The 54,461-nt window shown below is 62.4% G+C and carries 44 protein-coding genes and 1 pseudogene; 13 read left to right on the plus strand and 32 right to left on the minus strand.

The features are described from left to right. Nucleotides 1–309 precede the first annotated feature (309 nt). From KBI52_RS18170 to KBI52_RS18180, 3 genes are read right to left on the minus strand one after another with little or no spacing between them, the layout of a single operon-like run. Complete coding sequence (locus KBI52_RS18170) at nucleotides 310–1,041, minus strand: SDR family NAD(P)-dependent oxidoreductase (RefSeq protein WP_247654482.1); 732 nt, start codon at nucleotides 1,039–1,041, stop codon at nucleotides 310–312. A 56-nt stretch (nucleotides 1,042–1,097) separates the two neighbouring features. Continuing rightward, complete coding sequence (locus KBI52_RS18175) at nucleotides 1,098–1,745, minus strand: response regulator transcription factor (protein ID WP_173947311.1); 648 nt, start codon at nucleotides 1,743–1,745, stop codon at nucleotides 1,098–1,100. A gap of 9 nt (nucleotides 1,746–1,754) precedes the next feature. Beyond that, entirely contained in the window at nucleotides 1,755–2,879 is a 1,125-nt protein-coding gene (locus KBI52_RS18180; RefSeq protein ID WP_210809539.1) for a PAS domain-containing sensor histidine kinase, read from the minus strand. Between the two features lie 321 nt (nucleotides 2,880–3,200). Here KBI52_RS18180 and KBI52_RS18185 point away from each other — a divergent pair, with 321 nt between their 5' ends. Both KBI52_RS18185 and KBI52_RS18190 read left to right on the plus strand, forming a co-directional pair. Further along, nucleotides 3,201–3,680, plus strand: a complete 480-nt coding sequence (locus tag KBI52_RS18185) for a fasciclin domain-containing protein (RefSeq protein ID WP_173947313.1) — start codon at nucleotides 3,201–3,203, stop codon at nucleotides 3,678–3,680. 184 nt (nucleotides 3,681–3,864) lie between these two features. Then, a complete protein-coding gene (locus KBI52_RS18190) occupies nucleotides 3,865–4,578 on the plus strand; it encodes a calcium-binding protein (protein ID WP_210809562.1) in 714 nt (237 codons plus the stop codon). 154 nt (nucleotides 4,579–4,732) lie between these two features. On the opposite strand, the gene KBI52_RS18195 is transcribed toward KBI52_RS18190, so the two are convergent. The 14 genes from KBI52_RS18195 to KBI52_RS18260 form a co-directional block, all read right to left on the minus strand. Further along, on the minus strand, nucleotides 4,733–6,124 hold the full coding sequence (locus KBI52_RS18195; protein WP_173947315.1) for an adenylate/guanylate cyclase domain-containing protein: 1,392 nt from the start codon (nucleotides 6,122–6,124) through the stop codon (nucleotides 4,733–4,735). 421 nt (nucleotides 6,125–6,545) lie between these two features. Further along, a complete protein-coding gene (locus KBI52_RS18200) occupies nucleotides 6,546–6,773 on the minus strand; it encodes a hypothetical protein (RefSeq protein ID WP_210809572.1) in 228 nt (75 codons plus the stop codon). A 1-nt stretch (nucleotide 6,774) separates the two neighbouring features. Then, nucleotides 6,775–7,155 (minus strand): DUF1622 domain-containing protein, encoded by a 381-nt coding sequence (locus KBI52_RS18205; protein ID WP_210809585.1) that lies wholly within the window; start codon nucleotides 7,153–7,155, stop codon nucleotides 6,775–6,777. Nucleotides 7,156–7,173: 18 nt separating this feature from the next. Continuing rightward, a complete protein-coding gene (locus KBI52_RS18210; protein WP_210809596.1) occupies nucleotides 7,174–8,109 on the minus strand; it encodes an HAD family phosphatase in 936 nt (311 codons plus the stop codon). A 58-nt stretch (nucleotides 8,110–8,167) separates the two neighbouring features. Then, nucleotides 8,168–9,724 carry an arylsulfatase gene (locus KBI52_RS18215; RefSeq protein WP_173947319.1) on the minus strand — a complete coding sequence of 519 codons (1,557 nt, stop codon included), beginning with the start codon at nucleotides 9,722–9,724 and terminating at the stop codon, nucleotides 8,168–8,170. A gap of 51 nt (nucleotides 9,725–9,775) precedes the next feature. Then, nucleotides 9,776–10,165, minus strand: a complete 390-nt coding sequence (locus KBI52_RS18220) for a YidH family protein (RefSeq protein ID WP_173947350.1) — start codon at nucleotides 10,163–10,165, stop codon at nucleotides 9,776–9,778. Between the two features lie 139 nt (nucleotides 10,166–10,304). Then, nucleotides 10,305–12,635: an arylsulfatase gene (locus KBI52_RS18225; RefSeq protein WP_210809607.1), complete on the minus strand. Its 2,331-nt coding sequence runs from the start codon at nucleotides 12,633–12,635 to the stop codon at nucleotides 10,305–10,307. A gap of 78 nt (nucleotides 12,636–12,713) precedes the next feature. Continuing rightward, nucleotides 12,714–13,202: a hypothetical protein gene (locus KBI52_RS18230; RefSeq protein ID WP_210809665.1), complete on the minus strand. Its 489-nt coding sequence runs from the start codon at nucleotides 13,200–13,202 to the stop codon at nucleotides 12,714–12,716. Continuing rightward, nucleotides 13,202–14,191 carry a formylglycine-generating enzyme family protein gene (locus KBI52_RS18235; protein WP_210809675.1) on the minus strand — a complete coding sequence of 330 codons (990 nt, stop codon included), beginning with the start codon at nucleotides 14,189–14,191 and terminating at the stop codon, nucleotides 13,202–13,204. The genes KBI52_RS18230 and KBI52_RS18235 overlap by 1 nt, the downstream gene beginning before the upstream one ends. Nucleotides 14,192–14,249: 58 nt before the next feature. Continuing rightward, nucleotides 14,250–15,293: a DUF1254 domain-containing protein gene (locus KBI52_RS18240; RefSeq protein WP_210809683.1), complete on the minus strand. Its 1,044-nt coding sequence runs from the start codon at nucleotides 15,291–15,293 to the stop codon at nucleotides 14,250–14,252. A 17-nt stretch (nucleotides 15,294–15,310) separates the two neighbouring features. Beyond that, nucleotides 15,311–16,720 carry a DUF1254 domain-containing protein gene (locus KBI52_RS18245; RefSeq protein WP_210809694.1) on the minus strand — a complete coding sequence of 470 codons (1,410 nt, stop codon included), beginning with the start codon at nucleotides 16,718–16,720 and terminating at the stop codon, nucleotides 15,311–15,313. 22 nt (nucleotides 16,721–16,742) lie between these two features. Continuing rightward, nucleotides 16,743–17,495: an aquaporin Z gene (gene aqpZ / locus KBI52_RS18250; RefSeq protein ID WP_173947324.1), complete on the minus strand. Its 753-nt coding sequence runs from the start codon at nucleotides 17,493–17,495 to the stop codon at nucleotides 16,743–16,745. A gap of 476 nt (nucleotides 17,496–17,971) precedes the next feature. Next, complete coding sequence (locus tag KBI52_RS18255; protein ID WP_259060550.1) at nucleotides 17,972–18,733, minus strand: DUF72 domain-containing protein; 762 nt, start codon at nucleotides 18,731–18,733, stop codon at nucleotides 17,972–17,974. Nucleotides 18,734–19,245: 512 nt separating this feature from the next. Further along, a complete protein-coding gene (locus tag KBI52_RS18260) occupies nucleotides 19,246–19,953 on the minus strand; it encodes a L,D-transpeptidase (RefSeq protein WP_173947326.1) in 708 nt (235 codons plus the stop codon). Nucleotides 19,954–20,645: 692 nt separating this feature from the next. On the opposite strand from KBI52_RS18260, the gene KBI52_RS18265 reads away from it, so the two are divergent. Beyond that, nucleotides 20,646–23,762 (plus strand): PAS domain S-box protein, encoded by a 3,117-nt coding sequence (locus tag KBI52_RS18265; RefSeq protein WP_247654484.1) that lies wholly within the window; start codon nucleotides 20,646–20,648, stop codon nucleotides 23,760–23,762. 51 nt (nucleotides 23,763–23,813) lie between these two features. Here the strand turns inward: KBI52_RS18265 and KBI52_RS18270 are convergent, their stop codons facing one another. Both KBI52_RS18270 and KBI52_RS18275 read right to left on the minus strand, forming a co-directional pair. Then, on the minus strand, nucleotides 23,814–24,452 hold the full coding sequence (locus tag KBI52_RS18270) for a hypothetical protein (protein WP_210809720.1): 639 nt from the start codon (nucleotides 24,450–24,452) through the stop codon (nucleotides 23,814–23,816). 31 nt (nucleotides 24,453–24,483) lie between these two features. Next, nucleotides 24,484–25,878 (minus strand): selenium-binding family protein, encoded by a 1,395-nt coding sequence (locus KBI52_RS18275; protein ID WP_173947329.1) that lies wholly within the window; start codon nucleotides 25,876–25,878, stop codon nucleotides 24,484–24,486. Nucleotides 25,879–26,219: 341 nt separating this feature from the next. On the opposite strand from KBI52_RS18275, the pseudogene KBI52_RS33040 reads away from it, so the two are divergent. After that, a pseudogene (locus KBI52_RS33040) lies at nucleotides 26,220–26,459 on the plus strand (MBL fold metallo-hydrolase); the annotation flags it as partial. A 372-nt stretch (nucleotides 26,460–26,831) separates the two neighbouring features. Here the strand turns inward: KBI52_RS33040 and KBI52_RS18280 are convergent. Next, nucleotides 26,832–28,652, minus strand: a complete 1,821-nt coding sequence (locus KBI52_RS18280; protein WP_210809731.1) for a PAS domain S-box protein — start codon at nucleotides 28,650–28,652, stop codon at nucleotides 26,832–26,834. Between the two features lie 312 nt (nucleotides 28,653–28,964). After that, entirely contained in the window at nucleotides 28,965–29,921 is a 957-nt protein-coding gene (locus KBI52_RS18285) for a transcriptional regulator (protein ID WP_173947331.1), read from the minus strand. A 159-nt stretch (nucleotides 29,922–30,080) separates the two neighbouring features. Here KBI52_RS18285 and KBI52_RS18290 point away from each other — a divergent pair, with 159 nt between their 5' ends. From KBI52_RS18290 to KBI52_RS18315, 6 genes are all read left to right on the plus strand, one after another. Continuing rightward, a complete protein-coding gene (locus KBI52_RS18290) occupies nucleotides 30,081–31,973 on the plus strand; it encodes an ABC transporter substrate-binding protein (protein ID WP_173947332.1) in 1,893 nt (630 codons plus the stop codon). 42 nt (nucleotides 31,974–32,015) lie between these two features. Beyond that, nucleotides 32,016–33,020: an ABC transporter permease gene (locus tag KBI52_RS18295; protein WP_210809739.1), complete on the plus strand. Its 1,005-nt coding sequence runs from the start codon at nucleotides 32,016–32,018 to the stop codon at nucleotides 33,018–33,020. Next, a complete protein-coding gene (locus KBI52_RS18300) occupies nucleotides 33,020–33,889 on the plus strand; it encodes an ABC transporter permease (protein ID WP_173947334.1) in 870 nt (289 codons plus the stop codon). Before KBI52_RS18295 ends, KBI52_RS18300 begins: the two co-directional genes overlap by 1 nt. After that, the gene (locus KBI52_RS18305) at nucleotides 33,886–34,947 is read left to right on the plus strand and encodes an ABC transporter ATP-binding protein (RefSeq protein WP_210809748.1); all 1,062 of its coding nucleotides are present in this window, start codon (nucleotides 33,886–33,888) and stop codon (nucleotides 34,945–34,947) included. Before KBI52_RS18300 ends, KBI52_RS18305 begins: the two co-directional genes overlap by 4 nt. Nucleotides 34,948–34,959: 12 nt before the next feature. Continuing rightward, the gene (locus KBI52_RS18310; protein ID WP_173947336.1) at nucleotides 34,960–35,808 is read left to right on the plus strand and encodes an ABC transporter ATP-binding protein; all 849 of its coding nucleotides are present in this window, start codon (nucleotides 34,960–34,962) and stop codon (nucleotides 35,806–35,808) included. A gap of 69 nt (nucleotides 35,809–35,877) precedes the next feature. Next, the gene (locus KBI52_RS18315; protein ID WP_210809757.1) at nucleotides 35,878–37,431 is read left to right on the plus strand and encodes an alpha-N-arabinofuranosidase; all 1,554 of its coding nucleotides are present in this window, start codon (nucleotides 35,878–35,880) and stop codon (nucleotides 37,429–37,431) included. A 93-nt stretch (nucleotides 37,432–37,524) separates the two neighbouring features. On the opposite strand, the gene KBI52_RS18320 is transcribed toward KBI52_RS18315, so the two are convergent. The 5 genes from KBI52_RS18320 to KBI52_RS34205 all read right to left on the minus strand — a co-directional run bounded on the left by KBI52_RS18320 (nucleotide 37,525) and on the right by KBI52_RS34205 (nucleotide 42,238). Further along, entirely contained in the window at nucleotides 37,525–38,499 is a 975-nt protein-coding gene (locus KBI52_RS18320; protein ID WP_210809779.1) for a 2-keto-4-pentenoate hydratase, read from the minus strand. A 21-nt stretch (nucleotides 38,500–38,520) separates the two neighbouring features. Beyond that, nucleotides 38,521–39,504, minus strand: a complete 984-nt coding sequence (locus KBI52_RS18325) for a tripartite tricarboxylate transporter substrate binding protein (protein ID WP_210809813.1) — start codon at nucleotides 39,502–39,504, stop codon at nucleotides 38,521–38,523. Nucleotides 39,505–39,741: 237 nt separating this feature from the next. Further along, a complete protein-coding gene (locus tag KBI52_RS18330) occupies nucleotides 39,742–41,205 on the minus strand; it encodes a family 43 glycosylhydrolase (protein ID WP_210809824.1) in 1,464 nt (487 codons plus the stop codon). A gap of 255 nt (nucleotides 41,206–41,460) precedes the next feature. Next, nucleotides 41,461–42,009, minus strand: coding sequence for a sigma-70 family RNA polymerase sigma factor (locus KBI52_RS18335; protein WP_173947340.1), 549 nt, complete (start codon nucleotides 42,007–42,009; stop codon nucleotides 41,461–41,463). Beyond that, entirely contained in the window at nucleotides 41,999–42,238 is a 240-nt protein-coding gene (locus KBI52_RS34205) for a NepR family anti-sigma factor (RefSeq protein ID WP_210809835.1), read from the minus strand. The genes KBI52_RS18335 and KBI52_RS34205 overlap by 11 nt, the downstream gene beginning before the upstream one ends. Nucleotides 42,239–42,782: 544 nt before the next feature. Here KBI52_RS34205 and KBI52_RS18345 point away from each other — a divergent pair. Together KBI52_RS18345 and KBI52_RS18350 are read left to right on the plus strand one after the other, a co-directional pair. Then, on the plus strand, nucleotides 42,783–43,352 hold the full coding sequence (locus tag KBI52_RS18345; protein ID WP_210809843.1) for a DUF1269 domain-containing protein: 570 nt from the start codon (nucleotides 42,783–42,785) through the stop codon (nucleotides 43,350–43,352). A gap of 121 nt (nucleotides 43,353–43,473) precedes the next feature. Further along, entirely contained in the window at nucleotides 43,474–44,046 is a 573-nt protein-coding gene (locus KBI52_RS18350; protein WP_210809849.1) for an HdeD family acid-resistance protein, read from the plus strand. Nucleotides 44,047–44,055: 9 nt separating this feature from the next. On the opposite strand, the gene KBI52_RS18355 is transcribed toward KBI52_RS18350, so the two are convergent. From KBI52_RS18355 to KBI52_RS18365, 3 genes are read right to left on the minus strand one after another with little or no spacing between them, the layout of a single operon-like run. Beyond that, nucleotides 44,056–45,888, minus strand: coding sequence for an SLC13 family permease (locus tag KBI52_RS18355; RefSeq protein WP_210809856.1), 1,833 nt, complete (start codon nucleotides 45,886–45,888; stop codon nucleotides 44,056–44,058). 4 nt (nucleotides 45,889–45,892) lie between these two features. Next, nucleotides 45,893–47,098: a M20/M25/M40 family metallo-hydrolase gene (locus tag KBI52_RS18360; RefSeq protein ID WP_210809863.1), complete on the minus strand. Its 1,206-nt coding sequence runs from the start codon at nucleotides 47,096–47,098 to the stop codon at nucleotides 45,893–45,895. Nucleotides 47,099–47,132: 34 nt separating this feature from the next. Then, nucleotides 47,133–48,686 carry an AbgT family transporter gene (locus KBI52_RS18365; protein ID WP_173947346.1) on the minus strand — a complete coding sequence of 518 codons (1,554 nt, stop codon included), beginning with the start codon at nucleotides 48,684–48,686 and terminating at the stop codon, nucleotides 47,133–47,135. Nucleotides 48,687–49,345: 659 nt separating this feature from the next. Between KBI52_RS18365 and KBI52_RS18370 the strand changes: the two genes are divergently transcribed. Continuing rightward, nucleotides 49,346–50,374 (plus strand): AI-2E family transporter, encoded by a 1,029-nt coding sequence (locus KBI52_RS18370; protein ID WP_210809909.1) that lies wholly within the window; start codon nucleotides 49,346–49,348, stop codon nucleotides 50,372–50,374. On the opposite strand, the gene KBI52_RS18375 is transcribed toward KBI52_RS18370, so the two are convergent. The 3 genes from KBI52_RS18375 to KBI52_RS33485 all read right to left on the minus strand — a co-directional run bounded on the left by KBI52_RS18375 (nucleotide 50,268) and on the right by KBI52_RS33485 (nucleotide 54,240). Next, entirely contained in the window at nucleotides 50,268–52,154 is a 1,887-nt protein-coding gene (locus tag KBI52_RS18375) for a metallophosphoesterase (protein WP_210809885.1), read from the minus strand. The genes KBI52_RS18370 and KBI52_RS18375 overlap by 107 nt on opposite strands. A 167-nt stretch (nucleotides 52,155–52,321) precedes the next feature. Further along, on the minus strand, nucleotides 52,322–53,719 hold the full coding sequence (locus tag KBI52_RS18380) for an amidohydrolase family protein (RefSeq protein WP_210809896.1): 1,398 nt from the start codon (nucleotides 53,717–53,719) through the stop codon (nucleotides 52,322–52,324). 386 nt (nucleotides 53,720–54,105) lie between these two features. After that, the gene (locus KBI52_RS33485; RefSeq protein ID WP_256439500.1) at nucleotides 54,106–54,240 is read right to left on the minus strand and encodes a hypothetical protein; all 135 of its coding nucleotides are present in this window, start codon (nucleotides 54,238–54,240) and stop codon (nucleotides 54,106–54,108) included. Nucleotides 54,241–54,461: the final 221 nt, after the last annotated feature.

Genomic DNA, 54,461 nt, shown 5'->3' on the forward strand with positions numbered 1-54,461 from the left:
CCTCCTCATCGCGGAGGAGCAAAACGCAAGTCGATCCAATCAGTTCAAGCGACAACACGCCCTAGCACTCCCCGGAAGAATGGTTTTGGTCCGAACGTGAGGCACGGAGCGAACCTTTGTTTCATCTGCCGTCCCGTACTCTTCAGCTCCGTGCGGAGGTTCCTTCGTTGGCTCGCGCGGATGAGATCGCCTGTATGCGTTCGGGCGGGACGGATATCTCTCCGAAAGGGCCAAGGAACGGGGATCGGGACACGATTGAGAAGTTGGGCACGCGCCATCGGGAACGATCGTGCAACACACGCTTCCTTCTTAAAAGCGTATCGGTTGTCCATCCCAGGCAAAGAACTGACCAGTGTGCGCGGCCGTCAGGGCATCTGTGACAGCAAGCAGGCGCTTGGCCGAATACAGCGGGGAGAACACCTGGTCGACCGCGAGCCCGGCTTGGAAGGGATGGCTCAGAGCTGTATCGACCGTTCCAGGGTGGAGAGCGACACAGACGGCGTCCCGCGTCTGGCGGCCGAGTTCAATCGCAAAGGTTCGCACCAGCTGGTTCAGGGCCGCCTTCGACGCCCGGTAGCCGTACCAGCCGCCAAGCCGGTTGTCTTCGATGCTGCCGACACGCGCCGAGAGGACAGCAAAGACGCTCTTGCCGACTTTCGGCAGGAGCGGGAGCATATGCTTTCCGATGAGGGCAGGGCCGATCGCATTGATTCGGAAGCTGCGGAGGAGCTGCTCTGGATCGAGGGCCCGATAGGTTTTCTCGGGCTGGAGGGTGGCATCGTGAAGCAGGCCTGTTGCCACCAGGATGAAGCGCAGCGGAGCGCCTTCGACGAGTCGCTCGGCTGCGGCGGCAATGCTCGCCTCGTTGTCGATGTCGATCCGTCCCGCCCGCACTCCAGCCAGGCTTCGGCCAGCGCCCGATCGGGACAGCGCATGAACGGTTTCGAACCCGTCTGACGCAAGAAGATCTGTGACGGCCGATCCGATGCCGCCGGACGCGCCGATCACGAGCGCTCGAGCCGGCCGCTCGAGACTGGGCAAATGCAAGGATCCTGAAGGTGGACGCATGAGAGTCACCAATTTATTGCGCCCGCGATTTAGGCTTGGATGATCTGCATCCTGATCGCGTACCGGACCAGGTCAGGCAGCGAATTGAGTTCCAGCTTCCGCATCGCAGCTGTCCGGTGGGTCTCCACCGTCTTGACGCTGAGATCCAGAAGACGCGCAATCTGCTTGTTGCTCTTGCCTTCAGCTAGAAGCTGGACGATCTCGCGTTCGCGTGAGGTCAGCCGCTCGGTCGTGGGATGAGCCGGTATCGCCGGTCCGCCTTTGAGAAAGCCGTCCAGAACAACCTCCGACACACGCCCGATAAAGAAAGGTTTTTTTTGCGACAGGCTTTCCACAGCCGGGATCAGCTGCCGGACCGCATCGGATTTGAGCAGGTAACCTCGGGCCCCAGCCTCTAGCACCTCGCGGATCAACTCCTCACTCTCGTGCATCGTGAAGATCAAAACCTCGGTGTTCGGCAGGCTCTGGCGAATACGGCGGGTCGCTTCCAGGCCATTGAGCTCTGGCATGGACAGATCGATCACCGCGACATGGGGTCGATGCTGAAAGGCGAGGTCGACCGCCTCTCGGCCATTGGACGCCTCGGCGCAGACCTGCCATGTCATGTGCTGCTCCAGGAGATCCTTGAGCCCGCGCCGGACGATGTCATGGTCGTCAGCAAGAAGAATGCGCAGCATGGCACTTCCTCAGAGCCCATTAGTATGCAGTCTGGGTCGTTCGTTTGGTGGGCAATCATCCGGACTGATTGATTGAATGGGCAGGCTGGCGCTCACCCGGGTCCCCGAGGGGCCTGACTTGATCTCCAACTGACCGCCGAGTTGCTCCAGACGCAAGCGCATTCCCGAGATCCCGATGCCGATCAACCGGGTCTCCTCTCCATTCGCATGCGCGGGAGCTTTGAGCCCGATGCCGGCATCAACAATGTCGAGCCGAACGTTGTCGTCTGTTTGGTAGAGCGCGAGCCGCGCCCTCTTACTGCCGGAGTGCCGGTGGACGTTGGAGAGTGCTTCCTGGGCGACCCGAAACAGGGCGGTGGCGACAGGCTGTGAGGAAGGGGCGGCTCCATCATCGATGCTGATATCGACTTGGACGCCGCTCCGCTCGGAGAACCCTCTCGCGAGCCAGCTCAAGGCAGCCACGAGCCCGATGTCATCGAGGAGCGGAGGGTGGAGCAGGTAGGACAACGTGCGAACCTCCTGAAGACTCTGTTCCGCCAGGTCGAACGTCTCCTCAAGAATGCGATGGACGGGCTCCTCCACGTGGTCGAGTTGTCCACGCAGGCGGGAGGTATTCAATGTGATGGCAAGAAGGTTCTGGGCCGTTGTATCGTGCAGTTCACGCGCGATGGCTCGCCGTTCCTCGTCCTGCAGATGCATGAGGCGACCGCTCAACCGGGCCAGTTCCTGCTGCGTGCGTTTGACCTCGGTGATGTCCTCATGCGCGATCACGATCCGGCGTGTTGGCGCCTGATCCGGTCGCGTCACGCGGACCTGGAACCAACGTGGTCCCTCGGGACTGCGGCAAGGATACTCCATACGGAACTCGGCGCGGACGCCTGCCATGATCTCCCGTAGGGCCTGCGCAGTCCTCGCAGCCTCCTTTGACAGGGGTGCGGCCGTCTCACAGACGGCGAGGTAGTTCATTCCAACCCCATGGTTCTCGTCGGCATAGCCGGAGGCGTGGGCAAAAGTTCGCCAAGCCTGATTGACCGCAATGATGGTGCCCACCTCATCCAGCACGGCGATATGGGCCGACAGGGCATCCAGCGTCGAGCGCAGCAGGGTCTCTGCCTCCACACCGGGCGCGATCAAGGTCGGCAGTCGGCGAGCGCGCCTCGTCCGAGGCTTGGTCCGCCGCGCCGCGCGGGGAGATTGGGGAACTGTCGATGGGATCGGGCTTGGTTTGGGATTATCCATATTGGCCTCAACCTTGGCTGCAGGTCGACGAAGAGGAACGATCTTCAATGCTTGCGGTCTTTTCCCGGCAGTACAAGGGAAAGCGCTCCGCCTACGGAGATTTTCCGGGTCTCCTCAGGAAACTCCCGATGAACAATGGGCACGCTCCCCCTCATACCAATCCTAGCTGGTGCTGGTGAACGCCAAGGGCACAGCCACTAGGACAGGGAGAAAGCAATGACTGCAACATATCGAGCCTATGCCGTAATTGCCATGCTTGCGACGGCGTCTCCGGCTGCTGCGGCGGATATCGTCGAAACTGCGGTGACCAACGGCAACTTCAAGACCCTCACGGCCGCGCTGCAAGCCGCTGGCCTCGTCGATACGCTCAAGGGGCAGGGGCCGTACACCGTGTTTGCCCCCACGGACGAGGCCTTCAAGAAGCTCCCAGCCGGAACGGTTGAGAACCTCCTGAAGCCCGAGAACAAGGCTCAGCTGCAGAAGGTACTGACCTATCACGTCGTGGCTGGGAACGTGAAATCCGGTGATCTCAAGGGCAAGACGACCAGTGCCCAGACCGTGGAGGGTACAGCCGTGCGGATCGATGCCAGCGGCAATGCCGTCAAGGTCAATGAGGCGGTTGTGACTCAGGCTGACGTGAACGCGTCGAACGGCGTCATTCATGTGATTGACAGCGTAATCATGCCGAGGTCGTAAGACCTGCCGAACGCTCGGATGGTGGAGCACCACCATCCGCCTTCTCGCGGCACAGGATCACCTAGTCGTGATCGAGTGGCGCAACGACCGCGTGCGCCACTCGTGCGGTAGAACGCGCAGTACAGCGACCCTCTAGGGTCGCTTGCCTTTGGCAACTGCATCCCTTTGCTCGAGGATTTCAGCGATGTTTTACCATTACGACCTTGGGCTGGACCCTTGGGCTTTCGGGTCCTTCGGGAATGACAGAGTAACCATCGACGAGGACGGCAGCGTCGTATTCACAGGCTTTGGTCGTGACACCGTTCGGGTGCGCGCCGACGAGGTCACGGTCGATCTCGGCTTCGGCAGAGACGTCGTCCGGACCTATGGCGACGACATTGTCGTGAATGGCCGCTTCGGCCGTGACCGCCTTTTGGGCGGAGATGGGGCCGACTCCCTGTGGGGGAACTTCCGCGAGGATGTGATCCGCACCGGCAAGGGTGCGGACTACGCGCTCGGCAATCAGGGCAATGACCTGACCGATACCGGGGAGAGGCTCGGCATCCACTTCGGTGGCGCCGGGAACGACACCTTCTTCATTGGCCAGGAGATCGTCGGAAATGGTGCGCGGGATACCGTGATCGCGCTCGACTTCGGGAAGGGTCGCGACAGGCTAGACATTGCACCGGAAATCCTCACCAATGTTGCACGGGTCGAGGAGGGCAAGGTCGACCTTGTGCCTGTGCTCGCCGCCTTCGAGGCAGAAGGGCTCGGTGTTCCCGAGGTCGGGCAGCGTCTATCCCAGACTTTCCTGGGCGATCTTGCGTTCCGCGAGGTCGCGCGGTTCCTCGAGCAGTTTCCGCCGAACGAGCAGGGACTTACGGCGCTCGACCCGTTCGTTCTGTTTGCAGACTACTAACTCTGACTTTAAGCCCAGAATGGGGCGGCTCGGCAGCGGCGCGATGTGTCACCTGCCCCGCGGCTGACCCGACGGGTGATCGGCATCGACCGATTGCTCAACCGATTTCAGCACGGTGGGTGTATCAAACTCGCCAGGATGTAAGCCTTATCTGTCACGTGGCGATGTGAACGAGGATGCCTTGCTGCCTGCCGCGCAAGTGAACTTGGCGGGAGGATTGGAATCTCTTCAGCCATCCCAGATCTGCTGCGGCGCGTATGCAATCCTCCGACGCGATGATCGAGCCGCCAATGTCGCGCGTCACCTCCTCGAGCCTGCTGGCTACGTTCACGACGTCTCCCACGACGGTAAACTCGATGCGTTCCCTGCCGCCGAGATTGCCTACCGTCACCGGACCGCAATGGACTCCGACCGAGACACGCAGCGGATCCGCGCCGCGCCCGGACCTTTTTCGGCTCCAGCGCTCGATCTCCTGCTGGAGTTCGAAGGCGCACGCGAGCGCGCGGGCTGGCGCGTCCGGTTGCAGGCCGATGGAGCCGAAGGTCGCCATGAAGCCGTCGCCGAGGTACTTGTCGAGCGTCCCGCCATGCTTGAACACGATGGCGCTACTCCGCTCCTGGAAACTGCGCAGCAGGGCAAACGTACGCTCGGGCGAGAGGGTCTCAGTAAGCCTGGTGAAGCCGACGATGTCTGCAAACAGGACGGCCACCGTCCTTGTCGCCGGCTCTCCGAACGCGGTCCCGCCACGGCTGGCGAGAGCTTCGGCCACGTCCGGAGAGACGTAGCGAGCGAGATCCGCGCGCACGACCTCGGCCTCGACCTGGTTCAACAGTGTCCTTCGGCTGCGCCAGACGGCAAGGGTGATGAGCAGGGTGAACAGGGAGGTCGCAACAAGCTGGGTGTACCAGGCCGTCAGACCGACAAAGGTCGGCCTGAAGGAGAGATCCAGGACCGCGACTGACGTGAGCGCGCCCTCCGTAGCCGCATCGTTGAACCGTAGAGTGTCCGGCAGGGAGTAGATCATGAAGACGCCAATCGACCAGATGACGAGGATCGATACACCCGTCCAGAGCACCCTTCTCGGGGAGTAGGTGAGAGCAGCCTCGCCGAGGAGAAGGAGAACGTAGAGGAATTCCTGCCCACGGAGGCGGGTCTGGATCGGCCACTCGCCGCCGAGACTGGCCGGCGGCGGGACAACGATCGCGGCGGTCACCAAGGCCACATCGAGGATGATAAAGCCGAGCTTGAGTGCCTCGCCATGACGATGGTGCCGCAGGCGGTACGGAACGTAGCCCAGGAAGAAGAACCCGAAGGCGTAGGCTCCGTAGTAGAGATCGCGTGGCCACGGTACGAGCCAGATCAGCCAGACCGAAACAACGATGATCGCGGTCAGGCGAGCGTAGAAGGCGAACTGGAGGCCTTCGAGCTCTGCCTGACGGATGCTCGCCTGAAGACGAACTTGTGAGTTCCTGAGGGACCAAAGCGATTGAAGCCCCTCCAAGGTCCTGGACGCAAAGCCGATACTCCGGGCTGCCAAATCAGACATATGCTCGCTCTGAGGATCCAGGAAGCTCTGGATCTAAACCTTGTAGCATTCCGACAAGGGCTTTGCACGGTGCGAGCGGAAACGGCAATGGGAAGGCTCGAGGCCAGAATCTGGAATCCTCATCGAACCGGATATTCTAAAGACGCGGGGAGCTCAGTTCTTATGGAATGCGCTCGATTCGCAACGGAAACTTGCCTGGCACCGATGCCGCCGCCTGACACGATGAAGGTCTTGAAACCATTCGACCGCAGGTGTCTGAGAAGCGCGATCTGAGGCAGCTAGGCGAGGTCGGTAGAGAGGCGATCCTTCGTCGAGTGGCGTGCCGTCGCAAGCCAGTCCCTGACAGCCTTGTCGAATTCGACCGTGATGATTCCCGAGTGGGTCACGGTCATGATCTCCAGCAGATCTTTCTCGCCCGCGGTCAGGAGAGCCCGCAGGTCCCCGGCGATGATGCTTCGACCGGCACGAAGTCGGACCCGCGCCCCTGGGTCGCCCGCTCTACGAAGTCGATGATGGCCTGTTTGGCGGCCCCGCCGTTCCAGGATGGAAGCGGGTCGGGCACGGGAACTTGCGACTGGGGCTTCATCAGCGGCAGCCAGAAGGCAATCAGGCCCATTGCGAACAGGGAGAGAACTTGCCGACGATTCATCCTAGGCTCCTCCCGATTCCTTCGCCCGCTCTGCGGTCCGTTCGTGTTGGAGTTCACGGATCTCGGTCAGGTCACGTTCCAGGAAGTAGTTGAGAAAGGTGCGGATCACCGCGATGGCGCCGAGACGGCCAACCGCTTCCCAGTCGTTTGTGATCGATGTCTCGATGATGTCCGCCCCGAGCTGAAAGGTCAGCCCGGCGACCAGCACGCGGGCGTAGCGCAGCCAGATCTCCCGCCTCTGGATGTTCGTGACGCTTCCCGCAAACATCATGCGCAGACCGGAGACAAAGGCTTCGATGGTGCCGAACAAGACGATAACGAGGGCCATCGCATCGATCACCGCGACTGCGTATTCCGTGATGGCGATCAGCCATTCCCTCATCGTCACCTCCGTCTGTGATTAAGAAGGGGGTGGCCCATCCGGAAAGACGGTCTTCCAGGATCGCTTCATCCCAACCACGGTAATTCCGTACTCCGCGGCCTTATCCAGCGCTTCGACCAGAGGGCTCAGCCTGAACTCGCGGTCGTAGGCGAACTCCCGCTCTTCATCGTCATGGTGCAGCAGCAGGGCGAGACGCTGTCCATTGCCGGCGAGCGTGTAGCGCAGCATCGCGAGATCCCCATCGGAATTGCCGAAGGCCAGGATCGGGCGCCGGCCGATGTGCGGGGCGATGTTGGCCGGCTTCACCTCGCGGTCGTCGAAACTGTTGAGTTCCGACAGTCGCACCAGGTCGGCGCGCCCTCCGCTGCCTTCGAAGCGGAGCCGAACACTCGACCCGATGACCTGCTCGGGCGGGACACCATAATTATCCTCGGCGAAGGCCCGGATTAACTCGATGCCACCGCCCGAGACGATGAAAATCTTGAAGCCGTTTGCCCGCAGATAGGACAGGAGCTCGATCTGAGGTCGGTAGACGCATTGGGTGAAAGGAACCCCGAGTTTCGGATGCCGGGCCGTCATCAACCAGTTTCGAGCGATGGTCGCGAACGCGTCGGCCGTCATCCCGGAATGAGTCGCGAAGGCCACCTCGAACGCAGCCTGCTTGCCAAGGGAATGAATGGCGGCAATGTCCCGCTCAAGGAAGGCCTTGTAGGGCTGCCGCTCGCGCAGGGTTGGATCCTTCCTCGCAAGCTCTTCCAGCCGGTCGAAGGCGAAAAAGAACTGGCTCTGAAGCGGCTGCTCGCACCAGAGAGTTCCGTCATTGTCGAAGGTCGCTATACGTTCAGAGGGCGGCACATAATCCGGTCCACCCTCCACTGTCACGCGTGCGACAAAGTCGAGAATGGCGGACCTCGCTGGGCCTTCGTTCCAGGATGGAAGCGGTTGATCCGCCATGCTCAGACCTCGCTGATGCTGTGGCCGGGCGGCGGTCCTGCCGCTCGGCCAGGTTCATTCAGTCGCCGCTCGCAGACTCCGACATCTTCGCCAAGGCATCATCGATGGTGAAAGTGTTCGGCTTCTGAACCGCCGGAAACTCCTTGAAGGTCTCGGCGAACTTCGCCGCAGCCGCCTGGGCTGCATAAACGAAGTAGGCGTTGTGCAGCATCCAGTCGTAGTAGGTGTTCGAGGTGACCGGAGCGAACTCGTAGGGATCGGTGCGGAGATTGAAGATCTTGGGCAGCCGCAGCCGGACAAACGGCTCTGCCCACACACCCAATGTTCCCTGCATGCGCTGTTCCATGAAAACGAGCTTCCAGTTGTCATAGCGCAGAGCGAGCATGTCGCCGTCATCGCTGAAGTAGAAGTAGAAGTTGCGCGGGCTCTCCTTTGCCTCTCCCGTGAGGAACGGCAGCAGATTGAAGCCGTCGATATGGTTCCTGTAGGTCCGCCCTATGGCCTCGTATCCGGCCTTAAGCTTGTCGACCACGTCGGATGCACCGGCCATGGCCAGGAACGTCGGCAACCAGTCGTGATGCTGCACGATGCCGTTGCTGATCGAACCCGGCTCGACACGTCCCGGCCAGCGCACGAGCATCGGCACGCGGAATGCACCTTCCCAGTTGGTGTTCTTTTCGCTGCGAAACGGCGTCGTGCCGCCGTCCGGCCATGTGTTCCGGTGCGGGCCGTTGTCTGTCGAGTACTGCACGAAGGTGTCGTCGGCGATCCCGAGCTCGTCGAGGTAGTCAAGGACCTCACCCACGAGCTTGTCATGGTCGACCATTGTGTCGTGATAGTCCGACTGCCAGCGCCCGGCCTGGCCCTTGCTCTCTGGCTTGGGATGGGTGAACAGGTGCATGTGCGTGGTGTTGAGCCAGACGAACCAAGGCTTTCCTGCATCGCTCTGGCGTTTCATGAAGTCCTTGGCTGCGGCCACGAACTCATCGTCGCAGGTCTCCATGCGCTTCTTCGTCAGGGGACCGGTGTCCTCGATCCTCTGCTTGCCGACCTTGCCCCAGCGTGGCATCTCGGTTGCATCGTCCTCGTTCGTTGCCCAGGAATGGATGACGCCGCGCGGGCCGAAGTTCTTGCGGAAGTTCGGAAAGTCATTCTCCGATGGGTAGTCCTCCATCTCCGGCTCCTCCTCGGCATTGAGGTGGTAGAGATTGCCGAAGAATTCGTCGAAGCCGTGGTTGGTCGGCAGCATGTGGTTGAGGTCGCCGAGGTGGTTCTTGCCGAACTGGCCCGTGGCGTAGCCCTGTTCCTTGAGCAGGGCCGCAATGGTAACGATCTTCTCGTTCATGCCGATGGGCGCGGCCGGGATACCGACCTTGGACAGGCCGGTACGGTAGACGCTCTGTCCGGTGATGAAAGCTGACCGGCCGGCCGTGCATGACTGTTCCCCGTAAGAGTCGGTGAACATCATCCCTTCCTTGGCAAGACGGTCGATATTGGGCGTCCTGTATCCCATCAGCCCATGCGAGTAGCAACTCAGGTTCGAGATGCCGATGTCGTCCCCCCAAATGACGAGGATGTTCGGCTTGCCGTTCTGCTTCTTCGGTTGCTGCGCCATGTCTGGCTCCCTGAATGTGAAGGTGATTGGATCAGTCGGGCTGGCACCTCCTCAACCGAATGGCCCGACCTGGAAAAGCATGCTGATGACGGCGGCCACGCCTATGATGAGCAGAACGATGGCAGTGATTAGCGTCAGAGAAACAGGAAAGTGGCTCTCGCCGTGAATAAGGCCATACTCGGTCATCACCTTGCGTTCTTGGCGGAGACCGACCATGAACTGCACATGATAGACGATGCCAGTGACGAGCATCGCAATGCCGAGAAGCACGAGTGCAACCCCGAAGTTGCGAGGAGCGGCGGCATGCGCAATCGTTCCCGCCTCTCGAAGTTTCTCGAAGACCTGATAGATCGTGAAGCCGAAGCTGATCAGCGACAGCGAGGTGCGGATCACGGACATGAGGGTTCGATCGGCGCTCATGCGCGTGCGTTGAAATGACATGCCGGTCCGTCGCGAGGACAGCTCGACGGAGATCTTGTCGGGGTCGGACTTTGCTGTGACGGACTTCATCTCGTCTGGTCTCCCGATGGCACCGGGCGGTGCTGGCTGAGGCACCGCCCGGCAGTTGAGTCGAGTGCATTCAGTCGACGGCAAGGGCCGCGGCGGCCAGCTTCTCAAGATCGAGGTATTGTGCCGCCTCGACCGTGACGGCGACGAAGAGGATCGTCCCGCCCGTGAAGGCTCCCGGCGCCGTGTACGCTTCGCTGACGGCGTCGCCGCTGTCGCGCCCGATGCACAGGCCGTCGCCGCTCAGCGTGAACTTGCCGAGCTGCGTGCGCATCCCGCCCTGTGCGACGATGTTCTCGTTCACGTAAAGGGTCGCCTTGCCGAGCGACTCACCGTGCGGGCCGGCTTTCTCCCGGATGAACTCCATGCCCAGCGTGTACTTCCCGGGCTTGAGCTCGCCCGAGACGAGCTTTTGCTCCGGCTTGATGCCGAGGAAGTTGTAGACGTAGTGCAGCTTGCGGTCCTTGATGAAGAGCGCATGGCCGCCGAACCGTGACCCGTGGGCGAAGATCACGCCTGAGCAGTCGGGGTCGGTGATCTCGACATCGGCCAGGATCTTGTAAGAGCGCCCGCGCACGTTGACCGCGACGCCCTCGGGCACAGGTGACGTGCCGGGATAGTAGATGTACCGCTCGCGCGGCGCCTCCTCGGCAGGTCGCTCCACGCCCAGGATCTCCGCCGGACTCCTGTCTTCCAGCGGCAGGACGAAGTTCTTGTCGGCTTCGTTGTGCCAGACCTTAATCAGCGCCTGGAGCCTGTCCGGATGCTGCTGGGCAAGGTCCGTCGACTCGGAGCGGTCAACGTCGACGTTGTAGAGCTGCCACTGATCCTGCTTGTACCGCCCCTTGCCGGCGAACGGAGCATGCAGCGAAGATGCCTTCCAGCCATCCTCCCAGATGCCTCGCGTGCCGAACATGGCGTAGTATTGCCGCTCCTTCCTCGTCTTGCCGTCCGGTTCGGCGTCGAACGTATATCGCATTGAGACGCCGGACAGGGGGTACTGCTCGACGCCCCGGTAGACCTTGGGCATCTCCAGCCCGCAGACGTCGAGGATTGTCGGTACGATGTCGGTCGAGTGGTGATACTGGTTGCGTACCTCGCCCCGGGCCTTGATTCCCTTCGGCCAGGAGATCACCAGCGGGCAGCAGGTGCCGCCGGAATATTCCGAATAGCGCTTGAACATTTGGAACGGAGTCGAGAATGCCACCGCCCAGCCGGTCGGGAAGTGACCGTAGGTTTCCGGGCTGCCGAGGACGTCGAGATACTTCATGTTCTCAGCGAGCTCGTCCGGATAGTTGTTGAAGAACTTGTTCTCGTTCACCGAGCCGTTCGGGCTGCCCTCTCCCGAGGTGCCGTTGTCAGCGCAGTAGAGCACCAGCGTATTGTCGAGTTGGCCGCTCTGTTCAAGGTAGTCGATGATGCGGCCGACCTGAGCGTCGGTGTACTCGGAGAAGCCGGCGAAAACCTCGGCCATGCGGGAGAACAGCCGCTTCTCGTCCGCGTTCAGCGTGTCCCAGGGACGGACTCCATCGGCCGGGTCAGCCACGCCCTCCGGCAGCGGGTTGATCGGGGTGAGCTTGGTGTCCTTCGGCAGCAGGCCCTTTTCGATCATGCGGGGCAGCACCCATTCGCGGTACGCTTCGTATCCTGAATCGAACTTGCCCTTATACTTCTCGATGTATTCCTTGGGCGCATGATGCGGGGCATGGTTCGCGCCCGGGCAGAACCACATGTACCAGGGCTTCGAGGGGCTGCTGGCCTTCTGGTCGCGGATCATCTGGAGGGCCTGATCGGCCAGGTCCTTCGACAGGTGGTAGCCTTCTTCAGGCATATAGGGCTGGTCGATGAACCTGTTGTCCTCGGCGAGATCGGGGAACCATTGGTTGGTCTCGCCGCCGAGGAAGCCGTAGTAGCGGTCGAAACCCTTGCTCAGCGGCCATTGCGAGCGGCTGGCTCCCGAGGCGACGTCCTGCTCGGGAACGTTGTGGTTCTTGCCGAGCCAGAAGGTGCTCCAGCCGGCGTCCTGAAGCACCTGCCCGATGGTGGCGCATTCGTCAGGGATGCGGCCGCTCCAACCGGGGAAGCCCTGCGCTGCTTCGGTGATGCAGGAGCAGCCATTGAGATGGTGATTGCGGCCGGTCAGGAAGGTCGAGCGGGTTGGCGAGCACAGCGCCGTCGTATGCCACTGCGAGTACATCAGTCCTCGGTCGGCGAGTCTCTGCAATGTCGGCATGTTGATGCCGCCGCCGAACGGCGACCATGCCGCAAGGCCGGTGTCGTCGTACAAGACGACGAGTACGTTCGGTGATCCCGCCGGTGCCTTGTTTGGCGTAAACGGCTCCCAGTCCGGCGTGGAGTCGCGGACATCGAGCTTCATAACGCCTTTAAACGGCTTCTTGGTCATGATCGTCTCCCTGATTGCATCCGGTTGTCATACGCATCTACGCCTCCGTCCGGGCAGCAGCTCTGAGGGAAGCCCAGGTCACATCGAACGGGACCACCACCGCACGAGGCGGGCGAATGGCCCGCGCAGCAGCACATAGGGAAGAAAGGCGAGCAGGATCGCGATGAGAACCATCTCGCCCGGATAGAATGTTTTCAGTACGGTCGCTTGATAGACGGCGTCCATCGCCAGCCCGAGCAGGATGATCCGCGCAGTGGCGATCAATCCTTCGCCAAGGCGGCCCGAGCTTTCGGTCGGACTCGTCAGCAGCGACCAAAGATAGGGCGAGCGGCCGAGCCGTGCGTCCTTCGCCCCATCGTGGAACGCCGCGATCGCCGCCATGCAAGGCTGGAGGATGAAGCGGAAGGTCATGGGTCCGCCGGGGCGGGAGGCGATGTCGCGCCAGACGCGATCGCTGACATCTGCCGAGAGGCCGTACAGGAAAAGGCCCAGCACCACCAGGATGGAAGCCAGGATGACAACGAGCCGCGCCAGCATCAGCTGCCTTCGTGTGACGGTCTCGGCCATCACGTCGCCCCCTTGTCTCGCGCCACGCACCGGAAACCGATATGGCTGGACGAGGTGTCGACGGGCTGCGCATGCCGTGCTGCCGGGCGGTAGCGGCGGCAGTAATTGGGCGCGCAGAGGTGGGATCCGCCTTTCAGCACCTTGCGCGGAATGCGGATCTCGGGCTGGCAGGGGTCGTAGCTTTCGTCCTCACGGCCGCCGCGCGGGTTTTCGGGGATGCAGCAGGCCTTCGGTGCATCATTGGGGTGCTTGGGCGTGTACCAGTCTCTCGTCCACTCCCAGACATTTCCGACCATGTCGTAGAGTCCATAGCCGTTCGGCGGGAAGGCCGTGACGGGCGAAGTCCGCTCGTAGCCGTCGCTTGCCAGGTTCTGCGCCGGGAAGGCGCCCTGCCATGTATTGGCCATATGCCGGCCGGCCGGTGTGAACTCGTCGCCCCAAGCGAACTCGGCTCCGTCGAGACCACCGCGCGCGGCGAATTCCCATTCGGCCTCCGTCGGCAGGTCCTTGCCGGCCCAGCGCGCATAGGCCGTAGCGTCCTCATAGGCCACATGCACGACGGGGTGGTCGTCGAGACCGGCGATGGATGACCCAGGACCAGCCGGATGGCGCCAGTTGGCCCCGAAGCGGAACTTCCACCACTGGCTCCAGTCCCGCAGGTCGACAGGCCCCTTTGGTGACTTGAACACCAGCGACCCGGCCTTGAGCATGTGGGGGAGGGCGCCTGGATAGTCCTGCGGATTGGGCTTGCGCTCGGCCATGGTCACATGGCCGGTGGCGCGGATGAATTCCCGGAACTGCCGGTTGGTGACCGGCGTCCGGTCGATCCAGAAGCCGTCGACGGTGACCCGGTGAGCCGGAGCCTCCTCGGGATAGTGCCGGTCCGATCCCATCCGGAACGTGCCGCCGGCGATCCAGGTCATGTCCTGATTGGCGGGATCCTGCAGAGAGCGGACCGCAGGAGCAGGATCGAAAGCCGTAGAGGTCATTGTTCGAACTCCTCTCCCAAATGCTTCGTTGTCCTTCGATATCCCTATTCGGGATGCCTCAAGGGAGCGGCAGGGCTTCCGGAAACGTCCATGAGCCGTCAAGCACCGCGGGGCGCGGGCGGTAGAGGCGGACCGTGTAGTTCCAGCCCTTCACGATCGGCAGACAGTTCGGGATCTGGCCGTCGCAACCCCCGAACTGGACGGCGATTGCGCCATCGCCATCCTTCTTTGCGGTCAGGTCGTTGATCGAGTAGGCCTTCTGCGGATTGAGCTGGAAGTACCCGTCCGCGTTGTAGACGCTGATCGACCAGAAGGCGTCGACTGGAACATCCTTCACGTTCAGCTTGTAGACTGTCGTGCCGTCGTTCCTGGCGGGCGTGACGTTGAGATAGGTCGCGTCCTTGTCGGGATTTCCGCCCCACGCTGCCGCCGTGCCGATCAGGTGCCGGACCGGGTCCACCTGATCCTTGCTGCCGAACGCCCGCTTGAAGTCGGGAAGGGTTGAGGCGAGCACCAGCAGAGCGTCGCGCACCTTCTTCTGACTTGCCGGATCCCAAGCCGGCACCTCGAAACGGCCGGAACCTGCCTGACTGAGCCTCGCTGCATCCTGCAGCGCATGGACCTGCTCGATGTCCTTTGGATCTTCAGGATCCACGAGCGTGCGCAAGGCGATCATCAGATACCGCGTGCCGGCCCGTTCCCTGTCGAAGCTGTAGCTGCCGGGGCGATACACGACGTCGCCGACCACGTAGTGATCCTGGTTGAAGACCTGCATAGATATGAAGCGTCGGCCTGCATCCGGCAGCGTGATCGTCACGGGCCCGGCGTCGAGATCGATCAGCGCCGCGGAGTAGAGCGTGTCGCGGTTTGCCCGCACGACCGTCTGTTGATCGATCCGCATCGGCTCGCGATAATGGTAGAACTTGCCTGTGCCGCCGGCCTGCTTGACCGGGGTGGCGAAGTAGAGGTCGGTCTCCGCACGGGTGAAATTGTCGACCGTGACGGGGATCGTCCCGTTGGCCGGTGCCTCTGCGAGCGCGGGCGACGTTCCGATCGCGAGAGCGAAGCCGAGGATACCGAAAGCGTGGTCGCATCTGGACATGGCATTGCTCCTGCCGCTCATTGGATCGCGACCTTCTCGACGTCCGGCAGCTTCCAGGCCTTGTCGAAGAACTCCTTCTTCGGCGCGTAGGCGCGGAACATCAGCTCGAAGTCGCGGTTCGGATCTGTCGGCACCCAGTTCGTCTCTTTGCCGGCCGGCGCCCTCGGCCCGAAATACACGTCGACCGAGCCGTCGGTATTCTTCCGTACCTCGGCGGCGTTCGATGCCCGACTGCCGCGGTCCATGTTCCTCACCAGCCCGTGGGTCTGCCTGTCGTAGACGGTCACGGACCAGTACTGGTCGACTGGTGCGTTCGGAGGCACGGTCAGCTTGTATGTCTGCGCGCCGTCGAAGGGCTCCCCATTCTTGTCCTTGATCGTGAGAAGGTAGAACTGGCCGGTGCCAAGGCGTTTGATGCCGACATAGCCCAACGTGTAGATCATGCCTCGCGCATCGGTCGGATAGGCGTCCGACTCGGCAAAGTTCGCTGACAGGGCCCTGGCGAGCTCCGGAATGGCGGCAGGACGCCAATAGGTCTGCTCATAGAACGATGGCCATCCCGCCTCATACTTCGCCTCAAGATAAGCCTTCGCCTCCACGGCGGCGGCGTCGAGCATGATGCGCATCTCCGGGCTGGGCTTGAAGGGCTTGCCCTTCTCGATGCCGAGCGCGCGGAGCTGATCGATCATTGCCTTGTCACGGGCGATCCACGGCTCGCTCTGCACCACACGGTTGAGGTGATCGAAGAAGGTGGAGTCGAAGCGAATCGTGGAGTCGAACAGGATATCCTTTGCGTCGGTGAAGACGGTAGGCGGCGGATTGGCCGCTTGCGAAAGCGGATAAACCTTGATCCTCCTGCCGTACTCGATGGAGTTGGCCACATCGGCAATGCTCTGGCTTGGAAGATTCACCCGCAGCAGCCCGTAGCCTGAATACGTGTCCGAGCGCAGCGCCACGAACCCTTCAGGTGTGGGGCCCGAATAGCCCGGCGGCAGGACCGCGAACTTGGCGCCTGCACCCTTGTCGACCCCCAGCAGCCCCGCATCTTCGAGCGGGATCTGCCAGGCCGTGACGATGTTCCCGTTGAGCGACCCGCCGTTTGCCGGCGGCACGTCGATGACAATGGGCCCTTCGCGCGTATCGAAAAATGCCATGAAGTAGAGGGTGTCGGGATTGGGCGTGAGCGTCTGGTTGCGCCAATCGGGCGGACGGCCCCAATACACCACTTGGTTCACCTTGCCCGACGTTTTGGTCAGCATCTCCTGTAGCATCAGGTCGTAGTTGACCGCCGGCATTCCCCAGATTGCCGCCTCGACAGCGCGGCGTTCGAACGCGCGCTGCTCGAGCTCCTGCGGGGAGAAACCCTGGGCAGATGCGGGCGCCGCAAGAGCCAGGAATGTAAGTGTCGCAAGAAGTGCTCTTTTCATCGCGATTTTCATCTTGCCTCTGCTACTCCGCCGGTTCGGCGGGAGTGATGCCGGTGACCTGGGCGGACGGCTCCTCGCTGAGCCAGCGGTAGAGGATCCCGCCGAGCGCTCCGCCGATCAGCGGCGCAACCCAGAACATCCAGAGCTGCGCCAGGGCCCAGCCGCCGACGAACAGAGCCGGGCCGGTGCTGCGGGCCGGGTTGACTGAGGTGTTGGTGATCGGGATGCCTACGAGGTGGATCAGGGTGAGGCCCAGGCCGATGGCGATGGGCGCGAAGCCGACGGGTGCCTTGCCATGGGTGGCGCCCATGATGATGAACAGGAACATCATCGTCAGCACCACCTCGGCGATGAGGCCGGAGAGCAGGCTGTATTGGCCGGGCGAATGGGCACCGTAGCCGTTGGCGGCAAAGCCCTTGGCGAGGTCGAAGGTGGGGGAACCGGTGGCGATGGCGTAGAGCGTTGCCGCGGCGACTACTGCGCCGATCACCTGCGAGACGACGTAGGGCAGGATGTCCTGCCTCGGGAAGCGCCCGCCTGCCGCCAGGCCGATGGTCACCGCCGGGTTGAGGTGGCAGCCGGAGATATGGCCGATGGCGTAAGCCATGGTCAGCACCGACAGACCAAAGGCCAAGGAGACGCCGAGCAGTCCGATGCCCACGTCGGGGAAGCCGGCCGCAATGACGGCACTGCCGCAGCCCGCGAAGGTGAGCCAGAAGGTGCCGATGCCCTCGGCGACGCAGCGGTGGATGTTCTGAGTGTTGTGTAGATCCATCGGATCCTCCTCATTGGGGGCCGAAGCCCCGGATGTTCCGGGGCGCATCGCAGGCTCGTGTCGTACCAGAACCAGCCAGGAGCAGTGGATGGCAGGTTCTCCCTCAGGCGCGAACTTTGACTTGTGCCGGCCCCGTAATTCGAGCTGGCTGCTTCGAGGAGAGCTTAGCTCCGCGGCGGGAAACCGAAATCAGGTGAACACCTGAGATTCCATCGGGAAAAGGATGAGACAACGGCCGATGTTGGTCATGTGCGGAGACGGGAGAAGCGCTACAATCGAGCGGCCAGGCGAGGGGCGCGGCTGGCGGATCTCCGACGGAGGAAAGTTCCTTTTCTCGCTCAACGACCTCTCGCGGAGGATGGCGGACCTCCGCCGCAAGTGCCCGGGTGCGATCTTCGTTCGGTCATTATACGGATGCTGCGGAACTCAAGGGGATCATAGGGGCTGTCGACCAAAGGCTTCGATCCGGGAGACGGTTAGCCGGCTTGCACCAGCCTCCTCGTCTTTACGGCATCATCGGTCGCCGCGCCGGCCGCTGTGTTGTCGAAGATGCACCAGGTTTGAGCGCCCGCGGCGGCATCACTCGTCAGCACCTTCGCAAGGGCTTCACGATACTCCGCGTTGTAGGCCGAGTAGTAGATGCGCGGCGAGCCATGGAGGCGATAGTACGACAGCCCACGCCATCCGCCGGGCTCGTCGGCGCCGACAACCGGTGCTGGGTCGGCCGCCACGCGGGCGATCCGAAGCTCGACAAGCAGAGACTCGACCTCCCGTGTGAACCAGGAGCCATGTCGCGGCTCGCAGACGACGCCACCCTCGGTCCGGCTCCTCAAGTCCCGCAAAAAATGGTCTGTGATATCTGGCTGGAACCTCAGGCTCGGGGGCATCTGAACCAGCAGCGGACCAAGCTTGGGTCCAAGGCCGTCAGCCTCTGACAGAAACCGATCCAGCAGGTCGCCCACGCCCCTCAGGCGGCGCTCGTGGGTGATGGCCTTCGGGACCTTCACGGCGAAGCGGAAGTCCTCCGGCACCGACGCCGCCCAGCGCTCATAGGTGGCTCGCCGATGCGGGCGATAGAACGAGGAGTTGATCTCTACCGCATTGAAGACGGCGCCATAGCGCTCCAGGTGGGATCCCTTCGCCGGAAAAAGAACTGCATGCACCTTCGGAATGCTCCAGGACGCGGTGCCGATCCTCACTGTGCCGGCGCTGTGGTCGCTGCAGGAACGGCGGGTCACGGTCGTTATGCGGTCTGAGCCGGAAAGATCCTGCATGCCACTTCATGTGCAAAGCGAACTGGAGCCTCGCCCAGTATGGGACCCGCTGCGAGGCCCTGTCCTCAGGAAGCGTTGCTGTGCCAACGCAGGATGCCGGTAGGGCGTTCCACCCAGCTGTGCAGACTGCGGCAGTGGCTCTTGCGTCATATCGCCTGGATCCCCATATCAGGCTGACCCAGCGGACATTGTTGTGGACTTCGACGGGGGCGGGCGTCACCGCCAGCGTCGATGAGCCCGTGTCAGGACGGATGTAATCCGGCACGAGCTGTTCCTGTGCTTGCCTGACGATGCCGGCGCCCGTCTGGACCCGATCAGCCCAGGCCCGTAGTGCGCGAGGCGGAGATGCGAAGGCATCCTGTCCGTTCGCCCCGGAGCCTGGGCTTTTACCGTTTGAAGGAACGGTTCGCTTGTAGAGTGCCGTTGGGCCAGGATGACGGCAGCTGGCCGCTCTCGACTCGTGCCGGGTGCCGTTGCTACGCCGGCAGGACGACTACCTTCGTCTTGACCGGCGTCCTTGAATAGAGGTGGATCATGTCCTGACTGAGCAGGCCGACGCACCCGCTCGTAATGCCTGTTCCGATCGATTCGGCATCGCTGCTGGCATAGATCGTATAGAGCGTATATGCGCCGTTCTGATAGAGATAGAGCGTGCGGGCCCCGAGCGGATTGTCGAGGCCGCCGGGCATGCCGCCGGCGTACTTGGCCGCCTCCGGTTGGCGCCGAATCATCTCTTTTGGGGGAGTCCAGGTCGCCCATTCGCCCTTGCGCCCGACATAGGCGTCACCGCTCCATCGGAACCCGTCGCGGCCGACATTGGCGCCATAGCGGGTGGCATATCCGTCGTCCTCGATACGGTAGACGTAGTAATTAGCGGGGTCGACGATGATGGTACCGGGCGCCTCTTTGGTGTCGTAGCGTACGGTTTTGCGATAATATTTCGGATCGACTTTGCTGACGTCGACCGCCGGGATCGGGAATTTCTCGTCGGGCACCGGTCCGTAGACCTTCGAAGCCTCGGCGAAGCTCATGCCGTCGGAGGTCACGCAGCCGGCCAGCCCCACCGCGCCCACGCTGACCGCCGAGCCGATCAGAAACGACCTGCGGTTCAGAAGCGTCACCCGCCCGCGTAAAGCGACGTCGTCGACCCCTCCGGCATTGGCATTCCCACCGTCCGTGATCATGATTTGGTCGCTCCCCATGTCCTAAAGCCTGACAGGACAATATCCCGACAGACACCCGCTGAAGGCCTAAGCTGAGCTGACATTGCCGCCACACGTCCAGATTGGCAAGCCCGACCGGCGCCGGAGAAAGGGAGCGGTTTCTCCTGTCTAGGGAAGATACGGCCAAGGTTCAACTATGCAAGTGAGAAACCCGTGTGCTTCGGCGAAGAGATCCCAGGGTGCAGTTTACATTCCCGCCCGCCTTTGCTCAGGCCTAGCTGGCGACCTCCTGCCGCAGGGCCTTTTCCGGTGGTCGAGTTCTCGAAGGAGTGGCGGTGATAGCGCAGCCCTGCCGCATTGAAGAGACCCTCAACAGCCTGCTGCTTTGGTGGAGCTGAGGGCTGGCCGGGGTCACAAAGCGTCACCTACCTTCTGGTTTGTCCAGATCATGAAAATCCCCACAGCCCGAAACGTTTCGCACAGGCCTCCTGTCGGCAGCAAGGTTGTCCCCGGCCGGTATCGCCGTGCTTGTCACCCCACCTGGGCTGCGTTGCCGCGCCTCGATGAACTGGACAGGCGCAAACAGGGATGCTTGCAATTCTCCCAGGAGATCTTTGATAGGTTGCCCAGCGAGGCGCCTGCAGCCCCCGACTTTCTCTCTCGCGGTGGTGAAATGGGCGCGGATGCGCGCGCATGATTGGTCAACCTCGCCGTTGGGTGAGCCTCGCACCTGGCCGTATTCCCTGCGCGCCCTGGTGCGCCTGATGCTCAACGCCAAGCAGGCGATGTTCATCGCCTGGGGACCGGACCTCGCCTTTCTCTACAATGACGATTACGCGCCGATCTTCGGCGCCAAGCACCCTCATGCCTTGGGTCGGCCGTTCAACGAAGTCTGGTCCGATATCTGGGAGCAGATCCAGGCTCTGGTCGACAGCACCCTAGCTGGCCGGGCGGTCGGGCAGGAGGATCTCCTGATCCCCATGGAGCGGAACGGCCACCGCGAGGATGCCTGGTTCAGCTTCTCCTACAATCCTGTATGGGAGGATACCGACACCATTGCCGGCATGTTCTGCGCCTGTACGGAAACCACCGACAAGGTGCGGGCCGAGCGACGGGTCGCCAGTGAACGCGAACGGTTGCGCGAGCTGTTCCATCAGGCGCCCGGCTTCATGGCGATGCTCACGGGCCCCGATCACACGTTTGAGATGGTCAACACCTCCTACTACCAGCTCGTGGGCCACCGCGACATTGTGGGCAAGCCTGCGCTGGAAGCTCTGCCGGAGGTCATGGACCAAGGGTTCAAGGGGATCCTCGATACCGTCTACCGTACCGGCGAGACGTTCGTCGGGAACGGCATCCCGATCATGCTCAAGCGGGCCCCCAAAGCGAAGCCCGAAAAGCGTTTCGTCAACTTCGTGTATCAGCCGGTCCGGGACAGCCATGGACACGTCTTCGGGATCTTCGCCGAACGCAGCGATGTAACCGAGGCGAAACAGACGGAAGAGCGGCTGCGTGCCAATGAGGCACAGCTCTGGGCCATCTTTGCGCAGGCCCCTGTCGGCCTGTCGGAGGTCGGCGCTGATGGGCGTTTTGTCCAGGTCAACGACGAGCTCTGTCGCATTTTGGGACGCTCCCGTGAGGACGTGCTCGGCCGCAGCGTTTCCGATGTCACACATCCGGACGACATTCCACCGAGTCTCGCTGCGGTTGCGCGTGCGGTGGAGACGGGGGAGCCCGCCTCGTTCGACAAGCGCTACGTTCGTCCCGACGGCGCCGTCATGTGGGCCAACAGCAACATCACGCGCCTGAACGTCTCCGACGAGCGGCCCGGCAGCCTGCTCGTGGTCACGATTGATCTCACGGCACGGCGGCACGCGGAAGCGGCCCTTCGAGAGAGCGAGGCCTGGTTTCAAGCGATTGCCAATTCGATCGACCAGATGATCTGGTCCACTCGGGCCGATGGGTGCTACGACTTCTTCAATCAGCGCTGGTACGACTTTACCGGCATACCCGAGGGTTCGACCGACGGCGACGTATTGTCGGACCTCTTCCATCCGGAAGATCAGGAGCCTATGAGAGCTGTGTGGCGCCATTCTTTGGCGACGGGCGAACCGTACCGGGGCGAATACCGGCTGCGCCACCGCTCCGGGCACTTCCGGTGGGTGCTCGGCCGCGCGCAGCCGGTCCGAGAGGAGAGCGTCCGGATTGCGCGTTGGTTCGGCACCTATACCGACATCCAGGAGATTGTCGAGGCCCGCGAGGTTCTCACCCGTTCGCGTGAGGAACTGGAGCATGAAATCGCCGAGCGCACGGCCGAGCGCGATCGTATCTGGCAAAACTCGAACGAACTCATGGGCGTGTTCGGGTTCGATGGTCGGCGGCGCGCCGTTAATCCCTCGTGGCAGCGGGTGCTGGGTGCGGTAGCCCTTGAGGGGCTGGTTCGGGGCGAGCGCCTCGTTGATTTCGAGGACCGCCTCAGGCACGCGGACGGTAGCTATCGGGTGATCTCGTGGACGGGGGTTCCGGGGGACGGGGTGTTCTACGGCATCGGCCGTGACGTTACGGAATACCGTCGGGCCGAGGACGCGCTGCGGCAGGCGCAGAAGATGGAGGCGGTGGGGCAGCTCACTGGAGGCGTGGCGCACGACCTCAACAACCTGCTCACCATCGTGCGCTCCTCCATCGAGTTCCTGCGGCGGCCGAACCTCCCGGAGGAGCGGCGGATCCGCTACATCGACGCGATCGCCGACACGGTCGACCGTGCCTCCAAGCTCACCGGGCAGCTGCTGGCCTTCGCACGGCGGCAGGCGCTCAAGCCGGAAGTGTTCGACGTGTCGGAGCGCATCCGCGCTGTCATCGACATGCTGCGTACCATCGTGGGTTCGCGCATTCGGATCGTGATCGACATCGCCTGCGAACATTGCTTCGTGGAAGCCGACGTCACGCAGTTCGAGACCGCGCTCGTGAACATGGCAGTGAATGCTCGGGACGCCATGGACGGCGAGGGTACCTTGAGGGTGCGTGTTGACTCCGTCTCCAGCATGCCCGCAATCCGGAGGCACGCGGGTGGACCCGGCCGGTTCGTGGCCGTGTCGATCGGCGATACCGGCGTGGGTATTCCTAATAGGCTCGGCCATATCTTCGAGCTCTTCTTCACCACCAAAGAGGTCGGTCGGGGGACCGGACTGGGCCTCAGCCAAGTCTATGGGTTTGCCAAACAGTCCGGAGGCGATGTGGCCGTCGAGAGCATGGTCGGGCAGGGCACTTCGTTTACGTTGTATCTGCCGCGAACCGCAAGGGGCATCGCGCCCGACGCAGAGGGTGACCGGCGGGGGAGCCGCTACGAGGAGGAAGGCCGGGGCTGCCGGGTTCTGCTGGTCGAGGACAATCTCGAGGTTGGTCGGTTCTCAACGCAGCTTCTCCTGGATCTCGGCTACGAGACCACCTGGGCGGCTCATGCGGGCGAGGCCCTCAAGCTGCTGGATGAGGATATTTCCCGTTTCGATGTGGTCTTTTCGGACGTGGTGATGCCCGGCATGAGCGGGATCGAGCTGGGGCGGGAAATCCGACGGCGCTATCCTGGTCTTCCAGTGGTGCTGACTTCCGGCTACAGCCATGTTCTGGCCGAGGAAGGGCGTCGCGGCTTCGAGTTGCTGCAGAAGCCCTATGCGGTCGACGAGGTCTCGCGGATGCTGCACCGGGTGACCCGCCGCAGACCGGCTATCCTTTTGCATGTGCTCGCACTTGACCTTGTCGCGGCGGTTTTGGCTCAGCCGCGAGGTAGACCGCATGTCGGCATCCAGATCTGTTTGAAGCGGAAGGAGTCATGAGCGTCCGTGTCCGCGTCGGTGCTTGTCGATGGGACCCTTCGAGGCATGGCATCATGTGGCCAGGAGAAAAATGCCGCCACCTGCAAGGACAGCACTCCAGACGACATCCAGGTTGATCCAGCCCCGTCTGAGGAAGGCGAGCCCTTGGTCATAGACGATCAGGCTGACGGCTCCGATCACCGCCAGCATGGCTCCAGTATGTACGGCGAGCGCTGCAACGGAGATCGGGAGGGAGGTAGAGGTCGTGAGCTCGCTGTCCACGCCGGAGGACATGCACAGCGACAGGAGCGCCGGGATCAGCATGAAGCCCGCCCCGTGAGCGCTGGCCATCATGAAGGACCACACAGTCAGGCCGGCCAATCCTGTCTGCATCCCGATGCGGACAGGGGTGCGATGGCTGGCGATGATATGCGTGGCCGCCCAAACCAACAGAAGGATCCCGGCGCAGCGGCCGAGGAGTGTCGCGTCCAGAACCGTTCCGAAGAGGATCGTCGCCAACAGGACGATCCCCACCGCTGCAGCATGGCCGAGAGCGATGGGCGCAAGGGCCAGAACCACAAGCGACCGGCTTTGCCGATGAAGTCCAAGCGCCACGGCAAACAGCCAGCCCATGGCAGGGTTCAGGCCGTGAAAGGCGCCGAGCCCGGCAAGGGCCAGCCAGGACCAAAGGGTGGACGACAGCGTATTCATTCCCGGTCGCGTGCCAGTGGCGTTGCGCCTCTCATGGATAACAGTAGGAATCCGACGAGCAATCGCCTCCTTCGAGACGGACCTGATGCGGCCGGTGCCCCTTGGGCCATTCGATGAAGAAGTCCTCGTCGAACGAGATGCCGCCCTCCAGATCCGCGTTCAACTTCACCATCCAGCCCTCGAAGCCGCGGTGATAGAACTGCTGATCGATCGGGCCGTAGAGCGAGTTGGTGAAATATACCCGCCGCCCGTCACGGCTGATCTCGACCATCTGAGGTCCGCCCGTCAGATGCCCGTTTGCCGCCTTGGGATGAGTCGCGCGCGAGACGATCCCGCCGATCCGCACCTTGCCGGTGAGCCGGGGGTTCAACGGGTCGGATACGTCATACTGCTGGAGATCGCCCGTACCCCAGCAGGACACGTAGAGAAATCGGTCGTCCATGGTGAGGTCGATGTCGGTCACGAGCGGCGGCACGGCGCCGAAGCCCTTCAACATGTCGGGCAGGTCGTCCGGGTTGGCGGGCTCGGCCGGGATGGTGATGATCTTTTTGACTGCCCAGTGATCGCCCTCTCGATACCAGGTCCAGATCGATGATGAGAGATCCTTGAGGCTGATCACGCAGTTGACGAACCCATAGGCCTTCGTCGGATTGTGCGCCGGGCGGAGCTCGAACACGAGCTGATGCTCTTCACCAAAGTCGATTGCCTGGAGGTGCTTGCGTTTCAGCAGGTCCCAGAAATGCAGGCGGCGTCCGTAGCGCGAACCGAGCAGGATCTCGGGAACAAGGCCGTTCTCGAAGGTGTCGGGCGTGCCCCACTCACTGGTCACCAGCGTGTCGTATCCCAGATGCCACCAGCCGTCGTAAGCAAGCTGTTGCGGCCCTCGGTCGACTTCCCAGCGCCCGAGCGGTTCGAAGCTCTCGTGATCCATGATGAAGATGCCGCCGGGTGCCTTTCCCTCCGCATTGCCAAGGGCCGTGACATAGATGCCATCCGGCCCGCAATGCACCGTGTGCGGCCGGGTGTAGCCGGTCCGTTCGGCCAGCACCTCAGGCTCGATCACCTTCACAATGGTGGGATTGCGCGGGTCAGGCTTCGTATCGAGAATATGAATGCGCGACGAGCGCAGTCCAGGCACCACGAGGTAGCGGCGCTCTACATGAGGGTGAGGCATGTTGGGGCATAGGCAGGACGAACAGGCATTCCAACCGAAATGGTGCAGTTCGTCACCCGTATTGGGCATGGCCACCGACCCGACGATCCGGGCGTAGGACGGTGAAGCCGGGTCGAGATCGACGACGGCGATGCCGTCGGGCTGCTGCCGGTCCGGGTCGAACATGGCCACGTAGGCCAGGGTCTCGGGCGGGGCTTTTTGGGCCAGGCGCGGGGATGGATAGAAACTGGAATCGGGCTGCCAACGCGTCACGACACCCTCCCTGATCGCCCCCTAGGCCCACGGTAAGTGTCTCTATTCTTGTGCTGACATCCGCATCATATCCGATTGTCCAGCTTATGTCGCGTCTCACCGGCTGGTCCCATCAGATCCTGACTGTCAGGCCCCCTTTAGAACCGATCAAATGGGGATAAATTCTCGCTAGATATGGGGCTTGCCCATGATCGGGTCGGTGTCGGTAGATGACGCTGCGGGTGGGGTCATGATCGCTGCCGTTCCGCCGATTTGGCATGGATCAAACCTAAGCGCTCCGAGCAGGTGTACCAAGGTGCGATCCTCACCGCACGAAGCTTTCTCGTATCCAGGAGGGTCCCTTGTCGCTTCGCCCTCATTTCCATGGCGCTGCCCGCACCGTAACCGGCTCCTGCTGGAGACGGAGACGGGCCGCGTTCTGGTCGACCGCGGCATGTTCCAAGGTTTCGAAGGAGGAGAGTAATCTCAACTCCAATCACTTCCCATTCCGCGCCGCTGGGATCGGTGCTCTCTGCCTCACCCATGCGCATATCGACCACAGCGGCCTTGTGCCGAAGCTCGTGAAGGCCGGCTTCGGTGGCCTGCCTACGCAACGCGCCGGTGGTATCTGACATCATCTCAAGGCTTGGCTCTGACGGGACGAAGCCACGGTTCTCTTCGTAGGCCTCCAGGCGCAGGGCACGCTAGGTGGTATCGGTTGCGCCGGGGGAATCCCGCCGGGCGAAGGAGGGTCGATGATGAGGCGCCTCACGCTCACCTGCCTTGCCCTTGCCTGCACCTCGACGATGCCCGTCGCAAAATCGAGCCGGGCGCAGCGCGGGTTCACGTTTGCGCAGGCGAATTGCTCACAATGCCATGCCCTCGGCCGCGTGGGGGGAGAGCTCCGCTCGGGAGGCGCCAAACAGAAGCGGGTTGCCATACTCAATATCTGTGGGCCCGCAGAGAGGCTGCTGTTAGGCGAGGGGAGCATCCACGGTGCAGATGACGCCGGTCTGCGGGAACTCGATCCGGGTGGTGCCTCCAAGATCTTGAGACAGGCTCCGCTCGATGAGGCGGGAGCCGAACCCACGCCGCGACGGCGGCCGAACGGCAGGGCCTCCGCGCTCCTCCCATCTCAGATGGAGGCGTGGCTCAGACCGGGTTGCCTGCACGCTCCAGGCGATCCTGATCGCTCCCGTTTCATTCGACAGAGCCCCATACTTGACCGCATTGGTGGCCAGCTCCTGCAGAGCCATCGCCAGCGCCAGGGCCGTGCGGGGCGGAACGCGAACCCGTGAGCCTGCCAGGTGCAAACGGTCCTCTCCACGGCTGGAATAGGGGGCGACGGCCTGCTCGACGATATCGTACAGATCCGCCCCCTCCCAATTCTCGCGGGTGAGAACGTCATGGGCGCGCGACAGGGCAAACAGGCGCGCCTCGAGCGCCTCCTTGGCCTGATCCGTACTCTCGGCGTTGCGCAGCGTCTGTGAGGCAACCGACTGGACCGTTGCCAGCGTGTTCTTCACCCGGTGGTTCAGCTCGTTGATGAGCAGGCTCTGGTGCTCTTCCGCGACCCGACGGCCGTGAATGTCGATGGACACCCCGAACCAGCGGACGATCTCACCGGTTCGGAGATCCCGGTAGGGCTCGGCCCGAACGAGGAACCAGCGATATTCACCCTCCTTCGAGCGGATCCGATGCTCGACCTCGAACACACCACCCGTGCGTCTCGCTTCCTCGTAGGCTTGCATCGTTACGGCTTCGTCATCCGCATGCACGAAGTCCAGGGCAGTCTGAGCTGCGGTCGTCGGCCCGTTGACTGCTCCGGTGTAGAGAAACCATTGCCGATTGAAGAACTCAGCATTGCCTTCGGCGTCGGTGATCCAGATGATCTGCGGCACTGCGTCGGCCATCAGCCGCAGCCGCTCCTCGCTCTCACGAAGGCGCTCTTCGGACTCCACCTGTTCCGTGATGTCACCATAGAACACCGCCAGACCGTCGCCGACAGGGTAGGCATGCATGGAGATCCAGCTCACCCGACCGTGAGGCCAGACATAGCGATGCCTCATGTTGACGGGCACCCGGGTTGCCATTGCGCGCCGGAACATCTCGCCCAAGGCCGGATCAGCATCCGGGTGGGCTTCCCAGTGGGTCTTGCCGATCACCTCGTCGCGCGGGCGGCCCTCAAGGCGCAACGCCTCGGCGTTCATGTCGACGATCCGGAAATCCTTGTCGAGAAGCGCCAGACTTTCGCCCATGCCGTCGAGCACGCCACGAAGCCGCGTTTCGCTCTCGCGAAGGGCGGCCTCCGTCTTCACCCGGTCGCTTGTTTCCACCACGACCGCGAGCACGCCTCCAGGCCTGCCGCTCTCATCGATCACAGGGCTATAGTCGAGGTTCATCCAAACCCGCTCGGGGACGCCCTTGCGGTAGAGGGTCAGCTCCTCATCCCGGTAGGAGAGTGTGCCGCCGGCCATGCCGACCCGCATCACATTGGCGTTGAAGTCCGCCACTTCCGCCCAGCCTTCGAGAACCTTCGAACCGAGCAGGCGCGGATGCCGGCCGGCGGCGAACACCGTATAGGCGTCGTTGTAGATCATGATGCCATCGGGCCCCCAGAGAAGCACCATTGGGACGGGCGACCGCAGCATCAGCGCGACCGTGGTCTTCAGGCTTTGCGGCCAGCTGGGAATCGGGCCGAGCGACGTCTCGGACCAGTCATAGCTGCGGATCAAGGCCCCTGTCTCACCTCCATCCTGGAGGAAGTCGAACTGTTGCGGTGTCCTGCTATCCATTGTGCCGCTCCGGGATCCCCGAAGCCTTGCGCTCCCAACGTTGGTGCTGAGAGCGATCAGAGCCTCGGGAGAGATCGGCGCTAACGGTCAGACAACAAGCAAGCTCCATGCCAATGGGAGCGGATGTTGCGTAGTCCGGCCTGAGGCCTACGCGTTGGGGTGACGGCGAGAGCATGGGCTTGAATGATCGCTTCGAATGGAGAGGCTTGCATCCTTTCTAGCGCCTTCTCAGGACACAGCAATGGTGCGTTGCAACATTTAGGCCCCGACCACAATCCACCTTAGTCCGTCCGTCTCTCTGCGGTTGGCAAATTACGGCAAAGCGCCAGGCTTCTCTTTCAGGTGAATTCGCATAACGATATCCTGGTCGTAGTTCCCGAACCCACGACCGAAGATGTTGATGCCGCCAGGGTGCCGAGCCGTATCGTCGATCCCGATTCGAAGGCGAATTCCATGGTGCTTATCGAGTTCCAACTTGTCGAGCGTCACGTCGGATATCTGAACATCGTTGACCGATGTCCCGCTTCGGCTGATCTGCCAGGTGACCAGCTTGCCGTATTGCGAGCCTTCCAGCTTCCACCATTGCGGCGTGTAGAGCCCGCGTTTGTCGCCGAAATCACTCGGCGAGATCCAGCTTCCCACCTTCACATTGTTGATCCAGAGACTGATGTCCGAGGGCCAGTCCAGACTCGTGCCCGGAACTTCGGACGATAGTTCCATGACGAACTCAAGCCTGTCGATCTTGGCGCCAAGAACCTTGCCGTTGTTGGGAAACTTGTACTCGACGAAGCCTCGTCTGAACCAGATCAGCGACGCATTCATGCGGTGTGGGTCGAGGAAGAGGTCGGGCACATCAAGGACGCCGAGAACGCTCTCCGTCGAGCAGAGCCCACACGGAGCGCTCACATCGCAGCTTGTATAAAGCCCGATGGGCATGGAAACCTCGATGTGGTCCTTGCTCTTGAGTGGATCCTGATCGTCAAACCGGATGATGATCTCGTCATAACGGATCGAGCAGATTTTCTGCTGGCCTTTGGACGCCTTGATCGTCTCCGTTTCGATAAGCCCGGCACGCTCGAGAACTTGAACGTGGGTTGCGATCGTGGATTGAGGTAGATCCAGAGCATCGCTGATCTCGTTCACATTCAGTGGCCCTCGTGCCCGCAGAAGCTTGAGGATCCGAATGCGGCCCGGTGAGGCGATCCCCCGCAATGTCTCAGAGCTCTCCTCGGCGACCAGGGTCAGGAATTTTCGTTTGAATGCCGACATGCGGTCGCTCAGCTCAAGGGTTATAGACGGCGTTCCGCCCTCTCAGTGAGCCTCATATGTATCGAAAGTTTCGATATGTATCAATGCTACTGTTGACCGATGCCAGAAACTCGGGGCTAACTAAGAAAAAAGATAATAATCAAACCTGGAGGAGCGCCAATGCGAATTCTGCGCATGCTTACCGTTGCCACTGGTCTGGCCCTGGCAGCGACCACCGCACTGTCCCAAACCAACGTCCCGGGTGTACCGCGAAACGAGACGATCATCCTCGAGAATCCCGAGGGGACGATCAAGAACCCTGGATGGTTTAACATCTGGACCATCAATGCCGGCGGGCAATACACCGGACTGCATCAACTCGCGCTTGATACGCTCTGGTACATCGATCCCGAGCGGGGGCTGGACGGGGTCTGGGAGAATTCCCTTGCCGCCGAGAAGCCGATCTACAATGCAGATTTCACCGAGATGACGGTCAAGCTGCGTCCGGGAATCTACTGGAGCGACGGCGTAGAGTTCACGGCCGACGATCTCATCTACACGGTCGAGACCCAAATCAAGAATCCCGGCATGCGCTGGAGTGCTCTGCTGGGGCTGAATGTCGAGAGCGTGTCGTCGCCCGAGCCGTGGACGGTTCGGTTCAAGCTGAAGAAGCCGAACTCGCGATTCCACTCGCTCTTCACTGTCAGGTTCAATGCAATCTGGATGATGCCGAAGCATGTCTTCGAGAAGGCGGCCGATCCCCAGAGGTTCGATTTCAATCCACCGGTTTCACTCGGCGCCTATAAGCTTCACAGCTTCGACCCCGATGGGAAATGGTACATCTGGCAGAAGCGCGACGACTGGCAGCGCACCACGCTCGGTCGTTACGGCGAGCCTGGGCCGAAATATGCGGCCTATATCGATCCGGGTCCTCCTGACAAACGCGTGATCGCTCAGCTCAACCATAACCTGGACGTCGTGCATGACATCGCGCCCGAGGGCATGTTCACCCTGACCAAGCAGTCACCAAGCCTCAAGACGTGGTTCCCGAACTTCCCGTTCGCCCACCCTGACCCGACCCTTCCGTCCGTGATCTTCAACATGCAGAACCCTGCGTTCCAGAACAAGGACGTGCGGTGGGCTCTGGCTCTCCTGATCGATATCAAGGCAGTCTCGATGGCGTCCTATCGCGGAGCGGCAACGCTTTCCCCGATCGGAATTCCGCCGACCGGAACTCATCCGGACGATTACCACATCCCGCTCCAGGAGTGGCTTGCGTCGTACGAGATCGACACGGGCAAAAGCAAGGTCAAGCCGTACGATCCGAACATCGGGAACCAAATCGCCGATATGCTGCGTCCCACGATGAAGGAGCAGATCCCGACCGATCCTGCGGAGATCAGAAAAGCCTTCGGCTACGGCTGGTGGAAGCCGAACCCGCAGGCGGCCACCGAGCTCCTCGAAAAGGCCGGTTACACGAAACGCGGCAATGCCTGGTACACGCCCGATGGCAAGCCGTTCTCCATCAAGCTCATGGTCGAGGGCGATTCCCGCCCGATCCTGACCCGAGCCGGGACCATGATCGTGCAGCAGTGGCGTCAATTCGGCATCGATGCGAAGACGGAGGTCGCCCAGGGCACCACGATGCTCGACCGACGTATCGCCGGCGACTTCGAGACGCTGATTTCCTGGAGCGTCGAAACCTACGGCGGCCATCCTGACCTGTCGTTTTTCCTCGATAGCTGGCACTCCCAGTTCGTCGCAGCGCCGGGCAAGACGCAATCTCCTCGCAACTGGCAGCGCTGGAGCAATCCGGACCTCGACAAGATCATCGAGGAGGTGCGCCGGATCTCCTTCGACGACAAGAGGACGGTCGAACTCGGCCGCGATTACGCGAAGCTCATCGTTCGCGAGATGCCGATCATTCCGCTGATGGCCTACAATGTCTTCACGGCCATGGATGAGACCTACTGGACGGGATATCCGACGGCAGAGAATCCCTATGCCAACCCCGTGCCGAACTGGGGCAACTCCCGCTCGATGATGGTGAGGCTGAAGCCCAAGCAGCAGTAGCGCTCCGACATCTCCTTCATCCATGAAGACAAGGAGCGGTTCATGAAGGCTTACCTGGCCTATCTGTCCAAGCGGCTCGTGCAGTTCGCGGTCGTCGTCTTCGTCGGGATCAACATCACCTACCTGGTGACCCATATGACCCCGATCAATCCGGTCGAGCAGTCGATCTCGGCCGCGACGTCCTACGGGGCAACCAGTCCGGAAGCCATCGAGATGATGCGGCAGTCCCTGCGTCAGCTCTATGGTCTCGAGGGCACGCCCTGGGAGCAGTACGTCAGCTTCTGGAAGCGGGTTCTGGTCGGCGACTTCGGGCCCTCCTTGTCGGCCTTCCCAACTCCGGTCTCGCAGCTCATCCTGCGGGCCCTTCCCTGGACTGTCGGGCTCCTGCTGGTCTCGACGCTCCTGACCTGGTTTCTCGGCAACTTGCTTGGCGGCCTCGCGGGATACTATCGGAACAGCCGCATCCTTCGGGCATTCGGCGTCCTCAGCATGGGGCTTCACCCCATCCCGTACTACGTGGTCGCCTTTGTTCTTCTCATCATCTTCGGCTTCCTCTGGCCGGTTCTGCCGATCAGCGGAGGCGCCACGATGGCGTCAGACCGGTCCAATACCTTGGCATTTGCCCTTGATGTCGCCGTGCACTCGATCCTGCCCGTCCTCTCGCTGATGGCCGTCGGCATCGGAGGCTGGTTCATGGGCATGCGCTCGCTCGTGTCCAACATTGTGACAGAAGATTACGTGGTTTACGCTGAACTGGCCGGCGTCAAGCGCAGCAAGATCATGCGGTCCTATGTGATGCGCAATGCGCTTGGCCCTCAGGTCACGGGTTTGGCCTTGCAGCTTGGTGCGATCTTCAACGGTGCGATCATCACCGAGCAGGTCTTCGGTTACCCGGGCGTCGGATCGCTCCTGATCAGCGCGGTGCATTCCGGTGACTACAGCTTGGTTCTCGGCATTACCACCGTTTCGATCGTGGCCGTCTCCGCGGCTGTTCTTCTGATCGATCTTCTCTATCCGTTGATCGACCCGCGCGTGGAGGCACGCTGATGAACACGCTGAGAATCCTGCGCGACCTCCTGCGCTACAACGCCGAGTTCGCCATCGGACTGTTCCTGGTGCTCATCGTGGCGGCCATTGCGCTCTGCTCCTTCTTCTCGCCCTATCCGCCGATGGACGTCTATGTCGTGCCGCCCGACGTGCCGCCGTCCTGGGAGCATCCGCTAGGAACGACCTCGCGGGGTCAGGACGTGTTCTGGCAGCTCACCTTCGCAATCCGGAACACGCTTCTGTTCGGCATCGTGGTGGCGTTTCTCAGCCGGATCATATCCCTCGCGGTCGGACTCATCTCAGGGTACAAGGGCGGTTGGGTGGATCGGATCCTGATGTCGATCAACGATACGTTCGTCGTCGTGCCGCTCTTTCCCATCCTGGTTCTGTTCTACTTCATCATGCGGGATCAGATGACATGGGCGATGCTGGCGATCATCACGGCGTTGCTGGGATGGGCCTACGATGCGCGGCTGATCCGGTCCGTCGCGATGAGCCTGCGGACCCGCGAGTTCACCCGCCAGGCCGTGTTCTCCGGCATGAGTACAGGCAAGATCGTTCTCCAGGAACACCTGCCGTTCGTCCTGCCGATCGTGTTCTCGACGACCATGAACAATATCAACTGGTCGATCGGCATCGAGGTGACGCTGTCGGTTCTGGGTTTCACGGACATCAACACTCCCACCATCGGCGGTATGATCTATTGGGCGAACCAGCACACTGCCTTGGTTTCCGGAATTTGGTGGTGGGTCACGTTCCCGGTCCTTCTCGTGATCATGCTGTTCATCGGGCTGTTCCTGCTGGCCATATCAATGAACGAGTATATCGATCCCCGCAGCCGCCTAAGCCGTCTTGGAGGGCAGGCATGATCGCAGAACTTCGAGCGATTTCTTCGCCCAACGAACTGAGTACGCCGCAGACCGTGCCGCTGCTCACGGTCGACCGGCTGAAGGCTTATTACAAGGTGAAGCTGTTCGGGGTCGATCGTGAAGTCCGTGCGGTCGATGACATCAGCCTGATGATCAACCGCAACGAGATCTACGGTCTGGCCGGCGAGTCGAGTTCCGGCAAGAGCTCTCTCATCAAGACCATCGCGGGGGCAATCCGCCCCCCGCTCAGGGTGGTCGAAGGCTCGGTGCGCTTCGCGTTCAGCGACGGGGAACGGGACATCTACAAGCTTTCGCCGCAGGAACTGTCGGCAATTCGCTGGAGCCGCCTGTCCTATATCATGCAGGGGTCTATGAGCGTGCTGAATCCGGTGCGGCGGATCAGGCACGCCTTCGAAGACTTCGCGCTGCCGCACGTGAGCGCGAAGGGCGCGGACTTTACCCGTCTCGTGGAGCAGCACCTGAGCCGACTCCACCTTGATCCCGCGGTTCTCCAGGCCTATCCGCACGAACTGTCCGGCGGCATGCGGCAGAGGGTGACCATTGCCCTCGCGACGGTCTGCAATCCCGAGTTCATCATCGCCGACGAGCCGACGACGGCTCTGGACGTGATCGTGCAGAAAGGCGTCCTCTCCATGATACGGGAGATCCAGCAGGAATTCGGATCTTCTGTCCTGTTCGTGACCCACGATATGGCGGTTCACGCCAACCTGACCGACCGCCTCGGCATCATGTACGCGGGCCGGTTGGTCGAGGAGGGTCGTACCAGGGACGTATTCAAGAAACCGCTGCACCCGTACACGGCGCATCTGATCTCCAGCCTGCCGCGCATCGGGGACGAGGCGCCGAAAAAGGCTCTCGAAGGTTCTCCTCCGAGTTTGGCCGACCCTCCGCCGGGGTGCCGCTTCCACCCCCGCTGCCCCCTCGCCATCGAGGTCTGCCGCCGCGAGGCTCCACCCATGGTCGAAATCCTGCCCGGGCATCGGACGGCCTGCCACGTTGCTCAAGCCGACCCTGCCAGGGTCCGGACGGTCGCATAAGGAGGCGAGCGCATGAGGCCGAACCTTCTGGACGTCGAGCACGTCAACAAGATCTTCACACGAGGTGGCTTCGTGTCGCGGAGGGTGAACCATGCCGTGCACGATGTCAGCTTTTCGCTCACGGCAGACAAGCCTGAGGTGTTCACCATCATCGGTGAATCGGGCAGCGGCAAGACGACCCTCGCAGGCATGATCCTGAACAGCATTGCTCCCACCACGGGACGAATCCGCTTCCAAGGGCGGGATCTTCGCGACCTCCGCAGCCGGAGCGCACGGCTCGACTTCATGAGTCATGTGCAGGCAATCTTCCAGAACCCGTTCGATGCGTTCAATCCATTGAAGCGCGTCGATCGCTATCTGTTCAGTGCGGCGCAGCGATTCACGGAGTGCCGGACGCCCACGGCATCGGCCGAGCGAGCGGACGAGGCGCTGCACAAAGTCGGCCTGTCGCTTGCCGAGGTCCAGGGGCGTTACCCGCACGAGATGTCGGGCGGCCAACTCCAGCGTGTTGCCATCGCTCGTGCGCTCGTGTCCAACCCGTCCCTCATCGTCGCTGACGAACCGGTCTCGATGATCGACGCGTCGCTGCGCATGACGGTGATCAACCTGTTCAAGAAGCTCCGCGACGAGTTCGGAGTGTCGATCATCTACATCACGCATGATCTCGCCACGGCCTATTACATCAGCGACCGCTTGATCATCATGCAGAAGGGCCGGGTGGTGGAGGGCGGCGATGCCCGGACCGTGCTGGCAGCCCCGCAGCATCCTTATTCGATCAAGCTTCGCCAGGCAGTTCTGTCGGTCGATGACGCTTGGCGGGACGACAGGTTCACGGGTGGCGTGCCTGCCGTCGCAACCTGACCCATTCCCACTCTCAACGATGGCTCACGGCAGTGAGCTTGCAGCCTCCTCACTGATCGGAGTCTCTCCATGAAAGAAGCCAAAGTCACCATCGACCGCGATTTCTCCATTGCGGAAACGGATCCCCGTCTCTTCGGCGCATTCGTCGAGCATCTGGGGCGGTGCGTCTACGGGGGAATCTACGAGCCCGGGCATCCGACCGCTGACGAGCGCGGGTTCCGGCAGGACGTGCTCGAACTCGTCCGTGAGCTTGCCCCGACCATCATCCGCTATCCCGGTGGAAATTTCGTTTCAGGATACAACTGGGAAGATGGGGTCGGCCCGGTGGAGAACCGCCCGCGCAGGCTCGATCTCGCCTGGATGTCCACCGAGCCGAACACGTTCGGGACCAACGAGTTCATGGACTGGTGTCAGGCAGCCGGCGTCGAGCCCATGATGGCGGTGAATCTCGGCACCCGCGGCCCCGATGATGCTCGCCGCCTTCTGGAGTACTGCAACTTTCCTGGCGGGACGGAACTGTCGGATCTGCGCCGTGCCCATGGCTGGGAGAAGCCGCACAACGTGAAATTCTGGTGCCTGGGCAACGAGATGGACGGCCCATGGCAGATGGAGACCAAGACCGCATGGGAATATGGGCGAATTGCCGCCGAGGCGGCCAAGCTCATGAAATGGATCGATCCAACGATCGAACTGGCGGCCTGCGGCTCCTCTTCGCGCAACATGCCGACCTTCGGAAGTTGGGAGGACACAGTGCTCGACCACTCGTTCGAGCACGTCGAGTACATCTCCCTGCACACGTACCTGAACAACTATGCGGATGATACTGCAGCCTTTCTCGCAAGTCCGGATCTGATGGACAGCTTCATCGAAGAGGTCGTGGCGATTGCCGACGCGGTCGCCGCCCGTCGTCGTTCACCCAAGCGCATCATGCTGAGTTTCGACGAATGGAACGTCTGGTATCGTACTCGGCGCAAGAATGAGGGGCGGGTGAAGCTCGGATGGCCGGTCGCGCCACAGATCCTCGAGGAAATCTACAACATGCAGGATGCACTTGCCTTCGGGGGAGCCTGCATATCGCTTCTCAACCATGCGGACCGGGTCAAGTCGGCCTGCCTCGCGCAGCTGGTGAACGCCATCGCGCCCATCATGACGGAGACCGGCGGGCCTGCCTGGCGGCAGACGATCTTCTATCCGTTCAAGGACATGAGCACTTTCGGCCGCGGCACCGTGCTGCAAACGAAGGTGAGCTCGCCCACCTACGAGACGACCTACTACGATCCGCGCGGCACGTCCGACCTCCGGTTCCCGATCTCGGCAGTGCCGTATCTCAAGGTGTCGGTCGTGCACAATCACGAGGACGATTGCGTCACCATCTTTGCGCTCAACCGAAGCCTCGACGCGAGCCTGTCGGTGGAAGCCCTCGTCCGCGGCTTTGACGGCTTGACGGTCAAGGAGGCACATCAAATGCGCAATGACGATCTGATGGCCGTCAACACGAAGGATGCGCCGGATACGATCGCGCCGACTCCGCTCGAGGGGGGCGAGATCTGGGACGAGACGGTGAAGGTCAAGCTCGCGCCGGCTTCCTGGAACGTCATCCGGCTGGGTGTTCAGAAACAATAGGCGCCGGAACAAGGCTGACGCGGCGGGATCGGAAATCGGACCCGCCGCAGCGTCTGCCTGTCCCGTCTCCAAAGGGCCCCGGTCCGCTGCACTCTATTCGCCGTAAACCTCAACGCTTCCGAGCCCGCCGATGTCGAAGCGGAAAGTGAAGGGGCCGCTTGGGAAACGCGTCGTGACGATGCTGCCGGTCATGACGATGTCGCCCTTTCGCAGGGTGCGGCCCGAGGCCGCGAGGTGGTTTGCCAACCATGCCAGGGGTATGAAGGGATGTCCGAGCGCATCCGCCCCGTGTCCGCGTCCGATCTCCTCCCCGTCCTGATAGGCAATCCCTTCCATCTCATCCAGGCGGGCGGGAGGTGGCACAAAGTCTCCCAGTACGACGCCCGCATTCCAGGAATTGTCGGCGACGAGCGTGTTGATATCGAGAACGCTGTAGTCGGCATGGCGATCATCGACAAGTTCGATCGCCGCAGCAACAGCATCGATCGCGTCGCCAGCCTGCTCGGGGGTGACCGGACTGTCGGCTGGAACCAGATCCCGGCCGAGGCGGCAGCAGATCTCGAATTCCAATCCGAGGTGGTTATAGTCCGCCAACGATAGGCGGATGCCGCTCCTCGCGACCTTTCTGCCGAAGATCGTGCCGCTGATCGGCTGATCGATGCCGCACATGTCTTGCATGCGTTTGGAGGTCAGGCCGATCTTGTAGCCGGCCTGGGTATCGTCCGCGATGATCGATGCCACATAGGCATCCTGCACGCGATAGGCATCCGAAAGACCCCTGATCCCCTGGAGTTGGTGGAATTTCACTCCGTTTCGGTGTTCGGCAGCCAGCTGTTCGGCCATCGTGCTCGGTGAAATGATCAAATCGAGGCTCTCGGGTCGGGTTGGTTGCGGACGGCAGGGCTTTATGGCGCGCTGACAGAGTATCGGTTTCGAGTCCTGCTGCAACAGGCATTTGTGGAAAGACGCTATACCCGGCTGTCCAAGATGGATCTCACGCGACCAAGCGCCCGCGTGAGAATGCTGATCGAATCCAGCACCCTTGCCGGCCCCCTTGTCGGGCGACAAGGCAGGCTCCATAAGGAGCCTTCATTCCACCGAAACGTTGGCGCTCCGGATCACCTCGCCCCATTTGGCGACGTCCGCGGCATGAATCTCGCGCAAGGCCTGCGGCGAGCGCTGGGTGTCCGGCGGGGGTTCGGCTCCCAGCTGCAGGAACCTTTCGCGCGATGCCGGGTCGGTAATGGCCTTGATCAGGGCGGAGTTCAGCTTTTCGATGACCTCGGGCGGTGTACCTTTCGGCGCGAACAGGGCATTCCAGACCACCATGTCGATGCCGCTCATGCCAGCCTCGCTTGCTGTGGGCACATCCGGCAGGACCGGCGATCGGGTCGGGGCCAGCACCGCAAGCGGCTTGACCGTCTTGGCCTGGACCTGTGACATCAGGCTTGTCACCTGGTCACAGAGGTAGCCGACCTGACCAGACACGACGTCCTGCAACGCTGGTCCCGTGCCGCGATAGGGAACGAGCGTGACCGAGGCGCCGACACGATTGTTCAACAGCAGGCAGGCGAGATGGGACGTCGAGCCGACCCCGGCATTTCCATTGGTCAGCGCACCGGCGTTCGCTTTCACGTGATCGGCGAATTCCGAGAGCTTTGTCGCAGGAATGGCGTTGTTGGTGACGAGCATGATCGGCGCGGAGGCGGCAATGCCGATCGGTTCGAAATCGGAGAGCGGATTGAAGGCGAGCTTCGGATAGAGAGCCGGCGAGAAGCTCATCGTGCTCATCGGCCCCACCAGGATGGTATGGCCGTCCGGCACGGCCTTGGCGACACGGCCCGCTCCGATCGTTCCTGCCACGCCCGCGACATTCTCGATCACCACCTGCTGCCCAAGCGTGCGCGACATATGCTCGGCCACGATACGGCCGACGATGTCCGTCGGCCCTCCCGGAGCGAAGGGAACGATCATCGTGATGTAGCGGCTGGGAAAGGCCTGCTGCGCGAGTGCCTGCGCGGTACCCAGAGTCAGCAACGCGGCGGCCGATAGAGCAACTTTCCACTTGGACACGATTCCCTCCGATAGCATGGGTATTTTTTCTGAAGGCTAGCGGTGGGATGCGGACCGGTCAATTGAATATCCCGAATTCGCAATGTCGTTTCATTCGATGCATCTCTGTCCGACTGCATACGAGGCCACGACAGGAGCGGCGTTTACACAGCTCTAACGTCGACGTCGCGTAATCCGCAAAATCCCATCGGTCGTGTGCAACCAGTTGCGAACGCGCGGCCCGTTCCGCGACGCTCCTCAGCGAAGTCTCACAGTCTCGGGTTCGAAGCATATCGGCACGGCCAGGAGCGCTCGAAATTTTCTGTACCCAGCCTGCCCAGGCATGAAGGCGTGCAGGAAAAGCCACGGATCTCCATCCGGTCCCTGTGTAAGCGAGGGATGGCCAGGGCCCACCCACTCTTGCGTCGAGCGCAGCAACGGACGCTCCATCTTGCGATAGTGGCCCAGCGGGGAGGAGGCAACAGCGACACCCGTTCCATATTCCGGGGTCGAGAAGTCGTTGCCGGAATAGAACATGTAGAACCGATCTCCGTGCTCTTCGACCCAAATACCCTCGATGAGGTGAGCTTCCCAATCACGATCATTCTCGAGTGCGACCACCCTGTCGCCGGTGAGGCAGCGGGTCTCCGGATCGAATTCCTGCGCGTAGATGAGTGTACGCAGGGCGGTGAGAATAGCCTCGACGGCCTGCCGCGTCTGGTCCGGATGCCGGCCGTCCGGCAGCGATTGAAGTCGTTGCCGGAATCCCGTGAAGTCCGACACGACGGCCTCGATCAGGACCTGCTGTGCAAGAAAACGCTCCATGGGTTCGAGCGTGCGCACCCAGGGCCAGAGCATTGACGCAAGCGAGGCCGCACGGCGATCCTCGGGCAAGGGAAAAAGCCGCTCCACCATATCCGCGCGGCAATGCAGGAATTCGCTCAGCAAGCTTGGCCAGACGTCGTTGGTGTCTTCCTTCCAGAACAGGATTGTCCGCCCCATTCTGTCGACCAGGAAATGAGGATCGATCACGCCGCCGCTGACGAGAGGGGCAGGGTCGCTCTCATACGGCCCCTCCGGGCGCGACGAGCGGGCTAATCCGATCGCCAGGGAACCGCCGTGCTCGCGCGCGGTGAAACACAAGAAGAACTGGTCGCCGACCATGTGCATTTCGTGGGCCCAGAAATCGCTGACGTTCAGCCCATCCTCCGCCCAGGATGGCTTTCTCCCGCTTGGAAAGGCAAAGCCGGACAGCTCCCAGTGATCGAGTGTCCGGGAGCGAAGTATGGGAAAAGAGTTCGGAGCGTCGTTGGACGTTACGAACAGATAGTACCAATCGCCGTCGCCGGTGCGTGCAGCCGGGACTTTGGTGACGGCAGGATCGCCGTACCCGTACCAGATCTCCGGCGCGATATTGCGGTCGAGCAACACCCGGTAAGGCAACACGTGGGAAGACACCTCTCCGTCGCTCCGATTGCGGGGGAGGCGTGAGCCGAAGGTGTTCGCAATCCATTCGAACAGGTCGAGGTAGTGGTCCTGCTCGCGACCGACGATATCGTGCCGTTGCGTTGTCATCGATCCCGTCACGGGGTCCTGCCCCGTCAGCTCGAAGGTTCGAACTTCGGCGCTGGCCGAGATCCGAGCCTCGAAGGGAAACGGAGCGTCGGCAGGCGCCTTGAGCCTCACATCCCGATCGCTGCTCCCGGATTCCCTGCTGTCCATGGCGTACTCCCGTCCGGTGCGCTCGAGGAACCTCATTTCACCCGGTCATGGCTTAACCGGATTCCCTTGGCTTCTTCCGCTAACGCTGACCCTGCGCGCTTTGCTCAACTCGCGGCCATGTCACAATCCGACGCACCGCTGTAGCACGCTGGCGCAGTGACCTGCGATGCACGAAATTTCTCAGCGTCGTCCCCGGATCCGGCCGTATTCAATCGTCCCGCGCACCATCGTCCGCAGCGCTCGGCCCGGAAAACTTTAGGGTACGTGTTTGAACAGGGCAGCTCTGACCAGACGGTCAGGGCCAAGATCATCGTCGCCGTCGAGCGCCAGGAGCTCTGCCAAGCGCGTTCGGGCGCGGCTCACCCGGCTCTTGATGGTGCCGATATTGACCCCGCAGATCTGGGCCGCTTCCTCATATGATACTCCCTCAGCCGAGACGAGCAGAAGCGCTTCGCGTTGCTCGACAGAGAGCTTCGTCAGGGCGACCTGCAGGTCCCGGAAGTCGAGGTGCGGACCTTGCTCGGGCATGACAGCCAGTTGCTGCGCCATGGCTCCGTCCGGATCCTCCACCTCCCGGCGACGCCTGCGATAGTCGGTATGAAACTGATTTCGCAGGATGGTGAACAGCCAAGCCTGCATGCTCGTGCCGGGCTGGAACTTATCGAGGTTCTCGAGTCCCCGCAGGAGAGCGACTTGAACGAGGTCATCCGCGCGCTCGATGCTGCCAGACAAGGAAATGGCGAAGGCGCGCAGGTGAGGGATCGCGGCCAACATTGCTTGATGGACGGAATTCTCATTCGCCATCAGTTTGCTTTACCCCCTGATCCAGTTGCGCAAGGAGCTGGACGAACCGGTCGGGAACGGGCTCGCTCATCAGGTGAGAGTACAGGGCCTGAAGCTGCTCTCCCAAATGAGAGGCAACATGAGGCGGCAGGGTCGGTTCGGCTTCCAGAGCATTCTCACCGTCGAAGATCTCCTCGATGGCATTCGGCTCGATCAGGGCTGCGCCGTTCTTGGGATTGCTCGCAACCACTCTCGCCTCCACACCGCTACATCAATCCTGGAATGTTCTCACAGAGAACTTTATCGCCATTAGTGCAGCATCAAAGCTTTGCCATTCACTTATGATAGTGTCGGCACGAAGAGCCGGATCGTTCACGTTCGGTTGGTGAGGCCTGTGCCGAAGTCTTGTTTCAAGTCTCGTCGGGACGAGCCGACGGGCGCGGATAATTCGCCCAGTGACAGAGCCTCTGCCAGCGACCTTCAGGGGTGCCGGAAGGAGAGGGCGGGGCAGAGCGACCAGGCGGCACCTTGGCCACGTCGACTGCGAGGCGGATTCTCTCAGCTCTCCCGCCAGAATTTGGCTGAATGCGCCGCATCAGGGCTCGGTTCACGGCGCGATCTCCTGCCTGGTGGCCGCAGCGGCATCGAGGAGTTCTGTCCAGAAGCCGCAAGCCCGACGCCGGAGCTTTTGTAGTCATGATCCTAGGGTAATACCTGATAGACCACTGCAGCCGCTTGATGGTAGTTTGGGTCTTGGTACGACCCACATTGTTGGCGCTACAGGAGTGGATCCCATGGCTGAACTGGTGGTCGTCGGGTTCGACAACCCGAATGATGCTGATCGTGTCCTGACCGAACTGACACGACTGCAAAAGGAATACCTCATCGACCTGGAAGATGCCGTCGTGGCCATCCGTGGGGCGGATGGCGCCGTCCGTGTTAAGCAGAGCGTCAACCTCGTCAGACTCGGAGCGACGTCCGGAGGTCTCTCCGGTGCGATGTGGGGCAGCCTCATCGGATTGCTGTTCCTCAATCCCCTTGCCGGACTTGCGATCGGAGGCGCCGTGGGAGCAGGGTCCGGTGCGTTGTCCGGAAGCATGATCGACTACGGCATCAACGACGACTTCATCAAATCCATCGGTGCGACCCTGAAGCCCGATTCATCCGCCTTGTTCCTTCTCATTCGAAAGTCACAGCCCGAGAAGGTTCTGGCCGAACTCTCCGGTTTCAACGGGCGCGTCATCCGATCCTCGCTTTCGCCGGAGCAGGAATCGAAACTGCAGGCCGCCCTGTCGAAGGTGCATGCGCCAAGTCCAAGCGAAGGGGTTGCAGCGGCGGGCTCGGTTCCAGCGCAGGCGCTCTGAGAGTTTCGATGAAGGCATTGGGAATGATGCCTGTCCGTTCTCGGGCTATGCGGCCTACCTCGCATCGAGTGCGTTCAACCGACCGTTCGACAGCACCCGCGTCATGAGGCAGGAGGATAGGATGGCGATATCGCTGGACGCCGCGGCGGAAGTGTTCCGTGAAGCGATGCGGCATTCCGTCAAGCGCTATGCGCTGTGGTACTTGGCGGAGGGATCGCTCTTGATCGTCGCGGGCGTCCTGGCGATCGTCTACCCTGTGTTCTCGTCGACCGCAGTCATCGTTCTCCTCGGCTGGCTTCTGGTGATCAGTGGCTTGCTGCAGACGCTCAGTCTCATCAGCGCGCGCCACGTGCCGCATTTCTGGCTGCAGCTGATCTCCATCGGGCTTGCCATGCTGATCGGCTTTCTGTTCCTGCGCGACCCGGCTCAAGGACTGACGACAATCTCGCTCCTCCTCATCGTTTTCTTCATGATGGAGGGTATTTCCAAAGTCGTCTTCGCGTTGACGATCCGTCCCTTCCCCAATTGGGGCTGGGTTCTGGCCAGTGGTGTCGTGGGCATCGCGCTTTCGTTGATCCTGTGGGCCAATCTGCCGGTGACGTCCGTCTGGCTCTTAGGCGTTCTGCTCGGCATGAATCTGATCAGCATCGGTTCGGCCATTGCCTATCTGGCCTGGCAGGTGCGGGTCAGCTGATCCGGCTCGTCAGAACCGCCAGATCAGCGGCACGACGAAGACCGCGATGACGAAAAACCACACGAGAAGGGGTAATCCCAGCTTCCAGTAATCACCGAAAACATAGCCTCCCGGCCCCATGACCATCAGGTTGGTCGGCGTCGCGATGGGGGTCAGGAAAGCCCCTGCCGCCGCAACCGCGGTGCTCATCAGAACGGGGCGGGGCGAGATGCCCATGCTGGTCGCGGCCGCGGCCCCGATGGGAATGACGATCAGGGCGGTGGCGGTGTTGCTGATCAACTGGCCCATGATGGCGGTGAGCACGAAGAGGCCGGCGAGCAGCGCGTAGGGACCGGCATCGCCGACGAGACGGACCAGTCCCTCGGCCATGAGCCCGGCCGCTCCCGTCTCGACCATCGCGGTGGACAGCGGCATCAACGCGCCGACCAGGATCACGGTCGTCCAGTCGATGGACCGGAAAGACTGATCGACGGTGAGGATCCGTGACAGGACGATGGTCCCGGCCGCAAGCAGGCCTGCGACGGCGGGCGGCACGAGGCTGGTCGCGAGCAGGACCACCATCGCAACCAGGACGGCGATCGCCTGGTAGGCTCCCGGTCCGAGAGGCACCGCCTGACGCCGGATCAACTCGGGCGAGTTCACCACCAGCACGTCCGGATCGCTGAGGTGAACATCGAGCGCCTTCCAGGTTCCTTGGAGCAGCATGGTGTCGCCCGCCTGCAGGGCGACGTCGCGGCGGCCGGAGTTCGGATTGCCAGTGCCGGTCTCAGCTCCGGCCCGTTGCACCGCAAGCACGATGAGGTCACCGCTGTCGGTGACCATGCCGGGGAACACGATCTGCCCGATGAGGCCAGAGCGCGGTGGGATCACCACCTCGGCTAGGCCTGACCGGCGGTTGAACAGCGTTTCCTCACCTTGCCCCGACGCACCGTCCTCGCGGAACGCGAGGTGCATCCGCCTGGCGAGCGATGCCGCCGCCTCGGCCGTCCCGCGCACGAGCATGTGGTCGCCTTCCCCCACGGGCCGGCGCAGCGGGGCGGCGCTCTCGCCCTCATGCACGGCGACGAGTTGCAGGCCGGGGAAGGTCGAGAGATCGACCTGTGACGGAGACAGGCCGACATAGGACGAGGTGGCGCGCACGCGCATCCGGAAGACGCCGTCGGCGAGGCCGTACTGCTCCACCAGGGTCCTGGCATGGTGACTGAGGTCGGCTGGCATCTTGGCGCCGTTGCGCTGCGGCAGGAGCCGTTCGCCGAAGAGGATGATGATGGCCATGGTGCCAAGGAGAAGGGGGGCACCCACGAGGGCGAATTCGAGGAAGGCGAACCCACCGACCCCGGCGTCGAGCCCAGCCTCCGAGACGAGGACGTTCACCGGCGTTCCGGTGAGTGCGAGCATCGATCCCGCGTGGGCCGAGAAGACAAGGGGCATCAGCAGTTGGGAGGACTTCCTCCTGAGGCGCATGGCCATGACCACGATGACCGGAAGCAGGGCGGCAACGGCACCGTTGACGCTGATCATGGCCGTGAGCAGGGCTACGAGGCTCATCGTGAGGAGCAGCAGACGGGTCCGGCTCTCCTGTCCCGCTCCCTGGATCAGGAGCTGACCAGCCCAAGCGGTCACGCCGGTTGCCTCAAGAGCTGCACTGACCACGAAGAGACAGGTGATGAAGATGACGGCAGGGTCGCCGAAACCGCCGAGCGCCTGCTCCAGCGTCAGAACCTGCGTGGCCCACAGAGCCAATGCGGTCGCCATCGCGACGACAACGACCGGCAGCCTGTTCCAGACGAACAGGACGACGGCCGCCGCGATGATGACGGCGATGTAAGTGATCGGGCTCAATCGCTCACTCGTCCTCGATCGTGGCCAAGAGCAGCGCCAAGCGGCAGCCGGTCGCGAATTCCGGCAGGTTCACGTATTCCTTGATCGTGTGGATCTCCGCCTGTCCGGCCCCGATGGTGACGGTCGGGACACCATGCTTGTCGAGCCAGTTGGCATCAAGGCCGCCGTTCGAGAACACGTAATTGGGTGTGAGGCCGAGCATGGTCATCGCCCGGGTCGCGCGGCGTACGACGGGTGCAGTCTCATCCAGGTTGAAGGGTGGATAGGATGGTGTCTGGGTGAAGGTCATTTCGGCCATTTCGCCTTGATCGTCCTTCACCGCTTCCCGACCTCTCCGGAAAGCCCCTTCAAAGCCCTGCGCGATCGCCGTCGCAAACGCGGAGGTTGGGCTCCGCGCCTCTCCCTTGATGAACGCATAGTCGGTGACCACGTTCGTTGCGTCCCCGGCGGCCTTGCCGTCCTTTCCGCCGAAGATGCCGACATTGCTGGTGCCCTTGCCGTCGGCCTTCACCACCTTGCCGAACCAGCCCTCCCGCTGCGCCTCGGCAAGCCCGATGGCGCCGACCAGCGACGCCGAGATGCCCTTCTCGGGCGCCACGCCCGCATGCGAGGCCTTGCCGATGATCTCGACCTCCCAGTTTTCCTGCCCGACCGCCCCGATGATCAGATCGTTCGGATCCTGGCCGTCCACATTGATGCACATGACGGCCCCGCCGAGATCAACCGGGTCGAGCTCGCGCGCGCCGTGAAGGCCGCTTTCCTCACGCACCGTGAAGAGCAGCGTGATCGGCGGGTGCGGCAGGTTGTGCTTCAGCAGCGTCTCTGCGAGCACGACGAGGATGGCGCAGCCCGTACGATTGTCTCCGCCGAGGGCCGTCGTGCCGTCCGAGACGATACGGTCGCCCTCCCGTCTAGGCTTGGCGCCGGCGCAAAGCGGCACCGTGTCGAGATGGGTCGCGAACAGCAGCCGCGGCCCGGGCCGGGTTCCGGGTAGATCGACGATCAGGTTTCCCGTTTCCGTCGGGACGGGAATGCGCTTGTGCGCGGTATCGAAGCGGATCGCGGAGGCCGGAACGCCCGCCTTCCTGAGGGCGTCGGAAACGGCCGCAGCGATCCGGGCTTCGCTCCCCGTGACGCCTTCGACGGAGAGAAACCGCATCAGGTGATCCTCGGCGGCGGCGACATCGAGGGGTGGCGCAAAGCTGTCCATCGTTCGATCCAATGTTTGCGGTTGCCTGATAGGTTCACAATCCCCACGGAAGCCCGAGCATCTTCCAGAGGGCGAAGAGGGCGGTCCAGAGAACGAACATCCACACGACATAGGGAAGCATGAGCGACACGACTGTGCCGACGCCAGCCGTCCGGTCGTATCTCTGGGCGAATCCCACGACGAGGGCGAAATAGGCGTTCAGGGGCGTGATCGCATTCATGGGCGAGTCGCCGACGCGATAGGCAGCGAGCACAGCTTCCGGCTCGACCCCGAGCTTCATGAGCAAGGGTACGAACACAGGAGCGAAGATCGCCCATTTGGCGATGGCGCCGGTCAGCAGCAGGTCGATGATCGCGACCACCACGATGAAGCCGAGCAGCAGCGGCAGCGCGCCGATGTTGGCCGCCTGCAACGCGCCCGACAGGCTGAGCGCCATCACGGTGCCCATGTTGGTATAGGTGAAATAAGCCACGAACTGGCTCAGCACGAAGAACAGGAAGATCGTGCCGCCGAGGCTCTTGATCGACTTCTCGATCGCTGCGATGACCTCGGGCAGTGTCCTGAGCGTCCCGGCACCGATGCCGTAGGCCCAGCCCGTCACGAGGAACATCAGCATGATCAGCGCGATCAGGCCGCTCATGAAGGGCGAGTCGCCGATCAACTCGCGCGTTTCGGGGTTCCGGAGAGGCGCGCCGGATGGAAGGGTCAGCAGGCAGAAGACGGCGATCAGTCCGAGCAGCCCGAGACCGGCGTAGCGCAGGCCGCGCGACTCCTGCTCCGACAGTTCGGCGCTTTGCTCCGTCGTGGTTCCCTCCGCGGCCAGCCTCGGGTCGTAGGCGCCCAGGCGGGGTGCGACTATGCGGTCGGTGATGAAGGCGACGACGACGGTGAGGAACAGCACGGACGCGAAGGAGAACCAGACATTCGAGGCAAGGCCGATGGAGCGGTTCGGATCGACGAGATGAGCCGCGTCATTGGTGAACTCCACCAGCACGGCATCGAGCGGCTTGATCAGCATGTTGACCGTGAAGGCACCGGCCACGGCAGCAAAGCCCAGCGCGAGCCCGGCCAGGGGATGGCGCCCGACAGCCAGATAGGCGATGCCCGCAAGCGGGATCAGGACCAGATAGCCCGCATCGGCCGCGATGCTCGCGATGATGCCGACGAAGGACAGGATGTAGGTGAGCGCCCAGGCCGGCGAGACGATCACGAGCTTGCGGATCAGAGCGGTGACGAGTCCGGATTCTTCGGCCACCCCGGCGCCGATCATTGCGACGATCATGAGGCCCACCGCCGTGAACCCCATGAAGTTCGGGATCAGCGACGCGTACATGAAGCGGATGCCGTCGGCGGTCAGGAGGCTGCGGATCTCCGTGGTGGCGGTCTCGACCAGGTGCGTGTCCGGGTTGATGCGCTCGAAGGTGACGGCCGCGCCGAACAGGCTGAGCACGGCCGAGAGCACGATGACGATGCCGATAAGAATCAGGAAAATGACGACGGGATGGGGAACCATGTTCCCCACGCGTTCAACGCCGTCGAGAAAACGCTGCATCGAGGTCTTCGATGCGACTTCCGTGCTGGTTGTCATTTCTCGCCCTTCAGATCGAGGGCCCCGCGACAGGAGGCACGACACACAGCTGTGCTATGACCAGGCTAGTTGCTCAGCAATGAGCGGGACTCGCGACACTCAATCCGCTGGCTCGTGACAATCGTCTTCGAGATCCGAGACGGAGACATGGACTCTCTTGAGCAAAATGCCCATTCTACAGGTCACTTAGCGACGGATTATGGTCTCTTTCCGAGACGGTGACAAGCAATAAATCCTGGGATCGCGATGGAAGCGTCGTGCTTCGCCAACATGCACGGATCCGGTATCCGGGTTCCTCGACGATCTCGCAGGCTTGTCTCCTTCGGGCTCAATTGTGGATCGGCATTCAGCCGCCGGGGGTGCGCGAGTCCCTCGTAGCCCTTGCGTCGCATGGGGTCTCGACGTCCGGCGTCTGGCCATTTGCTCCTGATGCGGACTGTCGGTATCCTGTTGCGTGATCTTGCTTGAATACGCGCTGCGAAAGCGCCGACGAGCGGCTCTGGACTGCGAACTGTTTCGATGGCACCGGCCCGCAAGGACGGTAGGGTTGATCGTCATGGCCGCGATGGACCGGGAGGGACGACGTGGATCAACCTAATGTTCCCTTGGACGAGACGCATCGTGGCCCCTCCCACCTTGCCTCGACGAACTGGGCTTTGATGACGATGGCGACCCTCATCGTCCTCGGCGCCGTCTACATTGCCGAGGCGGTCATTGCGCCGGTTGCCTTCTCGCTGTTCCTGATCGCGCTCGTCTGGCCGTTGCAGGCCCGTCTACAGGCCTTCGTTCCTCGTCTCGTCGCCCTGGCGATCAGCGTCCTGTTGTTGGTGATTGCGTTCAGCGGGTTCGCCTCGCTGGTGGTCTGGGCCTTCAGCCGGGTCGGACGCTGGATCCTCATCAATCTGGGACGCTTCCAGGCAATCTACAATCAGATGACGGCCTGGCTCGAGGAGCAGGGAATCGTCGTGGCGAGCCTCTGGGCGGATCACTTCAACATCAGTTGGGTCGTGGGACTCATGCAGAAGTTCACGGGTCAGGTGAACACCACCCTGAGCTTCTGGCTCGTCGTTCTCGTCTACGTCATCCTCGGGTTGCTCGAAGTCGAAGGAACAGCGCGGAAAATCGGAACCTTGCCGGATCAGCGCATAGCACGAGTCCTACTTGTCGGCGCCGCGGAAGGGGCTGTGAAGATCCGTCGCTACATGGTGGTTCGCACCGTGATGAGCGCTCTGACCGGCGCGCTCGTCTGGCTCTTCGCGGAACTCTTCGGGTTGCCTCTTGCGCAGGAATGGGGGGTGATTGCCTTCACGTTGAACTACATCCCTTTCATCGGTCCCTTCATTGCTACCCTGTTCCCCACATTGCTCGCGATGGTGCAGTTCGACACCTGGCAGGCGGTCATCACGGTTTTCGCCTGCCTGAACGTGATCCAGTTCGTGGTTGGAAGCTACATCGAGCCTCGTCTTTCCGGGAGCGTGCTCGCCATGTCTCCGTTCGTCGTGTTGTTCTCGATCTTCCTCTGGACCTTCCTGTGGGGGCTGCCAGGAACGTTCATCGGGCTTCCGATCACGATTGCCTTTCTCACCTTCTGTGCCCAGGATCCAGCGACGCGATGGCTGGCCGTTCAGCTGGGACCGCCGGACGAGGCGGATGAACCACTTCCCGATCATCCTCATCCGAAAACGTGACTTCGACCCGTTCAGGCCTGGCGAGCTGAAGCCCGTCATCGACCATCGCGAGGGTATGCACCAGGAAGGAAGCGCCCTCGCTCTGCGCGGCATGCATGACCTGTGATGAGGCGGAAACGATCCGGACGCCTCCGCATTCACCAATCCACTCCGTGTGCCGATGTCCGTGGAACACCACGAGGCGACGGGCGAAGGGCCGAATCTGCCGGACGATCCACGATCCATTGATGAGGGCTGTGCCGATCCGTTCCGAGAAGGCCTGCGCTGGTGTGGGGTATTCTACCATGTGGTGATGAAGGGCGATGATCCAGCCGGCGCGGGGATACCGCTCAATGGCGGCCACCAGATCCTGCGCTTGAAGCGCCGACATGATTCCAAGGGCGTTCGTGAAGGAAAAGTGGGTCTCCGCGTTCGAATTGAGAAGCGCCACGCCGATACCTTCATCCGTCGTCGGCGGAACGATCAGGGGAAATGCGTCGTCCCAGATCTGCGCCACTCGCAGCGACTGACGGATCCCTCCCGTTTCGGCAAAAGCCTCGATGTCGTTCCTGTACGGGGCAAGTCTCTCCGAAAGAGTGGGGCCGAGGCGCCCCGCCTTGGAATCGAAGCAGAAGACCCTGCCTCCGTGCAGAGCTTCGATCGCTGAGAGGGTCCTGAGTTGGCGCAGGCGCTTTCCCGGGCTGGTCGGCAGCTCGAGCCGAGCCGGATTCGCGCGGTCGACCACGTTCACGTCATGGTTGCCGGGCAGGATCAGCAAACGCCGAGCCAGATCGGGATAAGCGCCGACGGCGTCCAGGAACTCCGCCCACTCGGCGGATCGCCCGGCATCGGTCATGTCGCCCGTGATCAGGACGAGATCGACCGGGTGGTGACGGTGGAGCGACTCGAGACGATCGAGGACACGGTGCATTCGTCCGTTGCCCTGGGGTCCAGTCCGGCCGCTTTCGATCCGGAATCCATATCGCTCCCCGACCACGTGGAGATCGGACAGGTGCGCGATCCGCCATGTCCGGAGCCCCGACGGGATCTCCGCGAACGTCATGAGGTCGGCAGGCCGTCCCAGGGAACCATCGGCCACCGCCCAAACGAGAGCTGCCCCCATGACGTAGCATCCGACGATGACCACCGCGTTGGCGAGAGCGGGAGCGATCAGCTGGAGCGGCGTGAAAACGTCGCCTGCGTGCCCGATCCATCGCGATGAAGGCCAGGCGAGGAGGACGAACCAGAGCGACAGGCCGCTCAGCAGCAGGCCTCCGCCCAGAGCCGCGGCAGCGTAGAGACGTGTACGCCGCTGCGGTTCGAGATCGGGGGCGAGTTTGCCGCCGATGTGGCGCAGGCCTTCCCGGAACAGAGCATAAACCGGCTGAACGGCCAGTGCATTGAGCGACCAGAGGCTTTGCTCCGCCGCGCGCAGGACGGGCCTGCCGCCGATCCACGCAAGCGCCACGAGGCCCCCGACGATCAGCAGCGACCAGAATCCTGCGAGCGCGGTCGCGAGTTGCCCGGATATGGTGGTGGCCCATCCCAGGATGACCAGTGGGGCAAGTCCGAGGAGAAGCGCAGGAAGGCCGATCAGCATGATCCAAGCCACAATGAGCTTCGCGACGCTGATTTCCGCGAGGAGTCGTCCACCAATCGCGATCAAGGACCGGCTCTTGGGACTTGCGATGTCATCCTCGATGTCGCCGCCGCGCGGGTCGATGAGTAAGGGAATGGGAGGATCCGCGATCGGGTCCTGCATCATCCCTGTCGGCTGCTCGGACGGTGGCTTCCTCATCATGGCGGAACCCGGTTGTTGCTCGAGAGACCGGAATCCATGAGCGTTCGACCGCTCGGACCTTCTCCGGTCCCGATGACTTCAACGCCCCGAGGGCATCATCTGAGCCCTAGACCCCGCCTATGATGATGACACGGTTTCCCATCCTGGAACACCTGGAGGACTGGGCGTCACCTCGGCAGGGTGTCCTTGTAGAGCCGACCGTCTTTCATGATGACGACGAAGTTCTTGGCCGGGTCGGCGACGAGGTCGAGGTTCTCGAGCGGGTTGCCGTCGACGAGCAGCAGGTCGGCCAGCGCTCCCTCTTCCACGACCCCGAGCTTCCCCGGATAGGGATTGCGCAGTCCGGACAGGGCGAGGAGTTCGGCATTCGTCGACGTCGCCATGGTGAGTGCCTCGGCCGGCGTGTACCAGCGGGCGAGCGTCGCGAGCATGGCTCCCTGACGTTCGGCCAGTTCCTGCGAGAAAAGGATGTCCGTCCCGAAGGCGGTCTTGATATTGTACGTCTTCGCCAGCGCATAGACCCTCTCGGTTCCCGCCAAAACCTGCTTCATCTTTGCCTGCTCCGCCGGGCCCAGAGCGTCGGCGCCGCCGAGGTCGAGGAACGGCTGCGTGCTCAGCCAGATCCCCCTTTCGGCCATCAGCCGGGCCGTGGCTTCGTCCATCAGGTGCCCGTGCTCGATGCACCGGACGCCGGCCGCAATCGACCGCTGGATGGAGACGGACGTGTAGGCATGGGTGCAGACGTAGGTTCCCCAGTTCTCGGCGGCCTCGACCGCCGCACGAAGTTCCGCCTCGGTGAAGGTGGATACGTCGAGCGGGCTGAACGGGGAGGCCACGCCGCCGCCGGCCGTCAGCTTGATCTGGGACGCACCCTGCATGAGTTGCTCCCGCGCCCGCAGGCGCACTTCGTCCGGGCTATCGGCGATCATGCTACCGCCGAGCTGCTCGACGCGTGCGAGCACCCCGCCGATGGTTCTCGGCAGGTCGGAGAGCGGGCGAAAGTCGCCATGGCCGCCGGTGATCGTGATGACGGCGCCAGAAGGATAGATGCGCGGGCCCGGCAAGAGGCCTTCGTCGATGGCGCGTTTGAGGTCGAAGGCTGGACCGCCCATGTCCCGGACGGTGGTGAACCCGCGCATTAGCGTCGCCGTGGCCTCGACCCCCGCCAGCAGATTCGAATAGCCGATCCCGCTCGAGAGAAGCGTCACGGGTGTCGGACGTACCATCATCGCGTGCCAATGCATGTCGATCAGCCCCGGCATCAGCACGCGCCCGTTCCCGGGAACGACCCGGACGGCGGCGTCCCGCGGGACGTCGATCGCGGCGGTCGAGACCTGCGCGATGACATTGCCTTTCACGAGGACATGGCTGGGCGCCGACAGCACGGGGTTCCTGCCGTCGAAGATGCGCACGTTCTCGATGAGCGTTGCCGCAGGGCCGGACGGGGCCGCCGCGTCAAGCTCGGCCGCGTCCGCCGGACCGATCGCGACGCACAGGATTGCCGCCGTCAGAAGCCGCCTGAACAATCGGGGGACCGGGCTGGCAGTCGCCGTGAAGACAGACATTGCGTTCCCCTGTTCTCGCACGTCCCGACCTCGTCGTGGCAACCGGCCCGGTCTGCGAACTCATACGGGGCTCCACATTCGATAGAGCGCGCAGGCGGGCCGGGCTCTCTCCGCTGGTGGCTCTGATCGGAGCTTAGCCCGTCTCATGCCGGCGAACCATCGGGGAAAACCCGGGCCAGACAGGGGAAATGCCGAAGCCGGGCCAGGTTCGATTCCGGTCCCGATGAGGTGTTTTCCTTGAGGCCTGCTCGCGTGCTCCACAGGGCCTCGCGCAGGGCGCCCCAACGGATGGGTCGCAACGATCCTTTCGGCGGTCTCGCCGAGATTCCGTTCCCGGGCATGCACGATCCCGGTGCGGGCCGATCCTGCGGATCGTGAGGCTGCGATCAGTGCTTGGAATCCGACCGGGCCTCCACGATCTCGCTCACGGCCCATTTAGTCGGCTGCTGCGTCCCGCCCTTGGGCTTCTCCTTTTTCGGCTTCTTGGATTCCCGATTCCCGTGCTGCTCCCGGTGTGCCATGACCGACTCCCTCTTCCAGGAATGTCCCGACGGATTGCACGTCGCCATGATAGCACACCTGCATCGCGATGGGTCTGCGGACGACACCGTTCTTACATCCAAATCAGGACGGCTGCCGTGGGCGCAAAAGGATAGCCGGTTGGGAATGCCCAGGCCTGGCCTTGATTCAGCCCCGGGGCAGACACGATCGGGCTCTGCGATAGGGGGCGTTCGAGCCAGGA

The sequence above is a fragment of the Microvirga sp. HBU67558 genome, from assembly GCF_018069605.1.
In the GTDB taxonomy this organism is placed as follows: domain Bacteria; phylum Pseudomonadota; class Alphaproteobacteria; order Rhizobiales; family Beijerinckiaceae; genus Microvirga; species Microvirga terrae.

Coding starts and splice junctions, on each gene's coding strand:
- KBI52_RS18175 (WP_173947311.1), bottom strand. CDS start 1,745: ATGCTGCGCATTCTTCTTGCTGACGACCATGACATCGTCCGGCGCGGG.
- KBI52_RS18185 (WP_173947313.1), top strand. CDS start 3,201: ATGACTGCAACATATCGAGCCTATGCCGTAATTGCCATGCTTGCGACG.
- KBI52_RS18190 (WP_210809562.1), top strand. CDS start 3,865: ATGTTTTACCATTACGACCTTGGGCTGGACCCTTGGGCTTTCGGGTCC.
- KBI52_RS18195 (WP_173947315.1), bottom strand. CDS start 6,124: ATGTCTGATTTGGCAGCCCGGAGTATCGGCTTTGCGTCCAGGACCTTG.
- KBI52_RS18200 (WP_210809572.1), bottom strand. CDS start 6,773: ATGAATCGTCGGCAAGTTCTCTCCCTGTTCGCAATGGGCCTGATTGCC.
- KBI52_RS18205 (WP_210809585.1), bottom strand. CDS start 7,155: ATGAGGGAATGGCTGATCGCCATCACGGAATACGCAGTCGCGGTGATC.
- KBI52_RS18210 (WP_210809596.1), bottom strand. CDS start 8,109: ATGGCGGATCAACCGCTTCCATCCTGGAACGAAGGCCCAGCGAGGTCC.
- KBI52_RS18215 (WP_173947319.1), bottom strand. CDS start 9,724: ATGGCGCAGCAACCGAAGAAGCAGAACGGCAAGCCGAACATCCTCGTC.
- KBI52_RS18220 (WP_173947350.1), bottom strand. CDS start 10,165: ATGTCATTTCAACGCACGCGCATGAGCGCCGATCGAACCCTCATGTCC.
- KBI52_RS18225 (WP_210809607.1), bottom strand. CDS start 12,635: ATGACCAAGAAGCCGTTTAAAGGCGTTATGAAGCTCGATGTCCGCGAC.
- KBI52_RS18230 (WP_210809665.1), bottom strand. CDS start 13,202: ATGGCCGAGACCGTCACACGAAGGCAGCTGATGCTGGCGCGGCTCGTT.
- KBI52_RS18235 (WP_210809675.1), bottom strand. CDS start 14,191: ATGACCTCTACGGCTTTCGATCCTGCTCCTGCGGTCCGCTCTCTGCAG.
- KBI52_RS18240 (WP_210809683.1), bottom strand. CDS start 15,293: ATGTCCAGATGCGACCACGCTTTCGGTATCCTCGGCTTCGCTCTCGCG.
- KBI52_RS18245 (WP_210809694.1), bottom strand. CDS start 16,720: ATGAAAAGAGCACTTCTTGCGACACTTACATTCCTGGCTCTTGCGGCG.
- aqpZ (WP_173947324.1), bottom strand. CDS start 17,495: ATGGATCTACACAACACTCAGAACATCCACCGCTGCGTCGCCGAGGGC.
- KBI52_RS18260 (WP_173947326.1), bottom strand. CDS start 19,953: ATGATCACGGACGGTGGGAATGCCAATGCCGGAGGGGTCGACGACGTC.
- KBI52_RS18270 (WP_210809720.1), bottom strand. CDS start 24,452: ATGAATACGCTGTCGTCCACCCTTTGGTCCTGGCTGGCCCTTGCCGGG.
- KBI52_RS18280 (WP_210809731.1), bottom strand. CDS start 28,652: ATGGATAGCAGGACACCGCAACAGTTCGACTTCCTCCAGGATGGAGGT.
- KBI52_RS18285 (WP_173947331.1), bottom strand. CDS start 29,921: ATGTCGGCATTCAAACGAAAATTCCTGACCCTGGTCGCCGAGGAGAGC.
- KBI52_RS18290 (WP_173947332.1), top strand. CDS start 30,081: ATGCGAATTCTGCGCATGCTTACCGTTGCCACTGGTCTGGCCCTGGCA.
- KBI52_RS18295 (WP_210809739.1), top strand. CDS start 32,016: ATGAAGGCTTACCTGGCCTATCTGTCCAAGCGGCTCGTGCAGTTCGCG.
- KBI52_RS18300 (WP_173947334.1), top strand. CDS start 33,020: ATGAACACGCTGAGAATCCTGCGCGACCTCCTGCGCTACAACGCCGAG.
- KBI52_RS18305 (WP_210809748.1), top strand. CDS start 33,886: ATGATCGCAGAACTTCGAGCGATTTCTTCGCCCAACGAACTGAGTACG.
- KBI52_RS18310 (WP_173947336.1), top strand. CDS start 34,960: ATGAGGCCGAACCTTCTGGACGTCGAGCACGTCAACAAGATCTTCACA.
- KBI52_RS18315 (WP_210809757.1), top strand. CDS start 35,878: ATGAAAGAAGCCAAAGTCACCATCGACCGCGATTTCTCCATTGCGGAA.
- KBI52_RS18330 (WP_210809824.1), bottom strand. CDS start 41,205: ATGGACAGCAGGGAATCCGGGAGCAGCGATCGGGATGTGAGGCTCAAG.
- KBI52_RS18335 (WP_173947340.1), bottom strand. CDS start 42,009: ATGGCGAATGAGAATTCCGTCCATCAAGCAATGTTGGCCGCGATCCCT.
- KBI52_RS18345 (WP_210809843.1), top strand. CDS start 42,783: ATGGCTGAACTGGTGGTCGTCGGGTTCGACAACCCGAATGATGCTGAT.
- KBI52_RS18350 (WP_210809849.1), top strand. CDS start 43,474: ATGGCGATATCGCTGGACGCCGCGGCGGAAGTGTTCCGTGAAGCGATG.
- KBI52_RS18360 (WP_210809863.1), bottom strand. CDS start 47,098: ATGGACAGCTTTGCGCCACCCCTCGATGTCGCCGCCGCCGAGGATCAC.
- KBI52_RS18365 (WP_173947346.1), bottom strand. CDS start 48,686: ATGACAACCAGCACGGAAGTCGCATCGAAGACCTCGATGCAGCGTTTT.
- KBI52_RS18370 (WP_210809909.1), top strand. CDS start 49,346: ATGACGATGGCGACCCTCATCGTCCTCGGCGCCGTCTACATTGCCGAG.
- KBI52_RS18375 (WP_210809885.1), bottom strand. CDS start 52,154: ATGATGAGGAAGCCACCGTCCGAGCAGCCGACAGGGATGATGCAGGAC.
- KBI52_RS18380 (WP_210809896.1), bottom strand. CDS start 53,719: ATGTCTGTCTTCACGGCGACTGCCAGCCCGGTCCCCCGATTGTTCAGG.
- KBI52_RS33485 (WP_256439500.1), bottom strand. CDS start 54,240: ATGGCACACCGGGAGCAGCACGGGAATCGGGAATCCAAGAAGCCGAAA.